Source organism: Peribacillus frigoritolerans, from assembly GCF_004358755.1.
In the GTDB taxonomy this organism is placed as follows: Bacteria; Bacillota; Bacilli; order Bacillales; family Bacillaceae; genus Bacillus_P.
Map to the genome: position 1 here is coordinate 403,121 of NZ_SMZY01000002.1, position 57,250 is coordinate 460,370.

General features: G+C 41.9%; 57 protein-coding genes (2 of these 57 cut by a window edge). 17 read left to right on the forward strand and 40 right to left on the reverse strand.

Annotated features, from left to right (window positions below; all coding sequences use genetic code 11):
* Positions 1-520: the 3' portion of a DUF1836 domain-containing protein gene (locus tag E2R53_RS09490; RefSeq protein WP_133311527.1), read on the forward strand. It extends 170 nt beyond the left edge of the window; 520 of the gene's 690 nt are visible here — the last part of the coding sequence; its start codon lies beyond the left edge, outside the window; its stop codon occupies positions 518-520.
* 2 nt (positions 521-522) lie between these two features.
* Here the strand turns inward: E2R53_RS09490 and E2R53_RS09495 are convergent, their stop codons facing one another.
* Positions 523-1,719, reverse strand: a complete 1,197-nt coding sequence (locus tag E2R53_RS09495) for an NAD(P)/FAD-dependent oxidoreductase (RefSeq protein WP_133311528.1) — start codon at positions 1,717-1,719, stop codon at positions 523-525.
* 175 nt (positions 1,720-1,894) lie between these two features.
* Here E2R53_RS09495 and E2R53_RS09500 point away from each other — a divergent pair, with 175 nt between their 5' ends.
* A complete protein-coding gene (locus E2R53_RS09500; protein ID WP_070876027.1) occupies positions 1,895-2,101 on the forward strand; it encodes an alpha/beta-type small acid-soluble spore protein in 207 nt (68 codons plus the stop codon).
* 108 nt (positions 2,102-2,209) lie between these two features.
* On the opposite strand, the gene E2R53_RS09505 is transcribed toward E2R53_RS09500, so the two are convergent.
* The 4 genes from E2R53_RS09505 to E2R53_RS09520 form a co-directional block, all read right to left on the reverse strand.
* Entirely contained in the window at positions 2,210-3,406 is a 1,197-nt protein-coding gene (locus E2R53_RS09505) for an anti-sigma-I factor RsgI family protein (RefSeq protein WP_133311529.1), read from the reverse strand.
* Entirely contained in the window at positions 3,403-4,149 is a 747-nt protein-coding gene (gene sigI / locus E2R53_RS09510) for an RNA polymerase sigma factor SigI (protein ID WP_133311530.1), read from the reverse strand. Before sigI ends, E2R53_RS09505 begins: the two co-directional genes overlap by 4 nt.
* Positions 4,150-4,809: 660 nt before the next feature.
* Complete coding sequence (locus tag E2R53_RS09515) at positions 4,810-5,607, reverse strand: TerC family protein (protein ID WP_133311531.1); 798 nt, start codon at positions 5,605-5,607, stop codon at positions 4,810-4,812.
* A 102-nt stretch (positions 5,608-5,709) separates the two neighbouring features.
* Positions 5,710-6,321 (reverse strand): DedA family protein, encoded by a 612-nt coding sequence (locus E2R53_RS09520; RefSeq protein WP_133311532.1) that lies wholly within the window; start codon positions 6,319-6,321, stop codon positions 5,710-5,712.
* A gap of 130 nt (positions 6,322-6,451) precedes the next feature.
* Between E2R53_RS09520 and E2R53_RS09525 the strand changes: the two genes are divergently transcribed.
* Positions 6,452-7,222: an undecaprenyl-diphosphate phosphatase gene (locus E2R53_RS09525; protein WP_133311533.1), complete on the forward strand. Its 771-nt coding sequence runs from the start codon at positions 6,452-6,454 to the stop codon at positions 7,220-7,222.
* A 24-nt stretch (positions 7,223-7,246) separates the two neighbouring features.
* Here E2R53_RS09525 and E2R53_RS09530 read toward each other — a convergent pair whose 3' ends face one another.
* Positions 7,247-8,752: an aldehyde dehydrogenase family protein gene (locus E2R53_RS09530; RefSeq protein WP_133311534.1), complete on the reverse strand. Its 1,506-nt coding sequence runs from the start codon at positions 8,750-8,752 to the stop codon at positions 7,247-7,249.
* A gap of 205 nt (positions 8,753-8,957) precedes the next feature.
* Between E2R53_RS09530 and E2R53_RS09535 the strand changes: the two genes are divergently transcribed.
* Complete coding sequence (locus E2R53_RS09535) at positions 8,958-9,815, forward strand: Ku protein (protein ID WP_133311535.1); 858 nt, start codon at positions 8,958-8,960, stop codon at positions 9,813-9,815.
* 20 nt (positions 9,816-9,835) lie between these two features.
* Here the strand turns inward: E2R53_RS09535 and E2R53_RS09540 are convergent, their stop codons facing one another.
* A complete protein-coding gene (locus E2R53_RS09540; protein WP_133311536.1) occupies positions 9,836-10,366 on the reverse strand; it encodes a D-glycero-alpha-D-manno-heptose-1,7-bisphosphate 7-phosphatase in 531 nt (176 codons plus the stop codon).
* A 75-nt stretch (positions 10,367-10,441) separates the two neighbouring features.
* On the opposite strand from E2R53_RS09540, the gene E2R53_RS09545 reads away from it, so the two are divergent.
* Entirely contained in the window at positions 10,442-12,310 is a 1,869-nt protein-coding gene (locus E2R53_RS09545) for a DNA ligase D (RefSeq protein ID WP_133311537.1), read from the forward strand.
* Between the two features lie 80 nt (positions 12,311-12,390).
* On the opposite strand, the gene E2R53_RS09550 is transcribed toward E2R53_RS09545, so the two are convergent.
* The gene (locus tag E2R53_RS09550) at positions 12,391-15,615 is read right to left on the reverse strand and encodes an efflux RND transporter permease subunit (RefSeq protein ID WP_133311538.1); all 3,225 of its coding nucleotides are present in this window, start codon (positions 15,613-15,615) and stop codon (positions 12,391-12,393) included.
* Positions 15,616-15,796: 181 nt separating this feature from the next.
* On the opposite strand from E2R53_RS09550, the gene E2R53_RS09555 reads away from it, so the two are divergent.
* Together E2R53_RS09555 and E2R53_RS09560 are read left to right on the forward strand one after the other, a co-directional pair.
* Entirely contained in the window at positions 15,797-16,606 is an 810-nt protein-coding gene (locus E2R53_RS09555) for a hypothetical protein (protein ID WP_133311539.1), read from the forward strand.
* A gap of 74 nt (positions 16,607-16,680) precedes the next feature.
* A complete protein-coding gene (locus tag E2R53_RS09560) occupies positions 16,681-17,019 on the forward strand; it encodes a hypothetical protein (RefSeq protein ID WP_133311540.1) in 339 nt (112 codons plus the stop codon).
* 57 nt (positions 17,020-17,076) lie between these two features.
* Here E2R53_RS09560 and E2R53_RS09565 read toward each other — a convergent pair whose 3' ends face one another.
* From E2R53_RS09565 to E2R53_RS23205, 4 genes are all read right to left on the reverse strand, one after another.
* A complete protein-coding gene (locus tag E2R53_RS09565) occupies positions 17,077-17,535 on the reverse strand; it encodes a MarR family winged helix-turn-helix transcriptional regulator (protein ID WP_435796788.1) in 459 nt (152 codons plus the stop codon).
* A gap of 384 nt (positions 17,536-17,919) precedes the next feature.
* Entirely contained in the window at positions 17,920-18,513 is a 594-nt protein-coding gene (gene mobA, locus E2R53_RS09570) for a molybdenum cofactor guanylyltransferase (RefSeq protein ID WP_133311542.1), read from the reverse strand.
* Between the two features lie 324 nt (positions 18,514-18,837).
* Complete coding sequence (gene fbpA, locus E2R53_RS09575; RefSeq protein WP_133311543.1) at positions 18,838-19,023, reverse strand: Fur-regulated basic protein FbpA; 186 nt, start codon at positions 19,021-19,023, stop codon at positions 18,838-18,840.
* A gap of 411 nt (positions 19,024-19,434) precedes the next feature.
* Entirely contained in the window at positions 19,435-19,590 is a 156-nt protein-coding gene (locus E2R53_RS23205; RefSeq protein ID WP_165970943.1) for a hypothetical protein, read from the reverse strand.
* Positions 19,591-19,781: 191 nt separating this feature from the next.
* Here E2R53_RS23205 and E2R53_RS09580 point away from each other — a divergent pair, with 191 nt between their 5' ends.
* Positions 19,782-20,111 (forward strand): MerR family transcriptional regulator, encoded by a 330-nt coding sequence (locus E2R53_RS09580; protein ID WP_133311544.1) that lies wholly within the window; start codon positions 19,782-19,784, stop codon positions 20,109-20,111.
* 142 nt (positions 20,112-20,253) lie between these two features.
* Here E2R53_RS09580 and E2R53_RS09585 read toward each other — a convergent pair whose 3' ends face one another.
* The 3 genes from E2R53_RS09585 to E2R53_RS09590 all read right to left on the reverse strand — a co-directional run bounded on the left by E2R53_RS09585 (position 20,254) and on the right by E2R53_RS09590 (position 23,822).
* Positions 20,254-21,981: a methyl-accepting chemotaxis protein gene (locus E2R53_RS09585; protein ID WP_133311545.1), complete on the reverse strand. Its 1,728-nt coding sequence runs from the start codon at positions 21,979-21,981 to the stop codon at positions 20,254-20,256.
* Between the two features lie 411 nt (positions 21,982-22,392).
* The gene (locus E2R53_RS23210) at positions 22,393-22,548 is read right to left on the reverse strand and encodes a hypothetical protein (protein WP_154318085.1); all 156 of its coding nucleotides are present in this window, start codon (positions 22,546-22,548) and stop codon (positions 22,393-22,395) included.
* 20 nt (positions 22,549-22,568) lie between these two features.
* Positions 22,569-23,822 carry a helix-turn-helix transcriptional regulator gene (locus tag E2R53_RS09590; RefSeq protein WP_133311546.1) on the reverse strand — a complete coding sequence of 418 codons (1,254 nt, stop codon included), beginning with the start codon at positions 23,820-23,822 and terminating at the stop codon, positions 22,569-22,571.
* Positions 23,823-24,122: 300 nt separating this feature from the next.
* Here E2R53_RS09590 and E2R53_RS09595 point away from each other — a divergent pair, with 300 nt between their 5' ends.
* Entirely contained in the window at positions 24,123-25,250 is a 1,128-nt protein-coding gene (locus E2R53_RS09595; protein WP_133311547.1) for a S8 family peptidase, read from the forward strand.
* Positions 25,251-25,296: 46 nt separating this feature from the next.
* On the opposite strand, the gene E2R53_RS09600 is transcribed toward E2R53_RS09595, so the two are convergent.
* Positions 25,297-25,710 carry an organic hydroperoxide resistance protein gene (locus E2R53_RS09600; protein WP_133311548.1) on the reverse strand — a complete coding sequence of 138 codons (414 nt, stop codon included), beginning with the start codon at positions 25,708-25,710 and terminating at the stop codon, positions 25,297-25,299.
* 117 nt (positions 25,711-25,827) lie between these two features.
* Here E2R53_RS09600 and E2R53_RS09605 point away from each other — a divergent pair, with 117 nt between their 5' ends.
* Both E2R53_RS09605 and E2R53_RS09610 read left to right on the forward strand, forming a co-directional pair.
* Positions 25,828-26,268 (forward strand): MarR family winged helix-turn-helix transcriptional regulator, encoded by a 441-nt coding sequence (locus E2R53_RS09605; protein WP_133311549.1) that lies wholly within the window; start codon positions 25,828-25,830, stop codon positions 26,266-26,268.
* A gap of 107 nt (positions 26,269-26,375) precedes the next feature.
* Positions 26,376-26,552, forward strand: coding sequence for an aspartyl-phosphate phosphatase Spo0E family protein (locus E2R53_RS09610; RefSeq protein ID WP_224771257.1), 177 nt, complete (start codon positions 26,376-26,378; stop codon positions 26,550-26,552).
* Positions 26,553-26,846: 294 nt separating this feature from the next.
* Here the strand turns inward: E2R53_RS09610 and E2R53_RS09615 are convergent, their stop codons facing one another.
* From E2R53_RS09615 to E2R53_RS09645, 7 genes are all read right to left on the reverse strand, one after another.
* Positions 26,847-27,248 carry a hypothetical protein gene (locus E2R53_RS09615; protein ID WP_133311550.1) on the reverse strand — a complete coding sequence of 134 codons (402 nt, stop codon included), beginning with the start codon at positions 27,246-27,248 and terminating at the stop codon, positions 26,847-26,849.
* Positions 27,249-27,296: 48 nt separating this feature from the next.
* Positions 27,297-27,629, reverse strand: a complete 333-nt coding sequence (locus tag E2R53_RS09620) for an AbrB/MazE/SpoVT family DNA-binding domain-containing protein (RefSeq protein ID WP_133311551.1) — start codon at positions 27,627-27,629, stop codon at positions 27,297-27,299.
* Between the two features lie 136 nt (positions 27,630-27,765).
* Entirely contained in the window at positions 27,766-28,770 is a 1,005-nt protein-coding gene (locus tag E2R53_RS09625; RefSeq protein WP_133311552.1) for a LacI family DNA-binding transcriptional regulator, read from the reverse strand.
* A gap of 169 nt (positions 28,771-28,939) precedes the next feature.
* The gene (locus tag E2R53_RS09630; protein ID WP_133311553.1) at positions 28,940-29,908 is read right to left on the reverse strand and encodes a sugar phosphate isomerase/epimerase family protein; all 969 of its coding nucleotides are present in this window, start codon (positions 29,906-29,908) and stop codon (positions 28,940-28,942) included.
* Between the two features lie 14 nt (positions 29,909-29,922).
* Positions 29,923-30,681: a sugar phosphate isomerase/epimerase family protein gene (locus E2R53_RS09635; RefSeq protein WP_133311554.1), complete on the reverse strand. Its 759-nt coding sequence runs from the start codon at positions 30,679-30,681 to the stop codon at positions 29,923-29,925.
* A gap of 12 nt (positions 30,682-30,693) precedes the next feature.
* Positions 30,694-31,719 (reverse strand): Gfo/Idh/MocA family protein, encoded by a 1,026-nt coding sequence (locus E2R53_RS09640; protein ID WP_133311555.1) that lies wholly within the window; start codon positions 31,717-31,719, stop codon positions 30,694-30,696.
* Between the two features lie 51 nt (positions 31,720-31,770).
* Positions 31,771-32,862, reverse strand: a complete 1,092-nt coding sequence (locus E2R53_RS09645; protein WP_133311556.1) for a Gfo/Idh/MocA family protein — start codon at positions 32,860-32,862, stop codon at positions 31,771-31,773.
* Between the two features lie 418 nt (positions 32,863-33,280).
* Between E2R53_RS09645 and E2R53_RS09650 the strand changes: the two genes are divergently transcribed.
* Together E2R53_RS09650 and E2R53_RS09655 are read left to right on the forward strand one after the other, a co-directional pair.
* Positions 33,281-33,799 (forward strand): sigma-70 family RNA polymerase sigma factor, encoded by a 519-nt coding sequence (locus tag E2R53_RS09650; RefSeq protein WP_286166133.1) that lies wholly within the window; start codon positions 33,281-33,283, stop codon positions 33,797-33,799.
* Positions 33,792-35,123, forward strand: coding sequence for a DUF4179 domain-containing protein (locus E2R53_RS09655; RefSeq protein WP_133311557.1), 1,332 nt, complete (start codon positions 33,792-33,794; stop codon positions 35,121-35,123). Before E2R53_RS09650 ends, E2R53_RS09655 begins: the two co-directional genes overlap by 8 nt.
* A 35-nt stretch (positions 35,124-35,158) precedes the next feature.
* Here E2R53_RS09655 and E2R53_RS09660 read toward each other — a convergent pair whose 3' ends face one another.
* The 6 genes from E2R53_RS09660 to E2R53_RS09685 form a co-directional block, all read right to left on the reverse strand.
* Positions 35,159-35,884 (reverse strand): Bax inhibitor-1/YccA family protein, encoded by a 726-nt coding sequence (locus E2R53_RS09660; protein ID WP_133311558.1) that lies wholly within the window; start codon positions 35,882-35,884, stop codon positions 35,159-35,161.
* Positions 35,885-36,514: 630 nt separating this feature from the next.
* A complete protein-coding gene (locus E2R53_RS09665) occupies positions 36,515-37,879 on the reverse strand; it encodes a HAMP domain-containing sensor histidine kinase (RefSeq protein ID WP_133311559.1) in 1,365 nt (454 codons plus the stop codon).
* Positions 37,876-38,541, reverse strand: coding sequence for a response regulator transcription factor (locus E2R53_RS09670; RefSeq protein WP_133311560.1), 666 nt, complete (start codon positions 38,539-38,541; stop codon positions 37,876-37,878). Before E2R53_RS09670 ends, E2R53_RS09665 begins: the two co-directional genes overlap by 4 nt.
* Before the next feature lie 129 nt (positions 38,542-38,670).
* On the reverse strand, positions 38,671-39,804 hold the full coding sequence (locus tag E2R53_RS09675) for a glycerate kinase (RefSeq protein ID WP_133311561.1): 1,134 nt from the start codon (positions 39,802-39,804) through the stop codon (positions 38,671-38,673).
* A 12-nt stretch (positions 39,805-39,816) separates the two neighbouring features.
* Positions 39,817-41,085, reverse strand: a complete 1,269-nt coding sequence (locus tag E2R53_RS09680; protein ID WP_133311562.1) for a GntP family permease — start codon at positions 41,083-41,085, stop codon at positions 39,817-39,819.
* Positions 41,086-41,209: 124 nt separating this feature from the next.
* A complete protein-coding gene (locus E2R53_RS09685; protein ID WP_133311563.1) occupies positions 41,210-42,310 on the reverse strand; it encodes a CdaR family transcriptional regulator in 1,101 nt (366 codons plus the stop codon).
* A gap of 167 nt (positions 42,311-42,477) precedes the next feature.
* Here E2R53_RS09685 and E2R53_RS09690 point away from each other — a divergent pair, with 167 nt between their 5' ends.
* Complete coding sequence (locus tag E2R53_RS09690; protein ID WP_133311564.1) at positions 42,478-43,008, forward strand: hypothetical protein; 531 nt, start codon at positions 42,478-42,480, stop codon at positions 43,006-43,008.
* Positions 43,009-43,019: 11 nt separating this feature from the next.
* Entirely contained in the window at positions 43,020-44,543 is a 1,524-nt protein-coding gene (locus E2R53_RS09695; protein WP_133311565.1) for a flotillin family protein, read from the forward strand.
* Between the two features lie 335 nt (positions 44,544-44,878).
* Here the strand turns inward: E2R53_RS09695 and E2R53_RS09700 are convergent, their stop codons facing one another.
* The 5 genes from E2R53_RS09700 to E2R53_RS09720 form a co-directional block, all read right to left on the reverse strand.
* The gene (locus E2R53_RS09700; protein ID WP_133311566.1) at positions 44,879-44,983 is read right to left on the reverse strand and encodes a YjcZ family sporulation protein; all 105 of its coding nucleotides are present in this window, start codon (positions 44,981-44,983) and stop codon (positions 44,879-44,881) included.
* A gap of 135 nt (positions 44,984-45,118) precedes the next feature.
* The gene (locus E2R53_RS09705) at positions 45,119-45,673 is read right to left on the reverse strand and encodes a PepSY domain-containing protein (protein ID WP_133311567.1); all 555 of its coding nucleotides are present in this window, start codon (positions 45,671-45,673) and stop codon (positions 45,119-45,121) included.
* A 170-nt stretch (positions 45,674-45,843) separates the two neighbouring features.
* Positions 45,844-46,545: a PepSY domain-containing protein gene (locus E2R53_RS09710; RefSeq protein ID WP_133311568.1), complete on the reverse strand. Its 702-nt coding sequence runs from the start codon at positions 46,543-46,545 to the stop codon at positions 45,844-45,846.
* A gap of 204 nt (positions 46,546-46,749) precedes the next feature.
* Entirely contained in the window at positions 46,750-48,108 is a 1,359-nt protein-coding gene (locus tag E2R53_RS09715; RefSeq protein WP_133311569.1) for a sensor histidine kinase, read from the reverse strand.
* Positions 48,105-48,803 carry a response regulator transcription factor gene (locus E2R53_RS09720; RefSeq protein ID WP_133311570.1) on the reverse strand — a complete coding sequence of 233 codons (699 nt, stop codon included), beginning with the start codon at positions 48,801-48,803 and terminating at the stop codon, positions 48,105-48,107. Before E2R53_RS09720 ends, E2R53_RS09715 begins: the two co-directional genes overlap by 4 nt.
* Before the next feature lie 115 nt (positions 48,804-48,918).
* Here E2R53_RS09720 and E2R53_RS09725 point away from each other — a divergent pair, with 115 nt between their 5' ends.
* A complete protein-coding gene (locus E2R53_RS09725; protein WP_133311571.1) occupies positions 48,919-49,743 on the forward strand; it encodes a glycerophosphodiester phosphodiesterase in 825 nt (274 codons plus the stop codon).
* Positions 49,744-49,782: 39 nt separating this feature from the next.
* Here E2R53_RS09725 and E2R53_RS09730 read toward each other — a convergent pair whose 3' ends face one another.
* Complete coding sequence (locus E2R53_RS09730; protein ID WP_133311572.1) at positions 49,783-50,646, reverse strand: STAS domain-containing protein; 864 nt, start codon at positions 50,644-50,646, stop codon at positions 49,783-49,785.
* Between the two features lie 333 nt (positions 50,647-50,979).
* Between E2R53_RS09730 and E2R53_RS09735 the strand changes: the two genes are divergently transcribed.
* On the forward strand, positions 50,980-51,609 hold the full coding sequence (locus E2R53_RS09735; protein WP_133311573.1) for a YitT family protein: 630 nt from the start codon (positions 50,980-50,982) through the stop codon (positions 51,607-51,609).
* A 146-nt stretch (positions 51,610-51,755) separates the two neighbouring features.
* On the opposite strand, the gene E2R53_RS09740 is transcribed toward E2R53_RS09735, so the two are convergent.
* The 5 genes from E2R53_RS09740 to pbp4b all read right to left on the reverse strand — a co-directional run.
* Positions 51,756-52,364, reverse strand: a complete 609-nt coding sequence (locus E2R53_RS09740) for a hypothetical protein (protein WP_133311574.1) — start codon at positions 52,362-52,364, stop codon at positions 51,756-51,758.
* A gap of 274 nt (positions 52,365-52,638) precedes the next feature.
* Positions 52,639-52,992, reverse strand: a complete 354-nt coding sequence (locus tag E2R53_RS09745; protein ID WP_133311575.1) for a hypothetical protein — start codon at positions 52,990-52,992, stop codon at positions 52,639-52,641.
* Positions 52,993-53,421: 429 nt separating this feature from the next.
* Positions 53,422-54,630, reverse strand: a complete 1,209-nt coding sequence (locus tag E2R53_RS09750) for an exo-beta-N-acetylmuramidase NamZ family protein (protein WP_133312242.1) — start codon at positions 54,628-54,630, stop codon at positions 53,422-53,424.
* Positions 54,631-54,688: 58 nt separating this feature from the next.
* Complete coding sequence (locus E2R53_RS09755) at positions 54,689-56,608, reverse strand: glycoside hydrolase family 3 protein (protein WP_133311576.1); 1,920 nt, start codon at positions 56,606-56,608, stop codon at positions 54,689-54,691.
* Positions 56,609-56,624: 16 nt separating this feature from the next.
* Positions 56,625-57,250 carry the end of a penicillin binding protein PBP4B gene (gene pbp4b / locus E2R53_RS09760; RefSeq protein ID WP_133311577.1) on the reverse strand. 736 nt of this gene lie beyond the right edge of the window, so only the last 626 of its 1,362 coding nucleotides appear in the window; its start codon lies beyond the right edge, outside the window; its stop codon occupies positions 56,625-56,627.

Here is a 57,250-nt window from a genome sequence, read left to right on the forward strand (position 1 = left end):
TCTATCTACAAATGAAATCGTCGCTCTTGCAAAGCTGTGTGAATTGACGTCGCTGAAGTCAACATCCATCCAAAACTGGATCAAGCGTGATATAAAGGAACTGATTGGCGCGCCTGAACTCGGCAAGAAGTACTCAATTGAACAGGCTGCCATTCTGCTGATTGTCAGAGATTTAAAAACGGTTTTTGATTTTGATACAATCAGACAATTATTGATGAGTCTGTTTAATACATTATCAGACCGGAGTGATGACCTAATCTCTCCTTTAACCTATTACGCTGCATATGGAGAAATTCTCGAAAGAATGGAATCTATTACGATTTTCTCCTTATCAAAGCATGAAATGGAGGAGGAAATTTCAAAAAAAATCGAAACTTCCAGGGATCTATTTCAGGATATTTCTCATGAATTATGGATGCAGGTTAAGAATATTTTAACGGTTACTGTTCTATCTGTCATCGCCTCTTATCTTCAAAGAAGAACTGAGCTGTTTTTCCAGCAGCATCTCGAAAAAAAATAGGGTTACCTCTCCATATACATTTGAAGGTCATCGCTTTGCTTTCCTATTAAATGGTCCCGGATGAGGTTTGCAAGCACGTAGCTGCAGACGGTGCCGTTGCCGCCATAGCCAAGCAAAAACAGGCAGTGCGGCAATTCAGGGTATTCTTTTATCATTGGAAGCCCATCATGAGTGCTTCCAAATACGGCTCCCCAGAAATATTCAGCCTCAAGCTTCAGTTCAGGGAAAAGCTTATTGACTTCAAGCAGGAGCTGATCTCTTTTGTGGACCAGCTTCGAATTTATTTTCAGAGCATCTATAGATGGCTCATCTAATCCTCCGGCGATAATCCGATTATCTGCGGTCGTTCTCATGTATAAATAAGGCCTTGCTGTTTCCCAAATAAGGGTTTGCCCGTACCAGATTTCGTTCTTGGCAAGCCTGTTTGTGGCAATTGCATATGAACTGGACAAAACGGCATTCTGTTCGCGCCTGATTTCCTGATTTCTGTACCCGGCTGCCATAATGACCTTCTTCGCTTTGATGCATGCCCCGCTTGCTGTATACATCATCACATGGCCATGCTCAAATTTCCTCCCGTTTACCTCGGTCTTTTCAAAAACACGCACACCATTTGCTTCAGCTGCACCAATAAGTGAAGCCGCAAGTTTATAAGGATTTACTTCTGCGTCACCACCTGAGAGGATTCCTGCCGGTTTTTTAAATCCATACATTCTTTCAATATCAGAAGAAGACAGCCATTCTGCATGAAAGGAATGCTTTTTCAGCATGTTATATTCCTTTCTCAAGGTTTCTTTATCTGCTTCATCAGATGCATAATACAGACTCTCTCTTATTTTAAAATCAGGATTGATTGACAGGGACGGAACCAGGTTTTCTAATCCTCTTAATGCCTGTTCACAAAGCCGGTAATGTCTCACTGCTTTCTCCTCGCCAAAGGAGTTTGCGCAGGCTGTCAGCATTTTATCATTCGAATATTGCAGCAGTCCTGTATTTGCACTCGAACTTCCGCTGCCGGCCCGATCCTTTTCAACTAAAACAACATCCAAATCTGTTTGACTTAAAAAATAAGCACAGTGGGCACCAGACTCGCCGCCTCCGATAATTAAGACGTCACAGCTGATATCCTCCTCCAAGGCTCTAAAAGGCTTAGGAGTCAGTGTGTCAGGCCAGAAAAACGTGCCGCTTCGGATATCCATCTCTTCACCGCCTCTTTTAGTATGTGAAGGTAGTTTTTGTAACTCCATAACTTTCATTCAGCACCTGTTCATACTGCTGTCCGGTGACAATTGCCAGTATATTTTTTTTGCTGAAATCAACACTATAGGAACAGCCATTAAGGGCTGCATCATTTAATAAAAGGAGTTGAAAACAATGGCACGCAGCAGCAACAAATTACTTGTTCCAGGAATTGAACAGGCTCTGGATCAAATTAAATATGAAATTGCTCAAGAATTCGGAGTAACCCTTGGATCTGATACAGCAGCACGCTCTAACGGATCTGTAGGCGGAGAAATCACAAAACGTTTAGTCGCTCAAGCTCAAGCAGGACTTGGCGGACAACCTTCTAAAACTGAATAACATGGCAAAAACCGCCGGGTGCATTCACCCGGCGGTTCTTCTATAACAGGCTATGTAAAAACTTAAAAGCGCCAATCCGCTCTAATCACTCTTTTGGCACTTTATGAATTAATCACGATCAGATCTTGACCCCTCATCGTCTTCATCTTCATCTTCATCTTCATCATCTCTGTCTCGATCATCCTGATCCTTGCCCCAATTTTTATCTCTTCTATCTTCTTGTCTATCGTCGTCATCATCTTCATCTTCATCATCTCTGTCTTCACGCTGCCATTTGCCCTTTTCGTCTTCACGCTGCCATTTGCCCTTTTCGTCTTCACGCCGCTTTTTCTCTGCTTCTTTTTTTGCTTTTTCAGCTTCTTTATCTGTATCTTTTATCGATACTTTATCTTTAGGCGGCTCAGGAATGACTTTTTTCTTCTCCGGAATCGTCTCTTTCAGCTCTTCCTCTTTTATTTCAGGCTTTTCTCTTTTTGCCGGTTTTTCAGGAGGCGCTTGTTTTTCTGTCTCTTCCGCGGGAGGCTTCAAGGCTGGAGGCGTTTCCTTGTCTTTTTCTTCTTCATCAGCATGAGGTGTCTCTTGCTTTCCTTCTGCTTTATCGCCCTTATTTTCATTTGAAGGAGGAGTTTCCGCAGGTTTGGGGTTTAATTGTATATACTTGCCGGTTGAAATGCCTTGATCTGCCGCTTTTTTTCTAATCTCAACATCAGCTTCAACTGAATTGACTTTCACATTTTCACTTTCATATGAATGTTTCAGTTCATCAACATCCGCAAGCATTTTCTTTTTGGCAGATTCATGTTTGTCATCTGTGGTCACGGTTGTAATAAATATTTCTTTATCGCCCTTTAAATAGCCTAAATCTTTGCTTTTGTCGACAATTTTGGTAAAAACGTCTGAGATCTTTCTGTTTTTCCAGTCTTTTATATCATCAAGCATTCTTTCCCCATCTTCATTCATCGGCTCAATCTGCACGACCTGAAGCTTTTCATTCAATCTTAGTTCAAAGCTTGGATTGATATCAATAGTCATGTAAGCATATACTTTGTCATCTTTAAAAACGGGCAGCACTGTAAAAAAAAGAAGAATAATAGCCATAACTGCCAATAACCCGTTTCTCATTCCGCTCAAATTAAAGATGCTTAATGACTTTGCCCTTTCGCTTGTATCTGAAAGTTGAAAAAAAGTAATTTCCTCACCCAGCTCGTATGAACGTTTTTGTTTGTTTGCTTTCAAAAATTGTCCATCGGGGGTAAGTAATGTAACGTAATCATCATTTCGATCAACGACGATCCCTTTTTTCATGATTGAAGCACCCCTCTTATATAGTCTTTCAGATAAACGTAATCCCCAGATAAAATAATTGTCATTGCAATAATATATTTTCTATTTCTCTCTATAGTTTTGCGACTGACAGATACAAGCGTCTCAAGCTGTTTGACCGGCAGCTGTTTTTTCGTAAACAAGATGCGCTTGAGATCATCATGTTCAATAAGAATTTGCGCCACCTTAATTGCATTTTGTCTTGCATCCATATGCTTTGGAGATTGCTCCATCAATTCTGAAAAAGACAAGCCAAATTCCTGCAGCACTTTCTGGAAGTAAATAATCTCTTCTCTGCGCTGTTCTTGCTCGATCAGTTTCTGATGTTCTTCAATCGACAGATCCGCCTCAATCTTGCTTTGCGAGGCTTCGCCTTCTTCATGCTCCTGAAGATCAATGTTCACGGTCTGCGCATTTCTTGCCTCTTTCCTGATATAATCGATCACTTTTCTCTTTATAATCAATTCGGCGAACGCAAGAAGCGAGCTCCCTTTTTCAGTTGAATACTTTTCAATGGCCTCATTAAAAGCAATGAGTCCGATACTGAATTCATCGTCTCTCTCATCAATGTACCTTTTGCAGACCGAAGAAACGGTTTTTGCCACGAAAGGTTTATATTGGTCAATTAGTGTGTTCTGCATTTGCTGGTCCCCATCTTGGATCTGCAAGACGGTCTCTTCTAAAGTTGGTTTCTTTTTGCCAAATTTAAACAGTAGGCTAAGCACCGGTTCTCACCTCAGTTTCTCCCATATTACTTCGTATAATCATAGCTAATTTGCATGGAGAGCGCAAAGGAAGAAAATTGGAATTATGCTTGCCCGTCGGATTTAAGGTAATGGGAGACGGAAAAAGAATGGAAGCTGTCAGATGATTTTTAAACCTGCGGATTTACTCCTCTCAATTATTTTTCTCACTAAAAAGCTACGAACTGAATGTGGAATTTGAGGGCGTGAAAATTCTTTTTTTACAAAAAGATTACAAAGTATGTGAAAAAATATAGGAAAATTGGCTGTAATTAGAAATTTCTATCAAATTTAAGCAGGAAACATTTACAAAAAGAAGATAAAATTCCTTTATTATCCTTATTTTTATAGGCTGGAAAAATCAAAAGGACTGTCTGGAAAGAGTGTCTTCGCATAGATTTATGTTGATAATAAAATGTTGTCCGTTCTGTTCTTCCGTTCCAGAAGCTACCTTTCCGCGGTCCGGGCTGGAGCCTCCTTGGCATGCCTGCGGGGTCTCCAACTTCCCTCTATTACCCGCAGGAGTAAAGTTTATCCGCCACAATCCACTCATGATTTTTATCAAGTCGTTTAAAAACAACATAAAAAAGCAGGCAGGAAATAACATTTGTATTTCTTGCCTGCTTTATTTTAGGACATAGCTTATCTGTGTTCTGCTTTTTCAATCATGCGTTCTTCTTCTGATTCCGGCTTGCCGCTTTCGTCTTTTGAGAGGAACCAGCCTGCAATGGCGATGCCTAAAAGGACGATCCAGAAAATCAGCTTCCAAGTGGCAGACTCAATGAAATGCTTATCTATAAGATTGATATCCGGATGTGCTAATGTGTATAACGCGAGCTTTACACCTACCCAGCCAACAATCACGAACGCTGCAGTTTCAAGACTCGGCCGCTTTTGCAGAAGGGCGACGAAATAGCTTGCTGCAAATCTCATGATGATTAGACCGATGACTCCGCCTGCAAGTATGATTAAAAACTGACCCCCATCCAGTCCGCCGATTGTCGGCAAGGCCGTTTCAGGCAAGGTTACAGCAAGTGCAACCGCAGCTAAAATCGAATCGACCGCAAAGGCGATATCGGCAAGCTCGACTTTGATGACGGTTCCCCAAAACCCTGATTCCTTCCGTACCTTCTGATTATGGAGATTCTTTTTAAAGACGAACTTTTTAAGGATATGATTGATTGAAATAAACAGGAGGTAAATCGCTCCAATCGCCTGAACCTGCCAGACTTCCACTAAAAATGAAATTAAAAACAAGGAACCAAAGCGGAGGACAAAAGCTCCCGCCAATCCGTAAAACAGCGCTTTTTTCCGCTGATCATCGGGCAAATGCTTAACCATGACGGCCATAACCAAAGCGTTATCTGCTGCTAATATCCCTTCAAGGGCAATTAATACAAGGAGTACCCAGCCGTACTCGAGCAATAAAGCTACATCCATTCTTTCATTCCTCCTAATAGCGTATTTTATCTATATACCCACTATCATTTCACTTCTATCAAAAAAACACCTTTGCCTAATCATGGCAAAGGTGTTTTTTTGTTAATTCTTATGAGTAAATGTTGACGGCTTGATTGCTTTTCTTGTCATAAACTTGTACAAAAGAAAAACAATGACAGCAACTACACCTGCAGGAAGCAGATAGTCGTTGGCTATTCCGCCGACTTCCTCCCATTTATCGCCCAATTTAAATCCAAGAAATACATACAAAAACGTAATCGGCAGCATAGCAGCAAACGTATAGATGGAAAAAATCCAGACGTTCATTTTAGCCATTCCGCATGGTATGGAGATCAGCGTTCTGACGCCAGGAAGGAAACGGGCGGTGAAAGCCACCATCGCTCCGTTTTTTTCGAAAAAAGCATCTGCTTTCGAAAGGTTTTCTTCATTGATAAACATATATTTTCCATACTTTATAAGAAATGGTCTTCCCCCGTAGCGGCCAAGCGCATAAAGAGTCAGCGGTCCGATCGTTCCGCCGATTGTGCCCGCAAGAACCGTTCCCCATAAAGTCATATCTCCCTGATAAACCCAATATCCCGCAAGCGGAAGAACTACTTCAGCAGGCACAAACTCAAAGCATAGTGCAAGTAACACGCCAAAGTACGAAAGGTCTTTAAAGTATTCAATAAAAGCCAGAATGTAATGTTCCATGTTCAGTACCAAACTCCTTTTCAGTTCTACAAGCTATCATACTACACATACGATTAAAAAGGGACAACTTTACAGATTTTTAATTTTCGGCTTTTTATCAAAGAGCCAACTCTTTAATCGAGGTGAAAAAATGGATTGGCTGCAGGCACTATTATTAGGATTTATACAAGGTCTGACTGAATTTCTGCCGATAAGTTCAACAGGACATCTTTACTTGGGAAGAATGCTGTTTGGTATGGAGGACGGGGGCATCTTCCTTGATACGATGCTGCATATCGGAACCTTTATCGCGCTTATCGTGTTTTACCGGGATATTTTGCTGAAACTTTTGAAAAATCCTTTTACCAAGCTGACGTTTTTATTATTCCTCGGAACACTGCCGGCTGTTTTCGCAGGGATATTTATCAGTGATTTTTTTGACGGCATTTCAAAGTCTGGCGTCACCATCGGATGGGAGTTTTTAATTACAGGCGTGTTTTTATGGTTTGCTGATTCCATTAAGAAAGGGTCAAAAAAACTGGATGATCTGACAGCAGGCGACGCCTTGTTCATCGGGTGTTTTCAGGCGCTTGCTATCTTTCCGGCGATTTCAAGGTCAGGAATGACGATTGTTGCAGGGTTGATGCGGAGAATGGATAAAGAAACCGCAGCTTACTTTTCATTTTTGCTATCCATCCCTGCGATCTTTGGAGCCATCGTGTTTCAATCCGCTGATCTTTTTTCAGGGCAGGCAGCTTCAATTGGCTTCATGCCATTGCTTTTGGCAACCTTGAGCGCTGCATTCACTGGTTACATTGCTGTAAAATGGATGATCGGCTATGTTAAAAAGCACTCTCTAAAAGGGTTTGCCGTTTATGTTTGGGCTCTGGGCATATTGGTCATTGTCATTCAATCTATTTAAAATCAGGCAAAAAAACTAGCCGTCTTAAGAGGGACGGCTAGTTTTTTTTCTGAAGATCAGCTTTAAAAATGAGCGGATTTTAGGATATTTATTCTGATACGGATACCACTGAATCTCCGTTTTTTTCTTTCCCCGGTCAAGCAAAACGGATTTTTCGTGACAGAACACACGAATGCCCTCTTTGCCATGATACTTTCCTATTCCGCTGTGCTTTACTCCGCCGAATGGAAGATGATGATTGGCAACTGACATCATCACATCATTAATGACGGCATTTCCAGTAATAAGCTTTGAAACGACCCGTTTCGCTTTCTTAATGTCCTTGCTCCATACGCTTGCATTCAATCCGTAGATGGAGTCATTTGCAAGTGCTATTGCCTCTTTCTCAGATTTAAAAGGCATAACCGTTACGACAGGGCCGAATGTTTCTTCCTGTACAAGCTTCATTTTTTGATGAACATCAACAACAATGGTTGGAGGAATAAAAAGTCCATCAGACAAGTCCCAATCTCGCGGCAAAGAGCCGGTGACCAATCGCGCTCCCTCTGCCATCGCCTCTTCCAGCTGTTCTTTAATTACTTCAATCTGACCGGGATAGGTCATCGACCCAATATCATCATTTACATCAGTTCCCTGCTTGAGCTTAACCGTTTCATTTTGCAGCTTTTCAAGAAATTCTGCATAAACACTCTGCTCTACATAAATCCTCTCAGAGCTCATGCACACTTGACCGCTGTTCGTAAAAGCTCCCCACGCTGCACCTTTTGCAGCACGGTCTAAGTTGGCATCTGCAAAAATAATGACAGGATCTTTCCCTCCGAGTTCAAGCGTCGATGGGATTAATTCTTTTGCAGCTTCCTCCTGAATTTTTTTCCCTGTCGCAACCGATCCGGTGAAAAAAATATAATCAGGCTTTCCGCTTATAAGCGCAGCTCCCACGTCTTTTCCTCCATGAGCGACTTGTACGAGCCCTTTTGGAAAGTCAGCAAGCATGAATATTTGTTCAATGCATTTCCCTACTAAAGGCGTTACTTCGGAAGGCTTCAGGATAACTGAATTTCCGGCAGCAAGAGCATTCAGCATCGGCACCATCGAGAGCTGCAGCGGATAGTTCCATGGTGAAATAACAAGCACTGTGCCTCTTGCCATATATTCTATGTAGCTTTTCTTTCCCCAAAAAGTGATCGGCGTCTGGACACGGCGCGCAGCAAGACTTTTTTCCGCCGTTTTTTCTAAAAAAGAAATCGCATCCAAAACCGGCATCACATCAGCTGTGACAGCTTCCACTTTCACTTTTCCAGTATCAGCTGCTATCACTTCAATGATTTCATCCATCTTGTCCAGCATAACGTCCTTTACCTTGCGAATGATGGTAAGCCGTTCCTTCACACTTTTTTCTTTCCATGTATCAGAGGCTGATTTTGATCGGTCATACATTTGCTGAATGTGATAAATAGGTGTTTCATCTATTTTTTCTGCACTGTTTAATGTAGCTGGGTTCATGACGGTCATAGACTGATTGCGGGACATTGCAGCCCCTCCTTTTTGGCATCGTTATTTAGGTATTCCCACTTGAAAAGATCATAAACTTTTCAACTTTATAAAAAAGCATCTACTTGTACTATCGTCTTATACCCGAAAGAATTGACGGTCTTCACTAAAAACCATTTTTTTCTGCGCATCATCAAGGTTTAAACGCAGAAGCTAAGAGAAAAAGGAAAGCGGGAGAAAAATCATGCACACAATGTGGAAAGGATCAATCAGCTTCGGCCTTGTAAATATCCCAATCAAATTATATGCAGCTACCGAAGATAAAGATGTGAAGCTCAGAAATTTACACAGCAAATGCCACACCCCTATTCAATATGAGAAAAAATGTCCGAATTGCGATGAAACAGTCGGGAATGATGATATTGTCAAAGGCTATGAATATGTAAAAGGCAAGTTTGTCATTTTAGATGAAGATGAATTGAAACAGCTGAAACACGAACATGAAGATAAAGCAGTTGAAATTATTGATTTTGTGAACCTTGAAGAAATTGATCCTATCTATTTCAACCGATCTTATTTTGTCGGTCCCGGAGAAAATGGCGGAAAAGCCTATTCTCTGCTTCGTGAAGCTCTTGTAAAATCAGGAAAAATCGGTGTTGCCGAAATGACCATCCGCTCTAAGCAGCAGCTGGCTGTTGTCCGCGTATATCAGAATACCATTGTCATGGAAACCATTCATTACCCGGATGAAGTCAGGAATACAACAGACGTTCCAAGTGTGCCGGAAAAAACGGAGCTTGGGGAAAAAGAACTTGAAACAGCTATCATGCTGATTGATCAATTAACAACAACCTTCAACCCGGAAACCTACAAGGATGACTACCGGGAAGCCCTGCTTAATCTTATTCAGAAAAAAGCCGGCAAAAACGAAGGAAAAACACCGGCGGATGCACCGCGTGAAAATGTCGTTGACCTGATGAGCGCTCTGCAGGCAAGCATTGACCGCTCAAAAGAAAAGCCAGCGAAAAAAGAGACCGCTGCCAAAAAACAGGAGCCAGCCAAAGCGAAGAAAAAAACGAAAACTGCCCGTAAAAAAGCCTGATATCAGAAAACCTCGTCAGGTCATACGAGGTTTTCTTCTTTAAGTATCCAAACAGCCGCTTCAAACAGAGTGTCAAACCTATAATCTGCACCATGATCCTCTGAACCGATTAAAATCGTTTTCACGCAAGCGGCTTTGCCCGCAAGGATATCAACATCGCGGTCGCCGATCATGTAGCTGTGTTCCAGATTGATTCCATGCTTCGAAGCAAGGGCTGTGATCATGCCAGGACCTGGCTTTCTGCAGCTGCATCCGGCGTAGGGAGCATGAGCGCAATAAGCAACCTCCTGAATACGGCCGCCTTCTTTTTCAATTTCTCCGATCATTTTTTGATGAATCCGCTGCAGCATCTCCTCTTTCAGATAGCCAAGCCCCACCCCTCCCTGGTTCGTCACGACAAATATGGTAAAACCTTTATCATAGAGAAGCCTTACAGCTTTTGCTGCTCCTTCTAAAAGATAGAGCTGAGACGGATGATTCACGAATTTGACGCGGTCCGATAAAACTTCATTTATCACGCCGTCACGATCCAGAAAAATAGCTTTATTCAAGTTGAAACGCTCCCTTTCATAATTAGAATTCTAATGAGAAATAGTAAGTTAAAAAAATGGAAAAGGACGATTGCCATGTATGTAAAACCAATGCTTCCAACCCTTTCAGCCCAAATTCCTGAAGGAGAAAAGTGGAGCTATGAAGTCAAATATGATGGATTCAGGGCCATTTTGTCCATTTCAGAAGAAGTAACTACACTGATCAGCCGAAACGGAAAAGATCTTGGCCCGCTTTTCCCCGAAATCATAGATGCTGTTCAATCTATCTTTGACAAGCTGAAGAAATTTATGCCGTGCACATTTGACGGTGAGCTCGTTTCATTAAAAAACCCGTATAAAGCATCCTTCGAAGTCATCCAGCAGCGCGGAAGGATGAGGGCTAAAGACAAGATCAGCGAAGCTGCAGGAACAAATCCGTGCCAGTATTTGATCTTTGATATTCTTGAATGCAAGCACGAAAAAACGGCTTTTTCAGATTATCTTTCACGAAAAAAACAACTGAAAAGCATTGCGTCAGCATGCGGATTCCCCCTTGAACCTATAAAAAACAATCAGCTCATTCAATATGTCCCATCCTTTTCAAGGACCTTATGGAGCACCATTCGGGCATTTGATTCGGAAGGAATGATTGCAAAAGAACATAAAAGCAAATGGGAGGCCGGAGTGCGCACGAAATCCTGGCTGAAAATAAAAAATTATAAATATGCTTTGTTTTTCATTATAGGATATGACAAGAAGAATGGGTATTTTAAAGCGGGTGTATATAAAGGAGAGAATGTGATAGACGCTGGTGTTTTTTCTCACGGACTCGAGGGAACTGACCGTGATTCTTTAATTAAGATTCTAAAGGAAAATAAAGATAGCGAAGATTCACAATGGATCACCATTTCCCCTGCGATCTGCGTGGAGCTGCAGTTTCTGGAGCTTTATAAAAATCAGCTGCGCGAGCCTTCTTTTTCAGCATTTCGGTTTGATCAGCATCCTGAAGAATGCACATGGGAGCAGCTGAAGCTGAATGCTGTTTCGTTTCACGAAGAAGTCCAGATCACACATCCTGATAAACCGCTGTGGGAAAAACCCCTGCGGACGAAAACAGACTATCTGGCTTATTTAGCGGAGGTTTCTGACTATATGCTTCCTTTCTTGAAAAATAAACTTCTGACAGTTATTCGCTATCCTCACGGAACGTCTGATGAAGCCTTTTATCAAAAAAACTGTCCGGATTATGCGCCAAAGTTTGTGGCAACCGCGGAGCAGGATGGCATTGACTATATCTTGTGCAACGATATCTCCACCTTGATCTGGCTTGGAAATCAGCTCGCCCTGGAATTTCATATCCCTTTTCAGACCTATGATTCCTCCCGACCGAATGAAATTGTCTTTGATTTAGACCCTCCATCGAGGGATGAATTTCACTTGGCTGTTTCAGCAGCGTCTGAGATTCGCAAGCTCTTTGACTCATTCGGCCTTGCTTCCTTCCCAAAGCTATCAGGCGGAAAAGGCATACAGATTCATATTCCCATGACCAAAAATCGTTTTTCATACGACCAGACAAAAAAGTTTACTTCCTTTATTGCTGAATACCTGGTCAATGCATTCCCTGAGCTGTATACTACCGAGCGGCTCAAAAAAAACCGGGGAAACCGGCTGTATGTCGACTATATCCAGCATGCTGAAGGCAAAACGATCATTGCTCCCTATTCTGTCAGGGGGAATCCTGAAGGGGCATTTGTGGCGGCCCCTCTATACTGGGATGAAGTGACGGAAGATCTGCGGGTTAATCCATTTACGATGGAGGCTGCAGCAGAGAGAGTGAAAGCTGGATGCCCATTTCAAGATTACTTTACTTCCCCGCAGGACGAAGTGATTGAGCAAGTACTTGATTTTATCGCTGAGAATAAATCACAGCAGACTTTAGAATTAAGAGCTAGTTATGGCAAGTAAATTCATAAAACAAGGCTGTTTTCGTTTGTTGTTTTTGATAATAAAACAAGAGTGCTCGAATCTTCAGAGCACTCTCATTTTTACTTATCCGAATTTTTCTCTTTAACAAGCTTTGTAATCTGTTCCAGCAAATCGACCATTTCTTTTTGGCTGTATTTCGCTTCAGCTGAATCCTCTTGGTTTTCATGCTTATCTTCATGCGCACGGGCATCCGCTGGATAACCATCTGCAGAGGCAAGTTTTCTGTTCATTGTGCGCGTCTCTTTATCAAACAGACTGTATATGATTGGAATGACAAATAATGTGAGGAACGTGCTGGAAATAAGCCCGCCAATTACTGTAAGTCCCATCGGCCTGTTGATTTCCGTTCCCTCACCAATTCCAAGCGCGAGCGGGATCAGACCAAGAATGGTCGTTAAAGCGGTCATTAAGATCGGGCGGATTCTTACCTTTACTGATTCAACAAGCGCCTCGTATGTATCATAACCTTCTGCTTTTTTCTGATTGATATAATCCACTATCACAATTGCATTATTTACGACAATACCGGCAAGGACGATGATCCCAATGATCACGGTCAGACTGATGGATGTTCCGGTTGCAAGCAGCGCTGCCGCAACACCAATCATCATAAGCGGTACGGTAAACATAATGACAAACGGATATTTAAACGATTCAAACTGGGCGGCCATCACAATATAAATGAACACGACAGCCAGAACGAATGCCAGAATCATATCGTCAATGCTTGATTGGAGCAGCTCTCTGTCTCCGCTGAAGGAAATATCCGTTTCGTCCGGCAGCTTTAAGTCTTCTATTTCCTGATCAATCTGATTTGACACATCTCCAAGGTTTGCCGAATTTTTAAACTTCACTGTAAACTGAACAGCACTTTCTTTGTTAATGCGCTGTACAGAACTTGGACCTTCACCTGTTTCAATTGATGCTACCTCTTTCAAAGGTATAAACGTGCCATCAGGCTTTTTCAGCTGAAGGTTGGCAAGGTCAGCGATGTTTTCAGTTACATCCTTTGAATAGCTGACAGAGACATTGTAAATTTCATTATTTGCGGCATTTTCAAGCTGAAAGGCATCTGTACCGCGAGTTGCATCTGCTACGATCATGCCAATCTGAGCAGGAGCAAGTCCCTGATCAGCTGCTTTCTTTCTGTCTACGCTGATTTGAATTTCTTCTATTGTATCTGTTAGATCTGTTGTCACCTCTGTCACATCACCAAGTTCAGCGATAGATTTTTCAACCCGGCTGACTGATTTCTTCAGCCTTTCTGCATCTGTATCCCTGACATTAAACGTTACCGTGTTAGGTGAAGAACCTGAAGTGGACTGAACATTGAAAGAAAGCTCGGCAGACCGGTTTACTCCATGTGCGGCACTTTCGATTTCCTTTTTAGCATCATCAATAAAATCAAACGTTGAAATCTCGCGTTTATCGCTTTCCGCCATTTTCACATAAACCTCTGCAATGTTGGTGCTTGCCGTCCCTCTGAAAGATTGCTCCTGAGTGGAACCGATCAAACTCACATACAGCTCGACATCCTCTTTATCCTCAAGCTTCTCTTCAATCGCCTCAATTGTTTTTTCTGTTGTTTCAAGAGCCGATCCGTTTTCCAGCTCAACATCGATTGTAAAGAATCCTTCATCTGTATTCGGCAGAAAGAGTGCCCCTGCTTTTGTTAAACCGAAAAGGCTGGCGCCGAAAAGAACGAGAGTGAGGATAAGCACTAGCGCACGGTTGCGCAGGGTCCACCTGATTGCTGCATCAAGCCGCCTGATAAATGCGGTATCACGTCTTTTCTCTTCCAGGTTTTCAGATGGCCGCTTAAGCAGTCTGCTTGCAAGCATTGGAACAATCGTTAAAGCGACAAACAGGGAGGCCAATAAACTGAAAGCGATGGTTAAAGCAAACTCCGTAAAAAGTTCCCCGATAATTCCCGTAATAAAGACAACAGGCAAGAAGACGGCCACTGTCGTAAGAGTGGAGGCAATAATTGCCGGACCCATCTCTCTTGCTCCTTCATAAGCTGATTTCTTTGGATCCTTCCCCATCGATAAATGACGATAGATATTTTCAATCACAACAATCGCGTTATCAACAAGCATGCCAATTCCAAGCGCAAGTCCTCCGAGCGTCATGATGTTCAGCGAAAACTTTGAAAAATACATCAGGACAAAGGTCACAATAACAGAATAGGGAATGGCGATACCGATAATAAGCGGACTTTTTACGTTTCTTAAAAAAACAAAAAGAACAATCATCGCCAATATGCCGCCGATCATCAGCGTATTCAGCATGTTGCCGATCGCCTGATCAACATAATCTCCCTGATCGAACAGGACGTCTGCTGCAATCGATTCGTATTTTTCATTTTTCAGGAGCTCATCCAAGTTCTCCTGAAAAGCCTTCGATACAGCTGCCGTATTGGCATCTGACTGCTGAAGCACACTTAATAGGATAGACGGCTGCTGATTGGCTCTTGTAATCGTGTCAGATTCTTGAGGTTTTAAGGCAACGGCTGCAAGATCCGAAAGCCGTACATCATCACCGCTGCTTGGATCTTTGGCAATAATCATTTGTTTTAAAGTCTCAACTGAGTCTATCGCGGAAATCACCCTCGTCGTCAGCTGTTTTCCCTCAGTTATAATTGGATCTCCGGGCATCGACACAACATTTGCACGGATGGCATCAACAACCTCTGACTGACTGAGCTGATAGGTCTTTAACTCATCCTCATTCAGCTCAACCTTTACTTCTTCAACGGTTAGCCCTGAAAGATTGACGTTGGCTACACCTTCCGTTTTCGTCAGCTCCTGCTCTAAGTCTTCGGTCAGCTGCTGCAGTTCTTTCCTGTCACCGTCAGAAGTTAGCGACAGCTGGATAATCGGGAATTGTGCCGGGTCAAACTTTAAAAATCTTGGTTTATCCGCATCATCCGGCACAGGGACATCTGCAATTCTGCTCTGAATTTCATTTTGTATATCATCAATTTTCGTCGTCCATGAAAATTGCATCAGAATTAAGCTTGCACCTTCTTGAGAGGTTGACGTAATCGTGTCAATGCCTTCTAAAGTCGAAAGCGATTCTTCCAGGGGCTTAGAAATTTTATCAACAACTTCATCCGGGCTCGCTCCCTGATAGTTGGTCACAACAACTCCAACCGGCGGATTAATGTCAGGAATGAGTTTTAGAGGAATATTAATAAAAGAAACAATGCCCAAGATCAGCACTAAAAACATGGTTACAATCGTAAAGACGGGTCTTCTAATGGAAAAAGAACTTATTTTCACGCTGCTTTTCATCTCCCGGATCTGTATCTGATAATCGTACTGATACTATATTAAACGCTGATCTTCTTTACAAGTTTTAACATGTTTTGAGCTCGTATTCCGTCGTAATAGAAAAAGAAAACATATTTAAGCGGACGGCAGTCAAAAATAAGCCATACCCTTACACATATGGAGCCGATCTATGCCTAATATCATCTGGTTTTTCCTGCTGTTTCTCATAAGCCTGTTCCTTTCAGCTGCTGCTGCAAAAAAAGACCCGCACATGCTGATTCCCTTATGGTTATTCAATGCAGGTCTTGCATACTTATTTGAAATTCTCATTTTTGTTTTCTTTCATTCATACACGTATAAGCCTGAAGTTTTCAAAGACCCTTTCTATGACAGCTCTTTTGGATCGCTTTTCAGCCAGGTCATGATCGTACCGATGACCGCTGTCGTCATCGCTTTTTTCAGACTTGGTGTTCCAGTTATGCTGCTGATCAGCTTTTGTATATCTGCAATAGAGGTCCTATTCTTGCACTTAGAAATATATGAGCATCACTGGTGGAAAACTTACTTTACAACTGCTTTCCTTCCTGCAGCATTCTATATTTCTTTCGTCTGGTACAGCTTTTTGAAAAAAGGGAATCTTACTGCAAAAAAGATGTCCCTCTATTTTATAAATGTAACAATTACTCTTTCCTTGACCTGGGCTGCAACTGTTCCTTTTTCTATGTATCATTTTCAGCCTGGCTGGTTTTCGGATGCAGCACGAGATCATATTGCGGGCAACTCCATCTTTTTTTGCCTGGCAAGCTTGATTTATACACTGATGACGCTGTCCAAAAACAAATCAGCAAAGGCCCTTTTATTTATAAGCTTGCTTTGCTTTCAAGGCATACTATTTCAGCTCGGTACTGTCGTAAGCACAAACGGATTTGCTATATTTGCATGTCTTCATTTGTTTTTTTCAGCAGTGAGCGGTCTTATTTGGATTTCTTTCTTTAAATGAACATTTCTTTCAATTAAGAAAGAAATCGTTTATACTATAAATAGTAATGATTACGCTTTAAAAGGTGAAATAACATGAACTCAACATTATTAGGCTTGTTAACGAAACAAATCCTGGCTGCCCTCCCTAGTGAAAAACGAGAGCTATATCAATTTATTGAACATGCGGAGGAAAAGCTTGCACAGAAGGCAAAATCAAAAGACCAGTTCATTTACCTGCTCGTCAGGCATTCACCCTATAAGCAGGCCGCAGAACACTTTTGTATGACCTATGATCAGACGGCCAGACTCATGCAGGAAATTGAACATGAAGTGAATACAAAGCTTGAGAGCCAAATCAGAAACATCAAATGGGTGGATTATACAAAGAAAATGAATGTGGAGAATACGTACTTTTTTCTGTTTAAACAATAAAACATCTCTAGAAAAATAATCAATTCATCAAAAAAATCCCGCCATCTGCGGGATTTTTTAACGAAACAATAAATGCTGGCTATGAACGCCTGCTTTTTTAAGCAAAGCCATGAGCTGCTGCTGCTCTTCAGTAGAAAGCCCCGAAAAGGCGCGCGCCATTCTATGCGTGTGAATCGGGTAAATTTCATCCAGATAGGATTGTCCTTTTTCAGTCAGTTTCGCATAGACAGACCGTTTATCTTTTGGATCTTGTTCACGGTAGATAAATTCATTTTTTTCAAGCTTATCAATGACATAGGTCACATTGCCGCTGACAAGCAGCAGCCTTGAGCCGATTTGCTGAAGCTTTTGCGGGCCCTTCGTGTAAAGCAGTTCAAGCACGGAAAATTCCGTCGGATTAAAGCCGTGTTCTTTGCTGTCGCGGATAGAGTGCTCTGAAACACTTTTAAAAGCTCTTGCAAACGTTTTAAATAAATTCAATGAAAGTTCAAGTTCTTCATCTGTATAAGACACCATTCTCATCGCCCTCTTACTTTGACATTCTTAAAATGTCTTAAGATTCACACAGTTTATTCTACTATCAATCTTGTGTTTTTTGAAGTAGTTTCTTTTTTGAATCACCAGATTCATAGGGAGCATCACTGCGGTCTAATGATTCCCTTATTTAGGTGAATTGGACTTATTGGGGAATCATACATGGCCTTTGATTCCTCTTTTTCAGGATTGGATCTGTTTTGTGGAATCATACTGGGACTTTGATTCCACTTTTTCAGGATTTGACCCATTTGTTGGAATCATACAGGTCTTATGATTCCTCTTTTTCAGGATTGGACCTGTTTTGTGGAATCATACTGGGTTTCATCTGAAATGAGGAATCATTCATGCCCATTGTACCCATTCCTAATTAAAACTTTGCCGGTCACCTTCTCCTAATATCCTCAAATCCTCTCGCCTATTTATATTGGCAAAACGGCCGGGATTCTTGAAATTAGATTCGTCTAAATAGACGGGATTTAATTGATCAAGCAAGGTCATCATCTTTAATTGCTTTTGATCTAGTAGTCTCTCAATCATTGAGAAAGCTGAACAATGATATAATGCGCATAAAGGATGACATTTTCCGTGTATAACCGGGATGACAGCCGCCTGTTTTTCATTTATGCCTGATTGAAGAACTGCCAGAATCTCCTGATCAATAAGCGGCATATCGCATGCCAGTACGAGATACCAGTCTGCCTGAACCTTTTTCATGGCTGTATATAATCCTGCGAGAGGGCCCATACCCTTATATTTGGCGCTATCTCCGTAAAATTGAACATTCTCATTCGAATGATTTGTTCGCCCGATAACTGCCACAGTTTCTGTTACCGCTTTCAATTCCTTCAAAGCAACATCCAAAAAAGTACTTTCTTCGTAAGTCTCAAGTGCTTTATCTGAACCAAACCGCCGTGACTGCCCGCCGGCTAAAACGATACCTGCAAGTTTCATTCCCATTTAGCCACTGCCTTCACATCTTTTTCTCATCTTAACACACAATGATCAGTCGAAGCTATTATCTCTAATTTCATTTTATATGGAGAATGGAAACGGAAGAGGAAATTCATTGAAGAAGCGCTGAAGGAGTTTCTTGCGTTTCTCGCAAGAAAAAAAGCCGGAGACGAACTCGACTTTGAACCGAGGCTATCATGATTACATGAATTTATCGAAAACAGCATGCGCGAGACTGATTCTGTCATCCGAAAAGTTCCTCCAAACCCCAATAAAGACAAGATCACATACAGGTTGAATGCTCTTTTTTTAAACACTCTCAACTCAGGTTCAAACAGACTTTTTATGTGAAAGCTTGATTAAAGGGATATTTTTATAAAAATAATGATATTCCTTTTTCAACTCTGACAGGGTCATGCTGCTTAAAACTTCTGGATTATAAATGCCAAGCGATAATAGCTTCTTGCAGTAAAAGGCTCTTTGGTCTTCCAATGCTTTTTGAAATAACTTACTCATTTCTCATTTCCCCTTTCATTTTGTCCTCTCTTCACTTTACCCGTAAAATGTTGCCCTTCAGTTAAGGGAGTGTAAAAATTCACTGACATGTGTTAAAAAGCTGTAAATGGTCGACACTAGTTTCTAAATCGATCCAGGAGATGATGAAACAGTGAAGCATATTCGGCCTGCAGCTTTCCGCAGAAACCAGCATGATCAAGATATTTACTTCCTTAATACCCTTGAACCAAAGCATGAACAGCTCTTTTTCGCACGCCTTTCAATTCCAGATGAAAAGCTTCTATTTTTATGTGCATATGAAACGAATCTTAACCGTTTCGGTGATGTAACTTCATTATTCACTGAAGAATACATCCATGAGCTGACTCAATATTTAACAGGCTATTCCTCCTCAAACCCCTCATCCGCAAATCAGGATGATTTTTTCAAGAAACCATTTTGCACAAAGCGCAGAAATTCATGAGCATCTTTCCCGATAACGGTCTGCAGATCCTCAAGCATCTCATCCCTCCTTACATCTAATTCCACGATTTTTTTGGCAATTTCAGCTGCCTTCTTCATGTCCATGCTGTCTCCTCCTTCAAACTCTTACTGTTAGTTTAATAAGAAAAAAACCTTTTAACAGCATTCTTGTCAATAAACCTTACATACTATTTTCTTTTTCTGACAAACCGTGTTAGATTTTCTCACAAAACTTCACTTTTCCAGTTCAGTGTGAGGTATAATTGGAAAAAGAATCTAATGTGCGGGGTGGAAAGATGGAACAGCACGACCACTCATATAAAGACAAGAAAGTAATTTCAATTGGAATTGTCAGCGAACTCACCGGCTTATCACTAAGGCAGATCCGTTATTATGAAGAAAGACATTTAATTTCTCCCCAAAGAACAACACGGGGAACAAGAAAATACTCATTTTCCGATGTAGAGAGGCTCATGGAAATCGCAAACAAACGCGAAGATGGAGTACAGACAAATGAAATCCTAAAAGAAATGCGAAAAAAAGAAATGCGCAGCAAACCGGATTACCGAAAAAAAATGCTCGAAGGCCAGCTTAACGCGCAATTTCATTTCCGGAATAAGAAATGAGGGGCAAAAAATTCATAACAATGATGCACAAAAAGCTCGGAGTCATTTTAAATGCTCTGAGCTTTTTTAGGTAAGGGTGAAAAATCAAGCATAAAACCCAGCGGCATTATTCTCGAATTTATTCAACCCGATATATAACTGTCTAAAACTGGAACCGATTAACGAGTCTGCTCAGTTTTCCAGACAAGTCTGATAAGGCATCTGCGTTGCTTGAGATTTCTTCCATGGACTGGCTGGACTGCTCTGCGGATGCTGCTGTTTGTTCAATTCCTGCAGCTGCTTCTTCCGATACGGATGCAATGCTTGATATGGATTCATTCATTACTTCACTGTTTTTCATGATCTGATTTAAATCCGTCTGAATGGTGACAATTCTAGTTGACATATCTTCAATAAAAGCTTTGATTTCAGAAAAGCTTTCCCCTGTATCGTGAATGGATTTTGCCCCTTTTACAATCTGCTCATATCCATGTCCAAGGTTTTCAGCTACTTCTTCCGTTTCTTTTCTCACATTGCCTACTATTTTATTAATATCAACAATCGACCTTGATACCTGTTCAGCAAGCTTGCGGACTTCATCTGCCACAACTGCGAATCCTCTCCCATGTTCTCCGGCACGTGCAGCTTCGATTGCTGCATTAAGAGCCAGGAGATTGGTTTGGTCTGCGATGCTTTGAATGACGTCTACTAAAGTGGAAATCTGTCCTGATTGCTCATCAAGCCGCTTCACTTTCAGCACGGTATTTTCCATTAAATCATTAATGCGGTTCATTTGACTGACAGACTCGCTCATTAATGAGTAGCCTGTTTGTGATTGATTCAGCACTTCGGCAGAAGCTTTTGCGACAGCCTGGCCATTTTGGTTGGCGATGTAAATCGAATTCATCAGTTCGCCCATTGTTTCAGCCAGGTCGGACGCTGAGTTTGCCTGTGTTTCCGCACCTGAAGACAGCTCCTGCATGGTTGAGGCAATTTGCTCGCTTCCTGCCTTCAGCTCTTTTGATGAGGTTTGAAGCTGTTCACTCTGCTCTGCAACAGACAAAGAAGCTCCTGAAATATCTTTCACAATACCATTCAGCTGCTGATTCATTTCATTTACAGACTGGATGAGGTCGCCTATTTCATCGCGCGTTTCGGATACAAGAGGCGCATGATTCAGCTGACCATTTGAGATCGCCTTCATTCGGCTGACGATTGATAAAATCGGTTTTGTGAGCGCATTAGAAATCCGGATGGCCAGGAAGACACCGATTGCGACAATCACAACTGAAAACACAATCCCAAGAATATTAATAAACCGGCCTTGATTAATGATTGCATCTCCGTCTTCGATAATGGCCTTTTCTCTTTCACTGGCGAGAGAATCAAACCCATCTGTCAGCTCATCGGCAAGATTTTGCACATCCCCGCGAAGCGTCTGGTTCGCCGTTACTCTCATTCCGGAATCAAAGCTTTTAATGACTTCTTCTTCCACAATTTCTTCCCATTCAGCACTTTTTTCCATTAACTCGCGGCTTTTCGGGTTATCACTTTGGGCAAGGAGTTTTTTCTGCAGCGCCTGACTATCTTCAGTCAGCTCATAATATTGATCTTTATATTCATTTTTTCCATAAATAAAATACGCTCTAATAAGAGACACGCGCTGCGTGATATTATCTCTGAGCTTTCCTTCTGCGAGAAGCGACTGCATATCCTCCTGCACAATCTGCTTTGTCCCGCTGTTAACCATGCTGAAACCAATAATATTAAATGCCGCCATCAAAAGACTGAGCACAATAATAACCGAAAAACTGCCGAGCAGCTTCCCTTTTAACGTAAATGATGCAAAGCTCTTTTTCTCTCCCGGCTTCCTTTTATTTAACCGTTTCATCCTTTAGGTGCCCCCTCTTTTCTGAAATATAGACAATATTCCTCACTTCAGTTCCATTTCTCCTGTGAAATATGGCTCATATCTATTTCATCGGCTATTTTGACAGAATATTAAGAGAAGCATTAAGAAAAGCGGGATCAATTTCAATTGACAAACGCAGGAATTATTTCCGGAATTGCAAGAATTAATTCAGAAACCCCGCGAATTATTTCCGAAACCCCATGAATTAATTTGGAAACCGCATGAATTATTTCCGAAACCCCGCGAATTATTTCCGAAACCCCATGAATTAATTTGGAAACCGCATGAATTATTTCCGAAACCCCGCGAATTAATTTAGAAACAAAGCTGCGATGCTGTTTTTCTGCAAGCAAAAAAAGACAGCGCATATGCGCCGTCTTTTTAAAATATTTATACAATTTTCGGATGATCTGGTTCAGAAACGATTTTCGGGTGATCCGGCTCTGATACAATTTTCGGATGATCCGGCTCAGAAAACAATCCAACTCCTGCTGCAAATGCTAGTGAAAAAACGCCAGCGGTGATGCCCATTACTATTTTTTTCATGACAAGCTCTCCCTTGTTATTTAGTTTGCATATGCCCGTTTCAAAGCGCTGCATACGATTTGGTAATATTGAACGGCTGATTTGTATTTGTGGCGATCTTCAAAGTAGGATGCCATAAGCTCTGAATACTCGATAATATACTGCTGTTTTTCGTGCTCTATAAAATAAGGGATAACGACTTCCATCATAAAATATTCAAATTCAGAAGTGAGATTATCCTGCAGTAAATATTCATAGATTTTAAAATGATAGTGATATTCCTGATTAGGGTTATTTTCTAATATCGTTTTGCCCTCTACGATCCACTTCTCAGCCTCTTCTTTATTTTCTAATTGATAATAGGCATACAGAATCGAAAAAATGGTGCTTAATGATTCATTCTTATCTTTAAATTGCAGAGCTTCATTGTAGCGATCAATTGCCTGTTCATATTTTCTGGTGATTGAACTGAGATACCCCATATTGTGATAGATCATTCCAAGCAGACTTTTATCATTCAGCTGCTCGGCAATTTTCCTTGCCAGCAAATAGCTTTCTTCTGAGCGGGTATGCTCTTCGCACCGCAAATAATTAATCCCAAGCAAGATCTGACACTCCGCACATCTCATTAAATCATATCTTGATTGATATATATTTAAAGCAAGGTGAGTGTACTGGATGACCAGTGCCGCTTTTCTTAATTGACTCAAAGTCAGGGCAATTGAATAATAGAGATCTGCTTCCTCCCACTTCTCAAACGGCAGGTGCTTCGTTAAAAAACGCTCCGCACCTTTAAGGTGCATGAGGGCCGAAGAGTATTTACTTTGAAGATAGTGATGAAGGCCGACAAATTTCTCATAATAATAAGTCATCTTTTCTTCGAAGATATCTTTGTACATGTTGATTTTTTCAAGCAATGCATCCGCTTCTGCAAACTCTCTTTCCGTCAATAAATACCTGAATTCAAACAGTACGAAGTAAATCATGGCTGTTGTGTCACTTGACGATTGGATTTCTTTCTGCAGGTCAATGTACCTTTTTTTCAGATGATCGTGCTTGCGGTGAACGATATCATGATACCAGTCAAATAAGGATTTCATCAGGGGGATTTCTTCTTCTTCGATGAGGTTGATCTCAAGCCTGCTGCATAAGTAATCAAGGACCTCAATACTTGCGGTCGTCTGATTGTTTTCGATTTTTGATAAGTAAGAAGTGGAAATGATGCCTCGTGAAAGTTCCTCCTGGGTCTTATTCTGCTGTATGCGATAGAACCTTATTCGACTTCCGATTTCCATATTCAGCACCTCATCTATACTAATCTGTATGTTTAGTTCTCTCTTTATTATGCCGAATCCTTTTGCTTTCGTATTGGGAAAATAGCCTCAATTTTTCTGAATAATACATAAAATAAAGACCCATATTTCCCAATATGCAATAATCCCAGGAAACATCCCTCCTATTTCTCCCTATTATTCCTGAAAATAGACCTGTCTTTCCCAATACAAATGACTCTATTAAAATGGTAGCATAATTGATAGAATAGTCAAACTTTTTAGACTGCAAGATTATTCTATACTATTTAAGGGGGTTTATTCATGAAAAAGTGGAAGGCTCTGAGTATTTTGTTTGCTTTTATTCTATTTTTCTCCATGATTTTTTCTGCACAGCCTGCTGACGCTATTTCAGCTAAGAAAGATTATTTAATAGGGATTAAGGCATCTCTCAAAGATTCTAAAGGTAAGGCAAACATAATCTCGGTTGCCGGCGGCAAGGTCAAGCATCAATTTAAATATATGAATGTTGTCCACGCTTCTCTGCCTGATCATGCAGCTGCTGCTCTTCAAAAAAATCCGAATGTCACTTTTATTGAGGAAGATTTTGAAGCACAGGCTATAGGCCAGACCGTTCCATACGGAATTCCCCAAATTAAAGCAGATGCTGTTCAATCTTCGGGAGTTAAAGGAAGCGGCGTAAAAGTTGCTGTTCTTGATACAGGAATTGATGCCTCTCATGAAGATTTGAATGTGGCCGGAGGCGCAAGCTTTATATCCTCTGAACCGAATCCGTTTATAGATGGTGACAGCCATGGAACTCACGTGGCCGGGACTGTCGCTGCATTAAATAATTCAACAGGTGTTTTGGGCGCTGCTCCGGACGTCTCACTTTATGCTGTAAAAGTTCTTGATTCTTCAGGAAGCGGCTCATACAGCGGAATTGCTCAAGGCATTGAATGGGCGGTTGACAATGGAATGGATGTCATCAATATGAGTCTTGGCGGCAGCCAGGGATCAACTGCTCTGCAGCAGGCTGTCGATCAAGCTTATAATAAAGGCGTTGTTGTTGTTGCAGCTGCTGGAAATAGCGGCTCAAAGGGCAAACGAAACACAATTGGCTATCCGGCCAAATACAGTTCCGTTATTGCAGTGGGTGCGGTCGACGCAGCGAACAGCCGGGCATCTTTTTCAAGTGTCGGCTCAGAGCTTGAAGTCATGGCTCCGGGTGTCAGCATATTGAGCACGGTCCCAGGCAATAAATATGCCTCTTTTAACGGAACATCGATGGCATCGCCGCATGTAGCAGGTGCAGCCGCATTAATTCTTTCTAAATACCCGAACATGTCTAATATCGAAGTGCGGAACCGCTTGAAAAATACAGCTGTTCGACTTGGTGATCCATTTTATTATGGTGCAGGACTTATCAATGTACAGGCTGCAATCCAATAAAGTAAAAAGAGCTCGGTCCTTTTGGACATGAGCTCTTTTTCAGGTATTAGACAACTTTTAATTCAACCTCGATATTTCCTTTTGTTGCTTTTGAATAAGGACAAACACCATGAGCTTTCTGTACAAGCTCTTCCGCTCTTTCTTTTGATATGTCTGGAATGTGAACCTCTAAAATAACAGATAAGCCGAAACCAGAATCATCCTTCCCGATCGATACATGGGATGTAACAGATGTTTGGCCGATTTTTTCACGCTCGGTTCTTGCTACCAAATTTAATGCACTGTCAAAGCAAGCGGAATATCCTGCTGCAAATAATTGCTCAGGGTTCGTTCCCGCTCCGCCTCTTCCGCCAAGTGCTTTTGGCATATCAATGGCAAGGTCAAGCTCCTTGTCTTTCGTCTGGACTCTTCCTTCTCTTCCGCCTGTGGCAGTTGCAGTTGCTGTGTAAAGTTTTTGCATGCTATTATCTCCTTTTCATTTTATAAAATTAAATTGTACACAATTTGTTTTTGCAAAACTAATATACCAACGGTATAATGGGTTTGTCAATCAATAAATGTCGGGAGCAATGAACCAATGCCATCAGAGAAACATCCTCTAAGCCTGGAACATCAGCTTTGTTTTTCCATTTATGCGTGTTCCAGGGAGATGACAAAAATGTACAGACCCATTTTGCAGGAGCTTGAGCTGACATACCCTCAATATTTGGTCATGCTTGTTTTGTGGGAGCATGAGAAAATGAGCGTGAAGGATTTAGGCAAGGAGCTCTTATTAGATTCAGGCACACTCACACCTCTTCTTAAAAGACTTGAAGAAGCCGGTTTGGTTGAGCGCATTCGTTCAAAAGCAGATGAGCGCAAAGTAGAAATCAGTTTAACGGCAAAGGGCCAAAACCTGAAAGAAGAAGCATATCGTGTCCCTGAATACATGCTGAATTCAAGCGGTCTTTCGCGGGAAGATTTCGAGAGGCTGAATCACGAATTTCGTAGCCTCCTGAAAAAACTGACTTCTTTATAATTATTTTTCTTAAAAAAGAACAACAGTTGTTTAAAACAGGTAATAAGTGACGATATATAAACTATTCACGGATATTTTGCATGAAATGTGAGGTGATTCTCTTGAATATGGTAGATGTTCTAATTGAGAAATATCGGCAGGAAATGTTTGAAAGCGCCAAAAGAGACGGACTTAGTTCCGTGACTACCCTAAAAGCAAGTCAGCAGCTTGACCGCATTTTGAATATCGGCATGCAGATAGAACCATCGAAATGGATGGAACGAAAGAATCAAGTATTGAATTAGCAAGTTTAAAAAGCGGGAGTTCAGGCAATGAAACGGAGATCCGCTGTAAATATAAATGGGCAGAAATATATTCTTTCACCTTAAAAGGGCTTTCCAGAAAGTCTGTTTTCGCGTAATTATTGTTTTAGATTATAAATGTTGTCCGTTCCTTTCCGCTGCAATCCACTCAAGATTTTTAACATGTAGTCTAAAACAACAAATTTTACGAAAAGAGCCTGCAGAAAAAAGCAGACAGGAAATAACATTTGTTTTTCCTGCCTGCTTCATTTAAAAGACTTATTGGACGATCCCTTTTTACGGATTCTCTTTTTCTTCCACTACCTGATCGACATAATCAACGATCAGTTCATCTTCTTCTGTTTCCCTCACTCGAAAGGCAATGGCTTTACTTTCCTTTTGATCATCCTGATCATAATAGGCGCGGAATACATAAAAGCTTTCTTCTTTGATTTCAAAATCTTCGAGTTCCAGATTGTCTATCTTCCACTTCTTTTTCAGCGAGATCAGCTCTTGCGGGGAATGATAGGCTCCTTCTATATAGATGTCTCTCATATCTCTTTTATCTTCATCCAGAATGGCTTCAAGCATATCCTCTACCACCACCAGCCTTCTGTCACGGCCCTCATCTTCATCCTTGCATGCAGACAGGAACAGGGCAAGAAGACAGAGGATTAGAACCTTATGTATGTTTCTCACTTTTTTACCCCCGTACAAACTGAAACCGGCCGAGAACCGGCCGGCTGATCAGCTTGATAGTTTATTTGAACCTGTCATTTCATCTGGAGGAACAAAGGTCACTTTTTGCCCCTGTTCATTCCATTCTATCTTCAGTTTTTCTCCCACATCAATTTCACATATATTTCGTATCTCACTCGGTATGGTTATCGTTCCCTTGCTGCTTAAAGTTGTTTCATTTTCAAAGGCGTTGTTATCATCCATGATTAAATCGATGGTTTTTCCATCTGTCTGAACGACGACCCGTTCACCTGTCTGTATGTTTAGTTTTTTTCGAATGTAGGAAGGGATCATCACTTGACCATTTGACCAGATTTTCACGAAAAATGGGCCTGTTTTCAACGATATCACTCCATTCCTTTTAAAGATACCATCTATTATAGCATGAAAAACGATAATTTCCTTGTTTCACGCACTGACATGCGGCTATATTGCAGCCAGTGCAGCACTAAAAAACAATCAGAGATCCTGATTGCTTTCAAGCCTCCATTTTTTTAGCAGCACTGGTGGATTTTCTAAGGACAAGCTCTGTCGGCAAAATGTAATCTTTCCCTTCAATTCCCTCATTTAAAGCCTGGTAGATAAGATGAGCCGCGAGAGAACCAATTTCATAATTCGATTGCTTGACCGTTGAAAGCGGCGGCGAGATATATTGGGAAATTTCAATATCGTCAAAGCCGATGATGGATAAGTCATCTGGTATATGCAGACCGGATTCTTTAAATGCTTTTAATGCTCCGACAGCCATTTCATCATTTGCACAAAAGACGGCAGACGGTGCATTTCCCTGCATCATGAGAATTTTGGCAGCAGAATAGCCGCCTTCCCTCGTATATTGCCCCTGAAGGATCCAGCTTGGATGCAGGGTGATGCATGAGTCTTTAAGGGCCTGTTTATAGCCTTCAAACCGAAGCTGGTTATCACGATTATGAGAAGGTCCGCCAATATATGCGAGCTTCTTGTGGCCAAGGTCGATTAAATGCTGTGTTGCCTGATAGCCTCCAGAAAAATTATCGACAAGCACATGGATGATCGAATCGCTGTCAAGCTTCCGGTCAAGGACGATGATTGGAAAATCCTCTCTGACCGACCCAAGAATCAGTTCATCCGGAAGGCTTTCAGCCAAAATAATGACACCATCCACGCGGCGTTCCTGCAAGAACTTTGAAGCTGTTGTCACATTGCCTCCGATAGAACTGCAGGCGATAAGGCCATATTGGTGTGTAAGCAGCGTATCCTGAACACCGCGCATCAGTTCAGAATAAAAAGGTCCGGAAAGATCCTGAACGATAATCCCGATCGTTTCGGTTTTGCTTCGTTTTAGGTCTCTTGCAATCCCGTTTTTCTGGTAGTTTAACGTTTTTGCAGCTTCTAAAACACGTTTGGCGGTTTCTGCATTCACTCTTGAATTATGATTTAACGCATAGGATGCTGTTGAAACAGCTACCCCTGCCAATTTTGCAACATCTTTGATTGTGGCCATACGATTCTCCACCTTACTTTCATTGCTTCTTTCTGGTTGCCTGAGATGACTTTAACGGGGATTTTCCCGGGGAGTTTGCGGGTTGAGGAAACGGTCTATCGCCATTCAAACCGGCATGCAATGGCCGGTTTGAATGCGAAAGAGAACCGATTTAACCTTAGAATACTGCTTAAGCCCACCACATATTCGTCGGCTGATCTTTAATTAATACGCTTTTCAGGTTTGTAACCGCTCGCTGGAAGCCTTCTTCAATCGACATGATCGGATCTTCATGCTCAATGCTCACAACATAGTCATAACCGTATGTTCTAAGTGCGCTGATCATATCAGACCACTCCTGCATGCTGTGGCCGCAGCCGACGGAACGGAAATTCCATGCTCTTGACTGAATTTCGCCGTAAGGCTGCATGTCTGTCAAGCCATACATGTTAATATTGTCCTGATCAAGGTATGTGTCTTTTGCGTGGAAATGATGAATCGCTCCTGCTTTGCCAAGAATTTTAATGGCGCCAACAGGGTCAATGCCCTGCCACCATAAGTGACTTGGGTCAAGGTTAGCACCGATCGCATCACATGTTTCTTCTCTTAGCTTCAATAAAGTATAAGGAGTATGAACAAGGAATCCGCCGTGAAGCTCTAAACCTATTTTTACGTTTAGGCTTTGTGCAAGCTCTCCGACTTCCTTCCAGTAAGGAATCAATTTTTGCTCCCATTGCCATTTTAATACGTCATTGTATTCGTTCGGCCATGGTGCTACCGGCCAGTTTGGATATTTTGCATCTTCATGATCGCCTGCTGTTCCTGAGAAACAGTTGACAACAGGAACGTTCATTTCATTCGCAAGCTTAATCGTGTTAACCAAAGTTTGATGAGATTCAGCAGCAAATGCCGCATCCGGTGAAATCGGATTGCCGTGGCAGCTGAACGCGCTGATTGTCAGTCCGCGTGAAGTGACTTTTTCCAAATACTCATTTTGTTTTTCTTTGTTGCCTAGAAGTTCTTCTAAAGAACAATGTGCATTTCCAGGATAGCAGCCTGTTCCAATCTCAACAGCTTCTACACCTGATGCTTTCACGTAATCTAACATCTCATCAAGGTTTTTATCTGAAAATAAAACAGTGAAAACTCCAAGTTTCATCGTAATCTTCCTTTCTATGCTTTTAATAGCTCGTCCATTTTTTTCGAGTTGAGCGCAACTGCGTCCATCAAATCGCCTTCGAAGTGCTCCTGTTCAACGATAAACCATGGCAGCTCAAGCTCTTTTCCAAGGGTAAGCAATGATTTCATGTCAAGCTGTCCAGTGCCGATGACTGTGCTCTGCTTCTCGCCATTTGTTTCTTTCATATCTTTAATATGAAGGGTAACAACACGCTCGCGCTGCTCTTTGATAAGAGCCAGAGGATCAAGTCCCGCAAAGGAAACCCAATAGCAGTCAAGCTCGAATTTTACAAGCTTTGCGTCCGTCTCATTCACCAGAACATCAAAAGGTGTCTGCTCTCCGAATTGATCAAATTCAAAATCATGATTATGATAAGCAAGCTGCAGGCCTTCCTGGTTAATGATTTCACCCGCTTTGTTTAATTCTTCGGCAATGCGTTTGTAATCATCAAGACCTGTTCTTTGCTCTTCCGTCAAATAAGGCATGATAATCAGGTCGTTTCCGATTTCCTGATTATAAGAAATCACTTGTTTAAGCCCATCCCCCGTGATTTGGTCATAAGGCACATGACTCCCCGCTGCCTTCAGTCCATACTCTTTTAAAGCTGTATTCAGACGATCGGCAGGCGTGTCATAATAGCCTGCAAACTGTACCCCTTCGTACCCGAGATCGGCCACTTTTTTTAAAGTGCCGAGAAAATCCTTCTCAAGCAGCGTTCTGATTGTATAGAGCTGAAGTCCTTTTTTCGTCATGATTTCTCCCCCTTATGAAAGTTTAACGATTGTTTTAGTTTCGTTTGACTCTAAAGCGCCAAGAACAATTTTAAGAGATTTGTAGCCTTCTTCTCCGGAAACAGCAGGCTCCGTGTTGCCGATGATGCTGTCTACGAATTTATCGATGACTTTTGAAGATGTTTGTCCGCCTTCATCGTTTGATTGAATTTTGCCTAATTCATAGTTTACTACTTCACCCGTTGTATATTGAGCAATTAAAGAGAATTCTGGATGATCTTCTAAACGAAGAACGCCTTTTTCACCGTAGATGACTGTTGCATTATCTTCTTTGCTGTAAGACCAGCTTGCTGCAAGAGAACCCATAATGCCGCTTTCTGTTTTTAGCACACATACTGCATTATCATCAACATCTGCGCCTTCTTTAGCAACTGTATCAACGAATGCTGCCACTTCTGTCACTTCTTCGCCGAGGATGTAGCGCATTAAGTCCGCTTTATGAACACCAAGGTCTCCCATTGCACCGATAAAAGCGTCTTCTTTCTTGAAGAACCAGCTTTCGCGTCCGTCTGCACTCCAGCCTTCAGGACCGCCATGGCCAAATGCCGTACGGAAAGAGAATACTTTGCCAATTTCTCCGTTTTTGATCAGTTCTCTAGCTTTTTCATGTGAAGGCACAAAACGCTGGTTGTGGCCGATCATAAGCTTGCGGCTGTTTTCTTTCGCAGCTGCTATCATTGCTTCTGCTTCTTCTTTTGATGTAGCCATTGGCTTTTCGCAAAGAACATGCTTGCCTGCATTAAGCGCATCAATTGAAATTGGCGCATGAAGGGCATTTGGAGTACAAACGCTTACAGCGTCGATCTCTTCAAGGGCAAGAAGCTCTCTGTAGTCTGTGAATGCTTTTGCATTGTATTGTTGTGCTGTAAGGTTTGCACGGTCTTCGTTTATATCGCAGACAGCAACGATTTCAGCAAATTTGTTTCCAGCCCATTCAGGCAAATGTCTGTGCTTTGAAATGCTTCCGCATCCGATAACGCCGATTTTTAAAGTTTTCATGATTATTTCCTCCTGAGGGTTAGGTTATGAAATCGATTCCTAGTTTAATTTCTATTCTTTTCTTTCAAAATAAACAGGTTCGCCTGTTTCTGACGATTTATAAATCGCTTCCAGAATTTCAGTTACGATAAGGGCTTGTTCAGGTTTTACAATTGGATCTTTATCTTCAATGATGGATTCAATCCATAGTCTTGCTTCAATATCTGCTTCGCTTTCAAGCTTGCCGTCAACAACGGATGCACCTGACTCATCCAAGTCCACCATCGTCGTATAAAGCTTGCCGTGCCGCTCACCATTGATGCGCAGGCCATTATCCATATCAGCTCCGCCTTCTGTTCCCATCAGGGTGCATTTGCTTTCCCCGATATTCACGGAATTCAGTGCCCAGCTTGACTCAAGGAAGATGGTTGCTCCGTTTTGCATCGTAATATAGGCAAAAGCGGAATCTTCGACTTTGAATTTCTCAGGATCCCAAGGGCCCCAGAGATTTGCAGCATTTTCTTTTGTTCCAAGTTTATGAAAAGCTGTTCCGACAACCATTTTTGGCTCATAATTATTCATCATCCATAACGTCAGATCAAGAGCATGAGTGCCGATGTCGATTAATGGACCTCCGCCCTGCTTTTCTTTATCCAAAAACACGCCCCACGTCGGTACTGCACGTCTTCTGATGGCATGTGCTTTTGCAAAATAGATATCACCAAGCTCGCCTTCTTCACAAAGCGTTTTTAAATGCAGGCTGTCTGCGCGGTAGCGATTCTGGTAGGCAACCGATAATTTTTTGCCTGTACGCTGTGCCGTCTCAAGCATTTTTCGTGCTTCAGCAGCAGAAGTTGCCATCGGCTTTTCGCACATCACATGCTTCCCTGCCTCCAAAGCTGCAATTGAAATGTCTGAATGTGAATCATTCGGCGTACATACATGTACAACATCCACTCCAGGATTTGCAAGCAATTCTCTAAAGTCTGTGTAATGCTCGGCCATTTCTGATCCATATTGCATTTTTGCTTCAATCGCTCTTTCTTCAACGAGATCAAAGAAAGCCACCATCTGTACATTCTTCAGCCGTGCGAGAGCAGGCATATGCTTCCCGGTCGCAATTCCTCCGCACCCGATAATTCCAACTCGAACAATCGTACTCATTGTCCACCTCCGAGTTAATTCCGATTATAATTTTGAAACGTTTCACATCAATTAAAAATATATGTAGAAATCCCTATATAAATTAAGCGGAATTCAATGTGAAACGTTTCGACAAATTCATTCTAACATGAAAGCGCTTTTAATAAAATAAAAATTTGAAAATATTATTCTTTAAATTTATTTTTCATGTATTCTGAAAAAAACGGCTGTTATTTAAAACTTTTTTTGAAGATCTCAGTCTAATGGATAGAGGCAGCAAAGGATAGAGCGAAATTGAGGTTTTATTAGCGAGAGTGGAAATTTTTTATAGCTATTTTCAGCCGATTTGACCATTCATTTTGCCAGCTTGATTTTCTTTTTAATCGGGGAAACCGCAGAACGCCTACACGATCTGCAGACCAATAAGGAGGAATCCATTTTGACAGACCCCACATTCGCGGAAAAAGCCATCAAAGGTGATGACGGGGCCTTCCTGCTTTTAATGAAGCAGCATAAGGAACAGCTTTACCGGACAGCATTTATGTATTTAAGAAATGAAATGGATGCGCTTGAAGCCGTACAAGAAGTCACCTTCCGTGCATATAAATCGCTTCATAAAGTGAAAGAGCCTTCTTTCTTCACCACCTATCTGATTCGAATCATGCTGAATTATTGTCATGATCAAATGAAGAGACAAAAAAGAATCCAGATTAATCAGGAACTGGCCGCCTCTCGTTTTGGCACTGATTCCTTTGTTCATCTTGAAATTGAAGAGGCCCTGCTGCGGCTGGATGAAAAATACCAAAATGTAATCATGATGAAGTACATTCATGATCTTAAAATCAAGGACATTGCACAGCAGCTGAACTGTCCGGAGAGCACAGTGAAAACCTGGCTTACTAAAGCACTCGCTTTATTGCGGCAGCATCTTGACGAGGGAGGGAATTTTCATGTTTGAAAGAGAAGAAAGCGAGTTAACAAACTTAAAGAAAAAGACAGCTCAAATCAACATTCCCCATGAGAGTCTTGATGATGCAATCATGGCAGGCTTTCAAAAAGCGAAACGGAAAAAAAAGCGGCCTTCGATTAAATGGGCGTCGCTTGCAGCTGCTGTCTTCATTTTCACATTCATTACACTTGTACGGGTCTCACCAGTATTTGCAGAGTATGTTAGTTCTTTTCCCGGAATGGAAAAAATGGTTGAAATCATCCGCTTCAACAAAGGGCTGATGTCTGCAGTCGAAAATAATTTCGCACAGGAAATTGGGGTATCGGATGAACATAGCAGCATTAAAATTACAATTGATTCCGCGATCATGGATCAGAGGAAATTGAAGATTTTTTATACAATTCATAATCAGTCGGAAAAGGCAAAAGTAAAAATAAAAAACATGGAATTGCATTCAGGATCTGCAGATTTAACTCAAAATGCTTTTTTCACTTCAGGGCATATAGACGAGGAATTAGCAAAAAATAAAAGTTCGGATTGGTCAATGGAATATGATTTTTCGGAGCCTATGAATAAAGAAGATTTTCAGCTCAAATTGGAGGTTCATACTAAGAGGCCCCTTTCCCGCCCAGAGGCAGCTGTGTTTCAATTCTCCTTTCACCTGGATCAGGATCTGGTTGATGAAAAAATGAAAGTGATCAATATTGATCAGACCGTTACAGTCCAAAAACAGAAAATCACATTCAAAAAGGCCGAGATCACTCCCCTTTCTGCAGCACTGCAAGTTCAGTTCGATAAGAATAATACAATGGAGCTCTTTGTATTTGAGGACCTCAGGCTTGTCGATGAAAGAGGAGAGCCATGGTCGATTTATCATAATGGACTTGTTGGAAAAGAAATTAGTGCATCAGAAGATATGATTTATCTAGAAAGCAATTATTTTGAACAGCCAAAGGAACTTTACCTCGAATTCAGCAAAATCCATGCAGTCAAAAAATCGGATTTAGTTGTCATCGTTGATCCTGAGACGAATACCGTGCTAAAGAGACCTCAAGATGATGTGTTCAGTAAAATTGAGGTTTTAAAAAATGAAGTTTCATTTGCCTATTATGAGGAGAAAGAAGCCTCAAGCATGTTTATCAATGAGGTAACAGATGCTAATGGCGTCAATATGTCCGGCAGTTCTTCCGACGAAGGTCCATCTTCTGATACAGGCGAAAAGCGATTCGCCATCCAGTTTGACCGCAGCAAAATAACGAAGGGCCCGCTTTCTATGAAATTTGTCGACTATCCTGGCTATATAGAAAAAAAGACAAGAATTCAAATCAAATGAGAAAATGCCCGCTCACAGTCAGCGGGCATTTTTTGTTAGTTCCTGCGCAATTTCGCAAGCAGACGCAAAATCTCAAGATAAAGCCAAACTAATGTGACCAGAAGAGCAAAGCCTGCATACCATTCCATATGCTTCGGAAGACCTGCCTTCGATCCATTTTCAATAAAGTCGAAGTCCAGAACAAGATTCAGTGCTGCCACAATCACGATAGCAACAGAAATCAGTATGCCGACCGGAGAGGCATCGTGCAAAAATGGAACCGTAACTCCGAAGAATCCGAGCACGAATGACAGCAAATACATAATCATGATTCCGCCCGTAGCAGCAATAACCCCTAATCTGAAATTGCGTGTTACTTTGATTAATCTTGAACGGTAGGCCAGGAGCAAAGCAAGGAAAACACTTGCCGTAAGGAGTACAGCCTGCATCACGATTCCCTCGTAGAGCGATGCGTAATAAGCTGAAATTCCTCCAACAAACATCCCTTCAAGCACAGCGTATACAGGCGCCAAAACAGGAGCTGTCTTTGGAACAAAGCTGACAATCAGCGCAACGATGAATCCGCCAATCGCCCCGCCGATCATAATGGCCGTCACATCCTGTCCCTGTGCACTGTAATACCACGCTGCACCTGCAGCAGTCATCAAAATAAACAACAGCAAAAATGATTTATTAATTGCTCCCATAAGCGTCATCGGCTTGCTTGCGTATGATCCTTCCCGTTTTGTAAAAGCTTTTAAAGCTGGATTTGAAGTTCTCAAGCGTTATCTTCCTCTCTTTGGGTTTGATTGTAATACGTACAATCGGCCATAAAGTTTCATGACCAAAATAGGTTGCTAGTTTCAGTATATCTTATTTCTTCGCAGGGTATGAAAATCTTCTTCACTGACACTATAAAGAGAAATGAAGAATGAGTAGCAGAAGAATGAATTTTTTATCATTTCTTTTTAAATTCTCTTTAAATTCTCTTTAAATTCTCTTTATCTATTCTTTATATATAATCTATCTATGCAGGTGCTCATTTTGATCACTTCTTCTGCTCATTTTGTCACTTTTCTTGATCATTTTGATCACCTCTTGTGCTCATTTTGTATGACCTGATCATTTTGTTCTTTATTTGAGGTGTTCATTTTGTATTGACCTGATTATTTTGTTCTTTTACCTGAGGTGCTCATTTTGTATGATCAGTATTTTGTTCTTTATTTGAGGTGCTCAATTTGTATTGACCTGATCATTTTGTTCGTTTTTGAAGCTTCGCCAATTATAAAAAACGCCAATCAGCGGTACTCGGCTTTATTTTCCCCAACAAGCTCAATTGTTTTCCAGGTAGGGTTTTTTAGAGACCGGACACACAATCCAAGTCCACAAAAAAAAGCCTGAAATTCAGGCGCTCATTTTTCTTTTACGATGGAGACAATCGTTCCGCTGCTATCTGAATCCATCCTGAATGTGAGGTCCATTTTCCTCGTCATCATCTGGGCGATCGCAAGGCCGATGCCGGCTCCTTCTTTCCCGCTGTTCTGCTTAACTCCCTGTCCCCTGTCACGAATCAGAATTTCCTGACCATCAGCAGTTTCGCGAACAGCTATGCCGACATATTTGCCTTCCTCTGCATGACGAATGATATTCTGCAGAAGGTTATCAAGGATTCTCTCAAGCCATTCAGGATCTGCAAACCACATAATATGATCCGGCTCAAGATCAATTTCTGCCACAAAATCGTTTTCTTCAAAAACAGGATACCACTCAGCCGCTTTTTTCCGGACAAACCGGCTTAGATTGATTTCTTGCGGATGAAAATGATACTTTCCTGTTGAAAGAAGCGTATAAGAAAATAGATTATCAATCAGGGAGCTGATAAAATCAATTTTTTCATCGATCGCCTGCGCCGCCTGCAAGCCTGCCTCCGTTACAGCATCTTTTTTCAAACTAAATAGATGTGCACGCATCGTGGTCAGCGGCGTTCTCAGATCATGAGAGAGACTTGCCATTAAATCTTTGCGGATTTTCTCTTCTTTCTTCTCTCGTTCTCTGCTTTCCTCGAGTGCTTTAATCATGTGATTAAAGCTTTCTTCAAGCTCCCCGATTTCATCCTTATTTGATAGAGAAACAGGAAGAGGAAGCCCTGAATGATCATTTTTCTGCATAGCTTCTTTCAGACGGAGAAGGCGTTTATGAAGACGTTTAAAAAACAGCCACGACAGGAAAAGGAAAAGAATCATCATCGCAGCGAGCACAGCAAAATAAACGGCATCATAGCCGTCTCCCAGTCTTTGAATCGGCGGCTCAAGCATTAACCGTTCCACTCGTATGACCATGAATCCATTATCTTGATCCTCTCCAATAAAAGCTACCACCGTGAAAGGGTCCGCATCAAAGCTGTTTTTCATAAAGGAAATCGTATAACTTGCCGTCCATATTTGCGGAAGCTCATCCTTATAGGAGAAACGATCTCGGGTTTTCCCTTCTTTATCGACCCAAAAAAGCTCTGAGCCCCGATATTTTTCATGCATAGCTTCCAATTTGGAAGCAATTTCCTGATCATCGGATCCTTCAAGCTTCAGAGCTTCATCATGCCACATCTCAGTGAGTTCATTGTAGCCGTCATAAGGATGCTGCGCTTCTTTTTCAACCTGCATAAAAACCCCTGGTATATAAACAAGCGTGGATGCCATGGCAAAAGAAACGGGAATAAAGAGAACAGCTGCAAGAATGATAGAAAGGTATTTGAACTGCAGCGATTTGCGCCAATTCATCCTCTCACCCTGTATCCGACTCCCCTGACTGTTTCAATGATTTCAGGTTCAGAAGGATTCTTTTCGATTTTTTCACGCAAATACCGGATATGCACCATCAGTGTCTTATCTCCGTCTAAAAACGGCTCACCCCAAACATGCTCATACAGCTGTTCTTTCGTCAGGATTTGATTTAAATGCTGCAGAAAACAGGTGAAAATATGATATTGCTTCCCTGTTAAACTGATTTCTTTCCCGTTCTCACCATTCAGAATGGTTCGGCTTGCCTGATCAATTTCAAGGTGTTTGAGCATCATTTTTCCTGATGTATGCTTTTGATACCTTCTAAGCTGCACCTCAACCCTTTTAACAAGTTCCTTGGGGTGAAACGGCTTTGTCATATAATCGTCTGCGAACTCAAGCCCCTCAAGCTTGTCATCGATCGAAGTTCTTGCAGACAGCATCAGGATCGGCGTATCCGGATTTTTCTTTTTAAATCTTCTTCCTAAAGAAAACCCGTCAAGCCCAGGAAGCATGACATCCAAAATGAGCAGATCAAACCTTTTATCCTCAAGCAGTGACAGCCCCGAAGTTAGCCATTCAACAGAATATCCCTTTTCCAGGAGCTCATTTTTCACCCAGCTGCCAATTTCCAGATCATCTTCTATGTATAAGATCTTCACGTGATTTCATCTCCTCACCATATATGTTACAAAATATGGATGGTTCTGAAAAGAGAGATTGAAAAATAATCATATTTGCAGTTTCTTTTTCTTAACAAAGAGAAAAACCGGTCAAAAACCGGTTTTTTACTATTTTTTCAGTTTTAACACCTGCCCAAGATTAACCATCAGGTTCTCTGTATAGAGAGGACCTTTTTCAAGCGCCTCTTCTAATGGTACAATTCCCGGGACGATGGAAAAAACAGAACCGATTCCCTCGCCATGCACGCTTTCATACCCATCGCCGATTGACCCTGCAATCGCAATAACAGGGATATTCAGCTTTTTGGCAACTCTTGATACACCTACAGGCGTTTTGCCGTGAATGGTTTGCCCGTCGATTCTGCCTTCACCAGTTATGACAAGATCAGCTTCCGACATGTGTTTTTCAAGCTGTACGGTTTCTATAACAATATCGGCTCCGCGCTTTAGATTCGCATTCAAAAAGGCAAGCAGCCCCGCTCCCAGTCCTCCTGCTGCACCGGATCCTTCTCTTTTTTCAACATCCATGCCCGTTTCTTTCAGAATGAGAGAAGCATAATGTGAGAGGTTCTGATCCAGTACAGCAACTGTTTCATCTGTTGCTCCTTTTTGGGGACCGAATATGGCAGACGCACCGTTTGGCCCTGTCAATGGATTATCGACATCACAGGCTACATCAATGGCTACACCTGATAATTCTTTCAGCATTCCTGAAATATCAATTTTTGCAAGCTTTGATAAGGCGCCTCCGCCATACGGCAAGTCTGCCCCCTCTGCATCAAGGAATTTCACTCCTAGTGCCTGAGCCATGCCCATGCCGCCGTCATTCGTGGCACTTCCCCCAATGCCGATAATCAAATGCTTTGCGCCTTTTTGCACGGCATCTTTTATAAGCTCGCCAGTACCTGCAGTTGTCGTCAATAACGGATTCCTTCTTTCGGGCGGCACTAGATGAAGCCCTGAAGCAGCCGCCATTTCAATGACAGCTGTCTTCCGCTCTCCAAGCCAGCCGTATCCAGCTTCAACAGGAATTCCTAGAGGACCTGTCACGGTAAGGGAGGTAAACGTTCCGCCTGTCGCATCCACCAATGCCTGTACTGTCCCTTCTCCGCCATCGGCCATTGGAATTTTCACCGTCTGAACTTCAGGTAAGGACCGTCTTAATCCGCGCTCTATCGCTTCACATACTTCGAGCGCCGTCATGCTTTCTTTAAATGAATCTGGTGCTATCACAATCTTCAACTCTTTCAGCTCCTATCCGAACAGTTTTAATACGCCAAATATTAAGGCAGAGATGACCGCCAGTGTGAATCCGACCAGAGATTCATAGGGAATCAGCTTCATTCTTTCTTTCATTCCCATAAAAACACTTCCTCCTGTTGCGTGAAAGAAGCTCCCGTGGGGAAGATGGTCAAGCACTGTAGCACCCGCATGCACCATAGCTGCTCCCGCAAGACCGGAAATCCCGATTTCCATGATTGTTGGAGCAAATACACTGCTTGCTACTGCTGTGCCCGCTGTTGTCGAAGCAGTAGCCATTGACATGAAAATTCCTGATGCCGGAGCCAGAATAAATGCCGGCAGTCCGGAAGCGTTCAAACCTGCTACAATAACATCCTTAAGACCTGAATTCGCAATAATACCTGCAAGCGTCCCTGTTCCGATAAGCATGATCGCAACACCAGACATTTTCAAAAGCCCTGAAGTGGCAAAATCGGTTAAACGGATAACGTTCTTTGTCGCGATTGCTCCAATCACGCCCCCAAGAGGCAAAGCGATAATCGGATCGACCGCAATATCAAAAATCGGTCTTAATGCAAGCAATAGGATGGCCGCAAGCGGACCGCTGATTGCCGCTGCAAAAGAAGGCAGTTGGCCGTCATCCTGAGACGAAATTTCTTCAGCTTTTACCTGTTCACCTTTTAATACCATTCTTTTAGCCAAAATATATGTGACAATGACACCAAAAACAGCAGGAATGATGCCAGCTGCCATCACGGATGTAAGCGGCACGTCAAATGCATCTGCTGCCGCAATCGTATTTGGATTTGGAGACATGATATTTCCTGCTTTCCCTCCCCCGATCATCGCAAGCAAAATCGCCGGCTTAGAGAGCTTGGCTCTTTGTGCAATTGCTAGAGCGATCGGTGCAACGGTAATTACAGCCACATCTATAAAGACACCAACCATTGTTAAAAGCATCGTTGCTATTACGAGGGCAAGCAGTGAGCGCTTTTCACCTATTTTATTTATGATTGTATCTGCGATCACTGAGGCAGAACCTGACTCAATCAGCACGCCTGCAAGAACGCCTGCAGCTAAAATTCTTAGAACAGCCGGCGTGATATCCTTTGCGCCGGTGATCATTAATTCTACGGTTTCCGTCAGGTTGACTCCCCCAAGAAGGCCGCCTGCCAGCGCGCCAGCCATCATGCCGTATGCTGGAGGAACTTTCTTTAAGATGAGAACGATTGCAACAATCAGTGCACACACTGCACCGAAAGCGCTTACTTGAATATCCATTGGTGATTCCCCCTTTTTGAGTAATTCAATTATTATCATTGTAACCGCTTACTAATAAGGAATCATTGTCACAGATGACAAAAAAAGAAGGCAATAATCGGACTTAATTGTGCAAATGCACAGCTTAAGTCACCATTATTGCCGCATAAAGGGTCATCAAATCCAGCGTCTTCCGGGGATTATAGGATGTTATTTCTTCTATTTTATCAAGCCGGTATCTGAGAGTGTTTCTATGGATAAACAGCTCTTCAGCTGTTTTATTCATGTCTCCGTCAAACTGAATGAATGCTCTTAAGGTATGCAGCAGCTCTCCATTTCGGTCTGAACGCAGAAATTTGTTCATCGTATGATTAAATAGCTCATGTTTCGTTTCGTCTTTCTTATTTCGGAGCAGAACGGGAAGCGCCAAATCTGTATATGTGTAAAAATAACCCTCAGCACAGTGTTTTCTTGCAGCATCCAGGGTTTCTTTTGCACTCTCATAAGAAAGTGATACACCAAAAAATCCTTCGTATTGATAACCAAGGGCACCGTAAATACCAAAATCCATTCTTAACAGCATTTCATTCATTTTATCCGGAATAACAGATGACTGAACAGCTTTGCTTTCTACCAGCCAGACAATCTCTGCAGCAGAAGTTGTTACGATTAAATCATTTTTTCCGGCTTTAAGCTCCAATTCTCTCATAAAGAGCTGCCTCTTCTTTAGGGGAATTTCTTCAGGAAGGCGAAAAAGAGCAGCCTGTCTTTTGGCGGAAATGTTCAGATTCAGGCGTACTGCCCGTTCTTTAAACTCAGCTGTCTGCTGATCACCGCCTTTTAGGAGCTGAATGAGCGTTTCTTGCTTTAATGCTTCATTCCACCGCATTTGATCAGATAAATAAGCTTGTTCTATTGTAAGCTCAGCCGCCATTTTGACAAGCTCTCCAAACGGAGCGACAACTGATGGATCACCTGTGATGCCGATCACGCCGATTAACTCCTGATGAAAAAAAATCGGCAAATTGACTCCCTGCTTCGTTCGCGGATAATTTCTGCTGTCCTGCTCTGTAAAAACAACTTTTTCACCTGTCTGCAAAACCTTCAGTGCTCCGTGATGTTCATCCCCAAGCCGTGCATGATCACCGGAGCCGATTAAGATTCCATCCTTGTCCATGACATTGACATTGTAAGGAATAATGGACATCGTTCTTGCTACAATCTCTTTTGCGAGTTTTTCATTCATTCCAGTTTCACCTGCTGATCGTTTTCTTAAATTCTATCATTCAAAGAACAAATGGCAATTATTCAATTTTTCCAAAAAGATGAAACTTTCCGCCTATTAAGTCGTATAAGTAAGTGGGACCCAAAGAAAGGAGATTTTTCCAAAAAAGAAAGAGAGAGGGTGATAACTTGTTTGGTTACCCGATTGAAACCATTTATTTAATCGGACTGATTATTGCCGGAAGCTTGACCTTGCTGTTTGTCTTTTTTGGAGACGCCATAGAAGGCATCACCGAAGGTATTCCGTTTTTAAGTCCGACGCTTGTCCTCGCATTTATGACATTCTTTTTTGCATGCGGATACATTCTTGAGATGACCGCCCTGTTTTCAATGTTTCTTACTGTACTCATTTCCATCATCAGTTCAGCAATTCTAGTTACTCTGCTTCACATCTTTGTATTCGTTCCGCTTTCTTCAGCAGAGGAATCCCTTTCTTATCATGAATCAGAGCTTAAAGGCCGTGTCGGCCATGTGATTATATCCATCCCGGTTGACGGATTCGGTGAAGTGCTGCTCTCTAGCAGTGTCGGCTCGATCTCTAAAACAGCCGCAAGCTTTGATAATACCCCGATCCCAAGCGGAACAAAGATTTTAGTCATTGAAAGCAAAAACAGCATCGCATTCGTCACATCGTACCAGCCATTTGAAGACACACTTTAGGGGGACACATTATGACCATGCCAATTATCATTGTTTTATGTATTGTCTTTTTCATTCTTATTGCTTTAATCGCCGTATTTGTCACGAAATACCGGACAGCAGGGCCAGATGAGGCACTTATTGTAACGGGAAGCTATCTTGGCGCCAAAAACGTCCATACAGATGAAAACAGCAACAAGATCAAAATTGTCCGCGGCGGCGGAACGTTCGTGCTGCCTGTCTTTCAGCAAGCAGAACCGCTCAGCCTGCTTTCAAGCAAACTTGATGTATCGACGCCTGAAGTCTACACCGAGCAGGGAGTTCCTGTCATGGCAGATGGAACGGCGATCATTAAAATCGGCGGTTCCATCGGAGAGATTGCTACAGCTGCTGAACAATTTCTCGGGAAATCAAAAACAGACCGCGAGCAGGAAGCGCGTGAGGTTCTAGAAGGCCACCTCCGCTCGATTCTCGGCTCAATGACCGTTGAGGAAATCTATAAAAACCGTGAAAAGTTCTCTCAGGAAGTACAGCGCGTGGCCTCTCAGGATCTGGCGAAAATGGGGCTTGTCATTGTATCCTTCACCATTAAAGATGTCCGTGATAAGAATGGTTATCTAGACTCTTTAGGAAAACCTAGAATTGCGCAGGTCAAGCGCGATGCTGACATTGCAACAGCTGAAGCTGAAAAAGAAACCCGCATTAAACGGGCACAAGCATCAAAAGAAGCGAAGAAATCAGAGCTTGAGCGTGCAACGGAAATTGCTGAGGCGGAGAAGCTGAATCAGCTGAAAATGGCTGAGTACCGAAGAGATCAGGATACGGCAAAAGCAAACGCCGATCAGGCTTATGACCTTGAAACAGCTAAAGCAAGGCAGCATGTTACCGAACAGGAAATGCAGGTTAAAATCATCGAGCGTCAAAAACAAATTGAACTTGAAGAAAGAGAAATTCGGCGCCGCGAACTTCAGTATGATTCTGAAGTGAAGAAAAAAGCAGATGCAGACCGCTACTCCGTTGAACAGGCCGCAGCTGCTGAAAAAGCAAAACAGCTTGCAGATGCCGATGCAAATCAATATCGAATTGAAGCACTGGCGCGGGCGGAAGCTGAACGAATCCGCATGGACGGATTAGCAAAAGCCGAAGCACAGCGCGCACAAGGGGAAACAGAAGCGGAAGTCATCCGCCTGAAAGGGATAGCTGAGGCTGTTGCCAAAGAAAAAATTGCCGAAGCATTCGAACAATACGGCCAGGCTGCGATTTTGGATATGATCGTGAAAATGCTGCCTGAATACGCAAAGCAAGTTGCAGCTCCGCTTTCCAACATTGATAAAATTACAGTCGTCGATACCGGCGGCAGCGGGGAAAACAGCGGCGCCAATAAAGTCACCAGCTATGCGACTAACCTGATGAGCTCCCTTCAGGAGAGTCTGAAGGCATCCTCAGGCATTGACATAAAAGAGCTGATTGAAAATTATTCCGGCAAAGGCAATATTAAGCAAAGCATCGATCAGCTTTCATTAAATCAAAAGAAAGCGACAGATCCAAAAGAATAGACCTTCAAGACGCTTGGAAACCATCCAAGCGTTTTTACTTTGCAGGGAAAATGATTTAATCAAATGGGAATGTCTATAAACATCATGTCTGCATCGTTTTTAGACAAAAAAAGATGGCATGCTGTTTTCAGCATGCGCAAGCAGGAAGAGGTGTCTTACAAATATGAGGATTATGAGATAAGCATCTTCCTCATAAGACATACTATTCATCCTTCTATTTGTTCGCATGTGTGTTTGTCCAAGACGCGTAAATTTTGTCGAAAATCAGCAAACTCCCTAATGCATAATATGTAAAAAAGGAGCCCCTGATTTTCATCAGAAGCTCCCGGCTATGATTAGTATCCGCCGTTGCCGCCGTAGAATGAAGCTCCTACGATGATTAATAGAATAAATAATACGACCACTAGCGCGAAGCCATTGTTGTTTCTTCCATCAGACATTTCTCTTCCTCCATTTCACCTCTTAGTCACTTTCCTTATCACAATATGTAAAATGATAGTTTATTGATATAGGACAAGAGTGGAGTTTACTAAAAAACCCTCAAATGCCCTAAGTACATTTGAGGATTCATGCGATTAATCTTCGTCTTCCCATTCTGTTTTCAGAACATTTCCGGTTTCTGCTGAAATTTCGACTTCTGCATCTTTGCCGTTTTCACCCTGAATCTCAAAGCTGTAGACTGCTTTTCCGTCTTCATTCTCAAGCTCAGCTTCTTCAACCGTTCCTTTTGCCTCTTTTAATGCGATTTTCCCTGCTTCCTCCAAACTGATTTTTATCTGTTTAGAATCTACATTTGAATCATCGCTGTCATCATCCTGATTATCGTCCTGTTTCTTTTTCGTGATTTCGCCTGAGTCCGCATTTACGTGAAAATCATAGTCTTTTCCGCCTGACTTCACTTCAATGTCATATAACCAGACACCTGATTCGCGCTCTAGCTCCATTTCTGAAATGCTGCCTTTTTGTTCGTTCAGGACGATTTCTTTCGCCTTCTCGTAGCTGATTTTCAGATCTTGCTCTGCTGCCTTTTTCTCTGCCTGGGCACGGTCATTCGGTCCGATAAATTGTGATCCTGCCCCAATTCCGCCAATGACAAGTGCTCCTGTTAATAATGCTGTTGTTAATTTCATGTTTTAATCCTCCTTGTTTTTCTCTTGCACCCTTATCTTAGACCTCTAAAATGATAATAGAGAGATAGAAACATTAGAAAACGATGAGAAAATCATGAAAAGCATATCATTTGGGCCTATCTATCCTCTCACAATAAAAAAACACCTTCTGATACAATCAAAAGATGTTTTCAGTCTTCTTCATTTTCAATGGCTACAGATAAAATTATACCTGTAAACGCGTCAATTTGGATGGTTGCTTCCTGCTGTCCTGATTCAATTTCGACTTCATAAAAAACACTGCCATCCTCTTCTTCTAAATCAATATCTTCTATTTTCCCTTTCACTTCAGCCAACGCGATTTTTTTCGCTTGTTCTTCTGTCAATTTGACAGGCTGTTTGGTTTTTTCAATGCTGCTTTTATCCTCTGACGTAATCTCACCGCTGTCAGCATTCATTTCTACTTTAATTTCTTCTGTTTTTGTCAGCAATGTGATGCTGTAGGTTTTTCCCTGTAAAGTCATAGTCTGAACGTTCCCGCTGTAGGTTTCCTCTGCAAGCTTTTTCGCTTCTGCTTGTGACAGTGCCGGTTCTTTCTCACTTTCAAGATCTGCTTTCTTTACCTGCTTCAGGTTCTGAATGCTGCCAGTTGCGGCTTCTACTTCGAGCGTATATAGTCCCTTCTTTTCTTCAAGCTCCACCTGATAGACTTCTCTTCCATCTAATTTAGTTAACACCATTTCTTTAATTGTTCCCGTATAGTGCGCTTCTACTAGATTTCGGGCTTCTGCTTCTGTTACCTTCACATCACCCTTCTTGGCAGAAGCAATACTGAAGATTCCTATGACGCCAATGATTACAATCACACTGATGATGGTCCATTTTCTGTTCATGATTCCCTCCTATTATGCATCCCATGAAATCATCTTACCTCTTCAAGATTAAAACTTCATGAGAAATGAGAAAAGCCGAATCGCCTTTTTAGCGCAGGCATGACAGATAAGGATTCGGCAGAAAAGGCGCTTTTTGCCAATACTTTCGGAGCCGTTCTGGCCAAGGAGCCTGAGCGATTCCGCTCGCCATCGAAGCGCAGAATTTTATCCTTCCTTATCTATCAAAAAAAGATGAACAGCAGTCCCCTTTCCCTCTGTGCTTTCGATTGAAATCTCTCCTCCATGGGCCTGAACAATTTTTCTGGCAATGGAAAGACCAAGTCCTGTCCCTCCTGTTGCTCTGTTTCGCGCTTTATCCACTCTGAAAAAACGGTCGAATACATACTGAAGATCCTCAGCCGGAATGCCAATGCCCTGATCGGCAATTGAAAGATGCACCCTCCCATTCTCCCGTTCAGCCGTACATGTGATGCTCTTTGAACTGTACTTCATTGCATTATCGAACAAAATAAACAGCAGCTGTTTCATTTTCAGCTCGTCTGCAAAGATGAACAGCTCCTTTTGATTAAAATGAAAGTCAATATGACGGTTGTAGACCTGTTCAATTGTTCGTCCTGACTGGTGACAAAGCGACAAAAGATCTATTTTTTCCGAGTTTAACTGCATACGTGCATCATTTTCGGCGAGCTGAAGAAGCTGCCCAGTCATTTCTTTCATTCTTACTGCTTCAGAGTAAATGGCTTCTACAGATTCTTCCAAGACCTCAGGTTTTGTTGTCCCCCATCGTTTCAACAAGCTTGCATAGCTTTCAATAATCGTTAAAGGCGTTTTCAATTCATGTGACGCATCGGAAATGAACTGCTGCTGTTTTTCAAAATTTGTCTGAAGCAGATCGATCATATTGTTGAACGTATTTGTCATCTGATGCAGCTCATCCTTAGAATGGCCGCTGACTTCGATTTTTTTAAAGGTTTCTTTTTTCTCAATTTCCTCCATCGTTCGTATTAAAGAGTTGATTGGCTTTAGAATCATCCTGCTCAGCGTTCTTCCTGCAAAGAAGGAAGGCAGCAATACCAGAAGCGAAGCGATGGCCAGGACGATTTTCAATACATTCAAATTTTCATTCACATTCTCAAGGCTTTCGGTTACCTCTAACTGAACGACTTCCCCAGTGCTCCAAATCACCGGAACAGCAGCCTTCGCAAAAGAAAGTCCTTCAGCCTTGACGACTTCGCTGCTTTCAGAGGAGCGAAATTCCGGCGACAGGATGTTTTGATAATCTGCATTTTTTGAAACAGCTAAAATCTGTTTTGATTGTTCGTTTATAATTCGGATCATCCCGTCTGCAGGCAAATAAGCTCTTAAAAGGTCTGATGAGTTCACCGGCTGGTTTTCATCCTGCCTTATGGCTCCTGCAACGGCTTCAGCCTGCAGCTTTACCCGGTCAAGCTCGCTGTTTTGAGTCATCGTTAAAAATAAAAAATAGATGGCAGCATTAATCGCAAGAACGATAATCAGCATCCAGACGGTTGAGAACAGCTGAATTTTATGGCTGATTTTCATGATGAGGGCTCCTTGATTGAGTATCCGACACCTCTGGCTGTGTGAATCAGGGCAAAATCAAACTCACTGTCTACTTTTTTCCGCAAATAACGGATATACACATCAACGACATTTGTATCTCCGTAATAGTCATATCCCCACACTCCATTTAGGATCTGCTCCCGGTTCAGCACCTGATTTTTATGGTTAAGTAAAAAGACAAGCAAATCAAATTCCCGAGGCGTCAGCTCAATTTCTGACGCTCCCCGCCTGACGTCTCTTGTTTTTTCATTCACAGTAAGATCCGCAGCCTGCAAGATTCCTTCTTCCTCAGCTGAACGGACTGGTTTGCCCGTCCGCAGGCAAACCCTGATTCTCGCAAGCAGTTCTTCTATTTGAAAGGGTTTTGTTATGTAATCATTTGCTCCCTGATCAAGACCGCTCACTTTATCAGGAATGGAATCGCGTGCTGTCAAAAGAATAACAGGAGTTTCCTGATCATTTGCACGAAGCCTTCTAAGCACCTCAATGCCTGTCAAACCAGGGAGCATCACATCAAGGAGGATTAAATTCCAGGAAGATGAACGAATTTGTTCAAGGGCATCCAGACCATCGTGAACGCAGCGGACCGAATACCCTTCAAACTCAAGCTCCAGCTTCAGCACTCTGGCAATCTTCACTTCATCTTCTACAATCAAGATTTTTGCTTTCTCCATAACTGCCTCCCAGACCATTTTTTCTTGCAGTATATCATGATTCTATCCTTCCTGTTGGCATTGATTCATAAACTGGGGTACTATGAAAAGACAAGCCGACCGGAGGTGTATATTTATGGAAACCATCATTATTGTCATTGTCATTTGTATGCTGACAGCCGTTCTATTTTTTAAAAAAGCAGCGTCCCAAAAGGGTGCAGCACGCTCAATGCTGACCGTTGCCCACAGAGGGGCCTCAGGCTATGCACCGGAAAATACGATTGCATCCTACGATAAAGCGATCGAAATGAAAGCTGATTTTATTGAAATTGACCTGCAGCTAAGTAAAGATGGCCGTTTAATGGTCATTCATGATGACTCGGTTGAAAGAACAACAAATGGCAAAGGCAACGTACGCGATCTCACATTTCATGAGCTGCGGAAACTCGATGCCGGAAGCTGGTTTCATGATTCATTTGCAGGGCAAAAAATCCCGACCTTTGATGAGGTGCTCGACCGCTATACTGAAAAATGCGGACTGCTCATTGAGCTGAAAAGTCCTGCCTTGTATCCAGGCATTGAGCAGAAAGTCTACGATGCTTTAGCAAGCAGAGGCCTGATTGAAAATCGGCAGACAAACATCATTGTTCAATCATTCGATACCGATTCGATGAAACGATTTCATGAAATCGCACCAACGATTCCAGTCGGAGTCCTTGTAAAATTCACGCCAAAAGGAATATCCAACACACAGCTCGAGGAATTCAAGACCTATGCAATCTATGTGAATCCAAACAGACGGCTCGTTACAAAAAAACTAATCGCGCGTATTCATGAACACGATATGAAAATCATTCCGTATACGATTCGCGACCGCAAAACAGCAAAAGCTTTTATGATGCTGGATTTGGACGGAATTACAACGGATTTTCCTGATTATATTAAAGCTCAAAAAGCATGAAGCGGCCCTTCATGCTTTTCTTTATGATAGAAAGATTGTTTATTCACTTCGGTTTAACGTAAAGCCTATGCGATGCAGGATCTCTTCCAGATTCCCGCCTATCATGACATCCTTCAGATCTAAATTAAGCTGCACGGCTTTCATCGCTAAATCCGGCCGAATTCCTGTCAAAGCAGGAGTTACTCCGATCAGCTTCAGCATTTGAACTAGATTTAACAAATGAAAACTAACGTTGTCGTTCATTTGGAGAATGCCCGATAAATCGATTATCAAGTATTGCAGCGATAATTCTGTACTTGAGGAAAGAGCCGTATGAATGATTTTTTCAGCCCTGTATTCGCTGATATCACCAATGATCGGCAGGATTGCAACGCCCTTTGTAATCGGGACAATCGGGGCTGAAAGATGAATAATTTCTTTGTTGGCATTATCAAGCTCCAAGACATACGACAGCAGGGATGCCATCGTTTCAAATAGCTCGACATGCTTGTCTGTAAAAGCAAAAGGCTTCGAATCAAGACCGCAAATGGTTCCGTAATTCTCTCCATTTTCATAGAAAATCGGAATTCCGATAAAGCAGCCGCCGCCTAAATTTTTCGTCACATCCAGATCTTTTGTCAGATTACTGCCGGCTAAATCAGAAATGATCAGTACCTCTCTTCCCTTATCAACGCTCAATTTACAGAACGTTTCTTTAAAAGGAAGCTCTGAGCCTTCTTCCAAAAGCGTCAATTCCTGATTGAGAACTTTCACAATCTCATTTTTATGACGATCATTTTTAGCAATGAACAATGTATTGATTTCAATAAATTGACTCATCATCTTAAGAATGCTTTCAGAAGCTTCATCAAAATTACGATATTTTTTTATTGGAGTACTCAAACCTAAAAGCATTTCTGACATCTATTTTTTCCAGCCTTTCTGATAATCTTAGATTGTAACAACTCATTCAAACTTTATTCATTACCCAATATGAAATAAAAATAAACAGGAAAACGTTCAGAAATTCATATTTCTTAATCATTGGATTTAGAAACACTTTATTAGTAATTACAATTATAAAGCATAGGGCTGTATTCTGTGAAAAACCCTTTCTAAATTTATTTTCTGTATTACACAAAATGAAAAGGTTTTTAACTAATTTTCATAACATTTCCATTTTTCAATAACAAATGAATCCCTCAATTCTTCATGTATAATGATGGATATCATCTACAGAAGGAGTCGTCAGGAAATATGCAAAACGTAATACGCTGGGTCAGCATCCTAATTGGCTGTTTTGCCGTATCCCTCGGCGTTCACTTGCTATCATCCTCAGAACTTGTGATTGGCGGAACAGCCGGTCTTGGCATCGTAGCACAGCATTTGACCAACTATTCATTTGGAACCCTGTTTTTTGTAATCAATCTGCCATTCTATGCACTCGCTGTCACTCAGCTTGGCATCGCCTTTGCCCTTCGGACGTTTATCAGCGTCAGCATCTTGTCCATCACCTCAGAATTTCTGCAGCAATCTTTCATTGTCCATTTTCCGCATCCGGTTATCGCAGCCATCCTTGGTGGAATCTCCATCGGCATCGGACTGATCTTCCTGTTCAGAAACGGATCATCCTTAGGCGGCATGAACATTCTCTGCATTTTCCTTGAGAAGAAATTCGGATTTAACCCAGGCAAAACGATGCTCATTACCGACCTCATGATCGTCGGTTCAGCACTCCTTGTCTTCGGACCGCTGCAAATTGTCTACTCGGCTGTCGCGATCTTTGTTATGACTGCTATCCTAGGCAGATATCATAAAAAAGCTCCGCTTGAGCGGGAAAGTCAGGAAGCAGATTCTGAGGAGAATCGGGTTTCGGCTACTGCTTAATATGATATTAATAAGAAAGGAGCCAAGGATTTTGTGATCCTGGCTCCTTTTTTGTTGTTTTTTTAGTTAATACCTTTTTACAAAAGTAAAACAGTCACCCGCTATATATGATTTGTTCGCCTTATGATGAATAAATAAAATTTTTCTTATTCAATTTTGATTCGTATTACCTGTCCGGCTGACTCTTCATCCCTTAACGGATTCTTATACTCTTTAAAGGAGAATTCAAAACCTGAAAGATTGTCAGGCAAAGGCGGTGACACGATGAAATTGTACGAAAGATGACCATCCGATCCTCCGCCTCCCTTAATTCGGCAATCATAAGCGCCTCTAATAAACAACTTCCAAAAGCTATGCCGGTGAATCCGCTCTTCCAGGCAGCCTTCGTTCATCTCCCAATCAATATTCAGACATACAACACTGGCATTCTCATATTGTCGAATAAATGGGATGGAATAAAAACCTTCCCCTATCTCTACTGATTTTAAAACCTGGATATACTTGCGAAAGCCTTTTGGTTCGACAACAGGAAGAAATTGTTCATCATTCCATAATGCTCCGAACACGCTGTTGAGCAAATCCTCGTATAATTCGTATTTTGCAGACCACTCAGCGATATACTCCAAAGGCGGAAAACCCGGTTGATTATTTGATGTGTCTTTTCGTAATTTCAATAATTCACAAAGCTGCTCATCAATTGGTAAAACTTTTTCATCATAATGATCTGTTGGACGTTGAAATGGCATTCGTTTCATTGTATTCCTCCTGTGGTTCTTTTTGATCAAACTTATGCAAGCCGGCAGCATCAGAACATCCTGGAACCACCATTGCTTTTCAACTCATTTACCAAACAAGGTAATTTCGAAAAAATAAAAACGCAAACAGCAAAAAGATAAAAAGAACAACAATCGTTTCAATAGTATGTTTATCCCTTTCTTCTTTCGCCTCTTTTTATCGCGATAACGCTGCTGCACCCTTCTCTTATTATAATCTGCTCTCATAATGACTCCTTTATATAGTAACTGGTTTTCAGCTATCCTTAGGAACATCCCACAAAATATAATGCCTGGAGAATAGTCTTGTCTCCACTACAACAGACCGCTCTTCCTTCTTAAAAATAAGTCCTGAGCCAGCTTGATCTCTATAAGTCCATCCTATTTCCGACATAAAATCCTTTATGAATCGGGAACTGTCTGTGCTTTTTGAAACATATCTATGTCCGGAAACCTTTGCATAATCACTATATGATAGCTCAAGCTCCATGATTGAGAGTAAAATAGATGCAGAATCTTCCTCTTGAAACAAGGCGCTGCCGAATCTTAAACCAATGAAACCTGTACATATAAAAAGGGTCAGCAGCATGACAATCAAAATTCTTTTCACATACTTCCTCCTTAAGATTCCTGTAAGTGAATTTCTGCAAATTACTGGAATCTCCTTCTTTACATATCAAAGATCTATGCAGAAATTTGTTTGGCAAAATGATGCCTCAAAAAAGGAATTAACCACTCATATAGAAGGAATTGGTTGATTCCATTTTACAGCTACCATTATGGAATCATTTTACAGCTGTCATTATGGAATTTTGTTCTCATAGCATGAGGTTGATTCCACTTTTCGGTGCAAAAACCTAAATCGGGGAATCATAGCATGCGGTTGATTCCACTTTTCAGAGCAAAAACCTAAATTGTGGAATCAAAGCGTGCATTTAATTCTGTTTTACTGCACAATAAACATCAAAAACAACAATCTATGCGAAAACAACCAATAAAAAAGGATGAAATCACAATGATTTCACCCTCTTTTACTCTATTACTTATAAATCAAATACTCTTTTCGAACCTTCTTAAATTCATCCTGTTCTTTCTGGTACTTATACATGATGTCTGTAACAGATGCTCCTTCAAGAATCATCGGTCTGACCCATGTGTTTCCGATTAATTTATCAAAAAAGTTGCTCGATAAGAATTGGAAGTCTTTCGGGTACATGTCATGAACCGTTTTAATGATGTGAAGACCTGTTGGGACTGCTTCAAATTCTTCTCGGTCTGTTACATAGATTTCTATCCCGTGACTCAGCTTTCCAGCGTGCTTTGAGAAGGTCGGTGTAAAGGATGCTGCTCTGAATTTCACACCAGGCAAGCTCAGCGAGTTGAGTTTTGCAGCCAGGTCCGTGCTGTTGATAAACGGCGCGCCGATCAGTTCAAATGGCTTCGTTGTACCGCGGCCTTCTGATAGATTTGTTCCTTCAACCAGACCCGTTGCCGGATAAGCAAAGGTTGTTGAAACAGTTGGCATGTTAGGTGACGGAAGGACAAATGGGAGTCCTGTGTCATCATAATCCATCGAGCGCTTCCAGCCTTTCATTTTCACGACTGTCAGATCTGCTCCAATTTCAAATTTTTCGTTAAAGAATGATGCAAGCTCTCCAACGGTCATGCCGTGCTTTGTCGGAATCGGATAGAGTCCGACGAACGATGCGGCATCAGGCTCCAAAACGGGTCCGTCAACTGAAAGTCCGCCTTGCGGATTCGGACGGTCAAGCACAACGATTGGAATGTTGTTTTCCTTAGCTGCTTCCATGGCATAAGCCATTGTGTAGATGTATGTGTAGTAGCGTGTCCCGACGTCCTGGATGTCAAAGACAAGCACTTCCACGTTTTCTAGCATTTTTGGTGTTGGTTTTTTTGTTTGTCCGTAAAGGCTGTATACCGGAAGTTTTGTTTTTTCGTCAATATAGAATTCGACATAAGCCCCTGCTTGAGCATCTCCGCGCACTCCATGTTCCGGACCGAATAAAGCTGTCAGTTCAATATCCGGATCATTGTGCAGCAAATCCACTATGCTGGTAAGCTTTGAGTCGATTCCAGTCGGATTTGTAATTAAGCCGACTTTTTTGCCTTTTAAAAGATCTTTTTGATCTTCTAAAAGAACTTCAACACCAGGTGATACTTTATTCTTTTTCTTTTCTTTATGAGCAGCAACATCTTTTGCTGCAGGCAAAGCACTTAGGGCAAGCATCAGGATTGTGATCAGCACAAGAATTCGTTTCAATGAAACCTCTCCCCTTCAAATCGGATTATTTAAGCTGTTTTCCTGAACGAATATCAATTCCATGGCCAAATGGATATAGAATTTCATTCGGCTGTGTGACAGATGGAATATCAACAGGCAATTTGCCTTTAGGCTTTGAATCGCCAAAGATTGTTTTGATTCCGGCCGGGATATTTGGCTGTCTGTACGCTCCGTTTGAATAGCCTTTAAATCCGTAGACCGCAAGCACAGCTCTTGCTTCTTCAAAATTCGCTGCATCATATGGATTGCGCAGACTCATTAAGACGAAGTCTTTGTCTTTTGCCTGAGCATCTTTCATAACCGCTCTTGGGAATGCTGTTGCCCACTTGCTTGAATCCTGTACGCTGTCATCGATCACACCGTCATTTACAGCTGGATCGTTTTTAACAACGTAGGAACCTGTAATCACATAGTCCGCTTCATCAATCATTGCAGCTATTTCATCATTAAACACTTTGCTTGAGAACGCATAGCCAGTTACTTCAACATCTTTCTTTTTGCCTTTTAATTCTTTGATGCTTCTTGTCATTGCTTCCACTTGATCCGCAAAAGGAGCAAGAACTAAAACCTTTTCACCTTTTTTAGGTTTAAAAGGAAGTGTTTTGTCTTCATTTTTCAAAAGAGTGACGGCATCCTCAGCCATTTTCTTTTCTTTCATCAAATGATCTTCATTCCCAACAACGTTCAGAGCATTTTCAACTTTCTCATCGATCGGTGTATGGTCCGGAGTCAAGATTCCGCGTTTCACTTTAAGCTCAAGGATTCTTTCAACAGAAGCATTTACCTGCTCGATCGGAAGGTCTCCCGTTTCAACAGCTTCTTTTACTGCGTTAAAAACAGACGCTAAATTCTTTTCCATCTCAAGCGAGTTGACCTGCGCAGGCATTAACGCAATATCCACCCCTGATTTCAAAGCTAAAACAACGGCTTCTTCCTGGCCAAAATTGTCAGAGATGGCTTTCATGTTCAGCGCATCTGTCACGATGACACCCTCAAAGCCCATTTCCTCGCGCAGAAGCCCTGTGAGTACTTTTTTCGAAAGAGTTGCCGGAACAAGGATTTCCTGTCCATCTTTTTTGCTGATATACGTTGTATCATCAAAGGCTGGGAACTGTACATGTGCAGTCATGACCATATCTACGCCTTCATCAATGGCTTTTTGGAAAGGAGCAAGCTCGACTGCACGCAATCTTTCCTTATCATGTGTGACAATTGGAAGGCCGTAATGACTGTCTGTTGCTGTATCGCCATGTCCCGGGAAATGCTTAGTCGTTGCAGCCATGTTCTGGCTTTGGAGACCTTTAATCGTCTGAATTCCAAGCTTTGAAACAAGCTCAGGATTTGAGCTGTATGAACGCACTCCGATCACTGGATTTCCAGGATTATTGTTTACATCTACAGATGGACCAAAGTTTACATTTACGCCAAGTGACGATAATTCTTTTCCAATGATTTCACCAGTTTGATAGGCGTATTTTTCACTTCTGGCTGCACCAAGCGCCATATTGCCGGGCAGGTTCGTTCCTGTTTGAAGGCGAGTGACGATTCCGCCTTCCTGATCAATCGTGATAAACAGCGGCAGTTCAGGGCTCGCTTTTTGCAGACCATCCGTTAAACGTGCTGTCTGTTCTGTTCCAACTACATTTTCGGCAAATAGAATGACTCCGCCCAGGTGATATTTCTGGATAATGCCGCCGACTTCATCATTCATAACCGTAAAGCCGGCTGCCTTGCTTTCCCCTTGTTTTTGCCAGTTTCGGAAGTCCGGCATCAGCATCTGCCCTATTTTCTCATCAACTGTCATATTCTGAACAATGGCATTCACATCTGTTTCAGCAGACACTTTAGCAGGTTTGATGCCTGCTAAAGCGGAAACTGATAGTACAGCGGCGAGCGCTGCAGAAACCCATTTCTTTTTCCCCATCTTATCCATCCCCTTATTAATGATTAGATTCTAAAGCTTCATAAATAGCCGTTACAACACTTCCATAGCTTCCTGTTGTGAAAAGATCTCCGAAAAATTGATTGGAGTTAACAGCAGGGTTTACAAGCGGCGAATGCTTTTTATTTGTCAGCAGGACGATTCCCAAATCCTGTTCAGGATCAATAATCGTAACTGTTCCTGTCCAGCCCGTATGGCCGTATGCACTGTCGCTTGCATATTTGCTGAACATCCAGTCCATGCTGTCGTTGCCGTTTAATCTCCATCCAAGACCATAAGTTCCGTTCATGTCTGAAGGTTCAACAAATTCTTCGATGACTTCTTGATCAAAAAGCTTCTCATTTCCATAACCGCCGCCGTTCAGCATGACTTGCAGAAGTACAGCGAGATCACTTGTTGTAGAGAATAGACCTGCATGACCGGAAACACCCTCCATCGAATAGAATGCTTTTTCATCATGCACTTCCCCTTGAAGCGTGTATGTTCGGATGTTCGGGAAGTTAATCACTCCGTCACGCGTGTTGCCTAATAGTTCAGTAGCCGCAATATTCTTGGGTTTGAAGCCTTTTTGAAGCGGGTTAAAGACCGTATTTTTCAGCTTCAAAGGCTTGTACAATTCATTTT

What these genes read in the sequence shown, in the direction of transcription:
- E2R53_RS09640 (WP_133311555.1), bottom strand. Translation starts at nt 31,719, where the DNA reads ATGAAAACTTTAAAAATCGGCGTTATCGGATGCGGAAGCATTTCAAAG.
- E2R53_RS09560 (WP_133311540.1), top strand. Translation starts at nt 16,681, where the DNA reads ATGAACTCAACATTATTAGGCTTGTTAACGAAACAAATCCTGGCTGCC.
- E2R53_RS09645 (WP_133311556.1), bottom strand. Translation starts at nt 32,862, where the DNA reads ATGAGTACGATTGTTCGAGTTGGAATTATCGGGTGCGGAGGAATTGCG.
- E2R53_RS09720 (WP_133311570.1), bottom strand. Translation starts at nt 48,803, where the DNA reads ATGGAGAAAGCAAAAATCTTGATTGTAGAAGATGAAGTGAAGATTGCC.
- E2R53_RS09665 (WP_133311559.1), bottom strand. Translation starts at nt 37,879, where the DNA reads ATGAATTGGCGCAAATCGCTGCAGTTCAAATACCTTTCTATCATTCTT.
- fbpA (WP_133311543.1), bottom strand. Translation starts at nt 19,023, where the DNA reads ATGAGTAAGTTATTTCAAAAAGCATTGGAAGACCAAAGAGCCTTTTAC.
- E2R53_RS09700 (WP_133311566.1), bottom strand. Translation starts at nt 44,983, where the DNA reads ATGTCTGATGGAAGAAACAACAATGGCTTCGCGCTAGTGGTCGTATTA.
- E2R53_RS09755 (WP_133311576.1), bottom strand. Translation starts at nt 56,608, where the DNA reads ATGGGGAAAAAGAAATGGGTTTCTGCAGCGCTCGCCGCTGTACTATCA.
- E2R53_RS09565 (WP_435796788.1), bottom strand. Translation starts at nt 17,535, where the DNA reads ATGGTGTCTTATACAGATGAAGAACTTGAACTTTCATTGAATTTATTT.
- E2R53_RS09680 (WP_133311562.1), bottom strand. Translation starts at nt 41,085, where the DNA reads ATGGATATTCAAGTAAGCGCTTTCGGTGCAGTGTGTGCACTGATTGTT.
- E2R53_RS09630 (WP_133311553.1), bottom strand. Translation starts at nt 29,908, where the DNA reads ATGAAACTTGGAGTTTTCACTGTTTTATTTTCAGATAAAAACCTTGAT.
- E2R53_RS09505 (WP_133311529.1), bottom strand. Translation starts at nt 3,406, where the DNA reads ATGAAAAAAGGGATCGTCGTTGATCGAAATGATGATTACGTTACATTA.
- E2R53_RS09695 (WP_133311565.1), top strand. Translation starts at nt 43,020, where the DNA reads ATGACCATGCCAATTATCATTGTTTTATGTATTGTCTTTTTCATTCTT.
- E2R53_RS09545 (WP_133311537.1), top strand. Translation starts at nt 10,442, where the DNA reads ATGTATGTAAAACCAATGCTTCCAACCCTTTCAGCCCAAATTCCTGAA.
- E2R53_RS09730 (WP_133311572.1), bottom strand. Translation starts at nt 50,646, where the DNA reads ATGTCAGAAATGCTTTTAGGTTTGAGTACTCCAATAAAAAAATATCGT.
- E2R53_RS09600 (WP_133311548.1), bottom strand. Translation starts at nt 25,710, where the DNA reads ATGCAAAAACTTTACACAGCAACTGCAACTGCCACAGGCGGAAGAGAA.
- E2R53_RS09535 (WP_133311535.1), top strand. Translation starts at nt 8,958, where the DNA reads ATGCACACAATGTGGAAAGGATCAATCAGCTTCGGCCTTGTAAATATC.
- E2R53_RS09585 (WP_133311545.1), bottom strand. Translation starts at nt 21,981, where the DNA reads ATGAAACGGTTAAATAAAAGGAAGCCGGGAGAGAAAAAGAGCTTTGCA.
- E2R53_RS09610 (WP_224771257.1), top strand. Translation starts at nt 26,376, where the DNA reads ATGGTAGATGTTCTAATTGAGAAATATCGGCAGGAAATGTTTGAAAGC.
- E2R53_RS09590 (WP_133311546.1), bottom strand. Translation starts at nt 23,822, where the DNA reads ATGGAAATCGGAAGTCGAATAAGGTTCTATCGCATACAGCAGAATAAG.
- E2R53_RS09625 (WP_133311552.1), bottom strand. Translation starts at nt 28,770, where the DNA reads ATGGCCACAATCAAAGATGTTGCAAAATTGGCAGGGGTAGCTGTTTCA.
- E2R53_RS09725 (WP_133311571.1), top strand. Translation starts at nt 48,919, where the DNA reads ATGGAAACCATCATTATTGTCATTGTCATTTGTATGCTGACAGCCGTT.
- E2R53_RS09530 (WP_133311534.1), bottom strand. Translation starts at nt 8,752, where the DNA reads ATGTCCCGCAATCAGTCTATGACCGTCATGAACCCAGCTACATTAAAC.
- E2R53_RS23210 (WP_154318085.1), bottom strand. Translation starts at nt 22,548, where the DNA reads ATGAAAAAAATAGTAATGGGCATCACCGCTGGCGTTTTTTCACTAGCA.
- E2R53_RS09580 (WP_133311544.1), top strand. Translation starts at nt 19,782, where the DNA reads ATGGAACAGCACGACCACTCATATAAAGACAAGAAAGTAATTTCAATT.
- E2R53_RS09500 (WP_070876027.1), top strand. Translation starts at nt 1,895, where the DNA reads ATGGCACGCAGCAGCAACAAATTACTTGTTCCAGGAATTGAACAGGCT.
- E2R53_RS09495 (WP_133311528.1), bottom strand. Translation starts at nt 1,719, where the DNA reads ATGGATATCCGAAGCGGCACGTTTTTCTGGCCTGACACACTGACTCCT.
- E2R53_RS09515 (WP_133311531.1), bottom strand. Translation starts at nt 5,607, where the DNA reads ATGGATGTAGCTTTATTGCTCGAGTACGGCTGGGTACTCCTTGTATTA.
- E2R53_RS09525 (WP_133311533.1), top strand. Translation starts at nt 6,452, where the DNA reads ATGGATTGGCTGCAGGCACTATTATTAGGATTTATACAAGGTCTGACT.
- E2R53_RS09655 (WP_133311557.1), top strand. Translation starts at nt 33,792, where the DNA reads ATGTTTGAAAGAGAAGAAAGCGAGTTAACAAACTTAAAGAAAAAGACA.
- E2R53_RS09595 (WP_133311547.1), top strand. Translation starts at nt 24,123, where the DNA reads ATGAAAAAGTGGAAGGCTCTGAGTATTTTGTTTGCTTTTATTCTATTT.
- E2R53_RS09750 (WP_133312242.1), bottom strand. Translation starts at nt 54,630, where the DNA reads ATGCTTGCCCTAAGTGCTTTGCCTGCAGCAAAAGATGTTGCTGCTCAT.
- mobA (WP_133311542.1), bottom strand. Translation starts at nt 18,513, where the DNA reads ATGGGAATGAAACTTGCAGGTATCGTTTTAGCCGGCGGGCAGTCACGG.
- E2R53_RS09705 (WP_133311567.1), bottom strand. Translation starts at nt 45,673, where the DNA reads ATGAAATTAACAACAGCATTATTAACAGGAGCACTTGTCATTGGCGGA.
- E2R53_RS23205 (WP_165970943.1), bottom strand. Translation starts at nt 19,590, where the DNA reads ATGGACATGAAGAAGGCAGCTGAAATTGCCAAAAAAATCGTGGAATTA.
- E2R53_RS09710 (WP_133311568.1), bottom strand. Translation starts at nt 46,545, where the DNA reads ATGAACAGAAAATGGACCATCATCAGTGTGATTGTAATCATTGGCGTC.
- E2R53_RS09520 (WP_133311532.1), bottom strand. Translation starts at nt 6,321, where the DNA reads ATGGAACATTACATTCTGGCTTTTATTGAATACTTTAAAGACCTTTCG.
- E2R53_RS09715 (WP_133311569.1), bottom strand. Translation starts at nt 48,108, where the DNA reads ATGAAAATCAGCCATAAAATTCAGCTGTTCTCAACCGTCTGGATGCTG.
- E2R53_RS09555 (WP_133311539.1), top strand. Translation starts at nt 15,797, where the DNA reads ATGCCTAATATCATCTGGTTTTTCCTGCTGTTTCTCATAAGCCTGTTC.
- E2R53_RS09735 (WP_133311573.1), top strand. Translation starts at nt 50,980, where the DNA reads ATGCAAAACGTAATACGCTGGGTCAGCATCCTAATTGGCTGTTTTGCC.
- E2R53_RS09685 (WP_133311563.1), bottom strand. Translation starts at nt 42,310, where the DNA reads ATGAATGAAAAACTCGCAAAAGAGATTGTAGCAAGAACGATGTCCATT.
- E2R53_RS09635 (WP_133311554.1), bottom strand. Translation starts at nt 30,681, where the DNA reads ATGACGAAAAAAGGACTTCAGCTCTATACAATCAGAACGCTGCTTGAG.
- E2R53_RS09740 (WP_133311574.1), bottom strand. Translation starts at nt 52,364, where the DNA reads ATGAAACGAATGCCATTTCAACGTCCAACAGATCATTATGATGAAAAA.
- E2R53_RS09605 (WP_133311549.1), top strand. Translation starts at nt 25,828, where the DNA reads ATGCCATCAGAGAAACATCCTCTAAGCCTGGAACATCAGCTTTGTTTT.